The sequence below is a fragment of the Paenibacillus sp. LT-B23 genome (genome assembly GCF_059417685.1).
Window position 1 is genome coordinate 57,672 of the sequence record NZ_JBSQBM010000003.1, and the last position, 56,007, is coordinate 113,678.

General features: G+C 47.4%; 61 protein-coding genes, 1 tRNA gene and 1 other RNA gene (1 of these 63 cut by a window edge). 42 read left to right on the forward strand and 21 right to left on the reverse strand.

The annotated features are described in order from the left end of the window. The 3 genes from ACWXW9_RS05050 to ACWXW9_RS05060 all read right to left on the reverse strand — a co-directional run. Positions 1-855, reverse strand: the 5' portion of a protein-coding gene (locus ACWXW9_RS05050; protein ID WP_494928561.1) for a putative glycoside hydrolase. Its footprint begins 324 nt before the window's first position; only the first 855 of its 1,179 coding nucleotides appear in the window; its start codon is at positions 853-855; its stop codon lies off the left edge, out of view. Positions 856-1,087: 232 nt separating this feature from the next. Further along, positions 1,088-1,276 (reverse strand): hypothetical protein, encoded by a 189-nt coding sequence (locus ACWXW9_RS05055; RefSeq protein ID WP_494928562.1) that lies wholly within the window; start codon positions 1,274-1,276, stop codon positions 1,088-1,090. 172 nt (positions 1,277-1,448) lie between these two features. Beyond that, positions 1,449-2,270, reverse strand: a complete 822-nt coding sequence (locus tag ACWXW9_RS05060; RefSeq protein ID WP_494928563.1) for a YitT family protein — start codon at positions 2,268-2,270, stop codon at positions 1,449-1,451. Between the two features lie 325 nt (positions 2,271-2,595). Here ACWXW9_RS05060 and cshA point away from each other — a divergent pair, with 325 nt between their 5' ends. The 4 genes from cshA (at position 2,596) to ACWXW9_RS05080 (ending at position 6,027) form a co-directional block, all read left to right on the forward strand. After that, the gene (gene cshA / locus ACWXW9_RS05065; protein WP_025686458.1) at positions 2,596-4,185 is read left to right on the forward strand and encodes a degradosome RNA helicase CshA; all 1,590 of its coding nucleotides are present in this window, start codon (positions 2,596-2,598) and stop codon (positions 4,183-4,185) included. Positions 4,186-4,408: 223 nt separating this feature from the next. Continuing rightward, positions 4,409-5,176: a YesL family protein gene (locus ACWXW9_RS05070; protein WP_494928564.1), complete on the forward strand. Its 768-nt coding sequence runs from the start codon at positions 4,409-4,411 to the stop codon at positions 5,174-5,176. A 52-nt stretch (positions 5,177-5,228) separates the two neighbouring features. Next, positions 5,229-5,422: non-coding RNA, 6S RNA (gene ssrS / locus ACWXW9_RS05075), on the forward strand. A gap of 212 nt (positions 5,423-5,634) precedes the next feature. Then, the gene (locus ACWXW9_RS05080; protein ID WP_494928565.1) at positions 5,635-6,027 is read left to right on the forward strand and encodes a DUF1499 domain-containing protein; all 393 of its coding nucleotides are present in this window, start codon (positions 5,635-5,637) and stop codon (positions 6,025-6,027) included. A 110-nt stretch (positions 6,028-6,137) separates the two neighbouring features. On the opposite strand, the gene tpx is transcribed toward ACWXW9_RS05080, so the two are convergent. Beyond that, positions 6,138-6,656 (reverse strand): thiol peroxidase, encoded by a 519-nt coding sequence (tpx, locus tag ACWXW9_RS05085; RefSeq protein ID WP_134910314.1) that lies wholly within the window; start codon positions 6,654-6,656, stop codon positions 6,138-6,140. Between the two features lie 120 nt (positions 6,657-6,776). On the opposite strand from tpx, the gene ACWXW9_RS05090 reads away from it, so the two are divergent. Together ACWXW9_RS05090 and gltC are read left to right on the forward strand one after the other, a co-directional pair. Then, complete coding sequence (locus ACWXW9_RS05090) at positions 6,777-7,400, forward strand: rhomboid family intramembrane serine protease (RefSeq protein WP_134910313.1); 624 nt, start codon at positions 6,777-6,779, stop codon at positions 7,398-7,400. Between the two features lie 98 nt (positions 7,401-7,498). Beyond that, positions 7,499-8,428, forward strand: a complete 930-nt coding sequence (gene gltC / locus ACWXW9_RS05095; protein WP_014280860.1) for a glutamate biosynthesis transcriptional regulator GltC — start codon at positions 7,499-7,501, stop codon at positions 8,426-8,428. Between the two features lie 95 nt (positions 8,429-8,523). On the opposite strand, the gene ACWXW9_RS05100 is transcribed toward gltC, so the two are convergent. Together ACWXW9_RS05100 and ACWXW9_RS05105 are read right to left on the reverse strand one after the other, a co-directional pair. Next, on the reverse strand, positions 8,524-9,195 hold the full coding sequence (locus ACWXW9_RS05100) for a zinc metallopeptidase (RefSeq protein WP_494928566.1): 672 nt from the start codon (positions 9,193-9,195) through the stop codon (positions 8,524-8,526). Positions 9,196-9,238: 43 nt separating this feature from the next. Beyond that, positions 9,239-9,670 (reverse strand): MerR family transcriptional regulator, encoded by a 432-nt coding sequence (locus tag ACWXW9_RS05105; RefSeq protein WP_187644882.1) that lies wholly within the window; start codon positions 9,668-9,670, stop codon positions 9,239-9,241. A gap of 295 nt (positions 9,671-9,965) precedes the next feature. Here ACWXW9_RS05105 and ACWXW9_RS05110 point away from each other — a divergent pair, with 295 nt between their 5' ends. The 4 genes from ACWXW9_RS05110 to ACWXW9_RS05125 all read left to right on the forward strand — a co-directional run bounded on the left by ACWXW9_RS05110 (position 9,966) and on the right by ACWXW9_RS05125 (position 14,065). Next, complete coding sequence (locus tag ACWXW9_RS05110; RefSeq protein WP_494928567.1) at positions 9,966-11,369, forward strand: ammonium transporter; 1,404 nt, start codon at positions 9,966-9,968, stop codon at positions 11,367-11,369. A gap of 48 nt (positions 11,370-11,417) precedes the next feature. Then, the gene (locus ACWXW9_RS05115) at positions 11,418-12,500 is read left to right on the forward strand and encodes a DUF294 nucleotidyltransferase-like domain-containing protein (protein ID WP_494928568.1); all 1,083 of its coding nucleotides are present in this window, start codon (positions 11,418-11,420) and stop codon (positions 12,498-12,500) included. Beyond that, positions 12,497-13,234, forward strand: a complete 738-nt coding sequence (locus ACWXW9_RS05120) for an exonuclease domain-containing protein (RefSeq protein WP_025686468.1) — start codon at positions 12,497-12,499, stop codon at positions 13,232-13,234. Before ACWXW9_RS05115 ends, ACWXW9_RS05120 begins: the two co-directional genes overlap by 4 nt. A 108-nt stretch (positions 13,235-13,342) precedes the next feature. Next, entirely contained in the window at positions 13,343-14,065 is a 723-nt protein-coding gene (locus tag ACWXW9_RS05125) for a TlpA family protein disulfide reductase (RefSeq protein ID WP_494928569.1), read from the forward strand. Positions 14,066-14,123: 58 nt separating this feature from the next. Here ACWXW9_RS05125 and cimA read toward each other — a convergent pair whose 3' ends face one another. Beyond that, on the reverse strand, positions 14,124-15,740 hold the full coding sequence (gene cimA / locus ACWXW9_RS05130; protein WP_134910308.1) for a citramalate synthase: 1,617 nt from the start codon (positions 15,738-15,740) through the stop codon (positions 14,124-14,126). 247 nt (positions 15,741-15,987) lie between these two features. On the opposite strand from cimA, the gene ACWXW9_RS05135 reads away from it, so the two are divergent. From ACWXW9_RS05135 to ACWXW9_RS05145, 3 genes are all read left to right on the forward strand, one after another. Then, a complete protein-coding gene (locus tag ACWXW9_RS05135; RefSeq protein WP_494928570.1) occupies positions 15,988-17,268 on the forward strand; it encodes a DNA polymerase IV in 1,281 nt (426 codons plus the stop codon). A gap of 163 nt (positions 17,269-17,431) precedes the next feature. Continuing rightward, entirely contained in the window at positions 17,432-17,674 is a 243-nt protein-coding gene (locus tag ACWXW9_RS05140; protein WP_014280869.1) for a ferredoxin, read from the forward strand. 163 nt (positions 17,675-17,837) lie between these two features. Beyond that, the gene (locus tag ACWXW9_RS05145) at positions 17,838-19,268 is read left to right on the forward strand and encodes a L,D-transpeptidase (protein WP_494928571.1); all 1,431 of its coding nucleotides are present in this window, start codon (positions 17,838-17,840) and stop codon (positions 19,266-19,268) included. A gap of 26 nt (positions 19,269-19,294) precedes the next feature. Here ACWXW9_RS05145 and ACWXW9_RS05150 read toward each other — a convergent pair whose 3' ends face one another. Continuing rightward, on the reverse strand, positions 19,295-19,441 hold the full coding sequence (locus ACWXW9_RS05150; RefSeq protein ID WP_014280871.1) for a hypothetical protein: 147 nt from the start codon (positions 19,439-19,441) through the stop codon (positions 19,295-19,297). A 219-nt stretch (positions 19,442-19,660) separates the two neighbouring features. On the opposite strand from ACWXW9_RS05150, the gene ACWXW9_RS05155 reads away from it, so the two are divergent. The 3 genes from ACWXW9_RS05155 to ACWXW9_RS05165 are packed head-to-tail and all read left to right on the forward strand — an operon-like array spanning position 19,661 to position 22,177. Next, positions 19,661-20,755 carry a quinone-dependent dihydroorotate dehydrogenase gene (locus ACWXW9_RS05155; RefSeq protein ID WP_149094886.1) on the forward strand — a complete coding sequence of 365 codons (1,095 nt, stop codon included), beginning with the start codon at positions 19,661-19,663 and terminating at the stop codon, positions 20,753-20,755. Positions 20,756-20,788: 33 nt separating this feature from the next. Then, positions 20,789-21,601, forward strand: a complete 813-nt coding sequence (yjbM, locus tag ACWXW9_RS05160; RefSeq protein WP_494928572.1) for a GTP diphosphokinase — start codon at positions 20,789-20,791, stop codon at positions 21,599-21,601. Continuing rightward, positions 21,602-22,177 carry a DUF309 domain-containing protein gene (locus ACWXW9_RS05165; protein WP_494928573.1) on the forward strand — a complete coding sequence of 192 codons (576 nt, stop codon included), beginning with the start codon at positions 21,602-21,604 and terminating at the stop codon, positions 22,175-22,177. Positions 22,178-22,277: 100 nt separating this feature from the next. On the opposite strand, the gene ACWXW9_RS05170 is transcribed toward ACWXW9_RS05165, so the two are convergent. Further along, the gene (locus ACWXW9_RS05170; RefSeq protein WP_192511274.1) at positions 22,278-22,805 is read right to left on the reverse strand and encodes a thioredoxin family protein; all 528 of its coding nucleotides are present in this window, start codon (positions 22,803-22,805) and stop codon (positions 22,278-22,280) included. 163 nt (positions 22,806-22,968) lie between these two features. Here ACWXW9_RS05170 and ACWXW9_RS05175 point away from each other — a divergent pair, with 163 nt between their 5' ends. Together ACWXW9_RS05175 and ACWXW9_RS05180 are read left to right on the forward strand one after the other, a co-directional pair. Next, on the forward strand, positions 22,969-24,633 hold the full coding sequence (locus ACWXW9_RS05175) for an RsmB/NOP family class I SAM-dependent RNA methyltransferase (RefSeq protein WP_494928574.1): 1,665 nt from the start codon (positions 22,969-22,971) through the stop codon (positions 24,631-24,633). Beyond that, positions 24,630-25,409, forward strand: coding sequence for a pseudouridine synthase (locus ACWXW9_RS05180; protein WP_494928575.1), 780 nt, complete (start codon positions 24,630-24,632; stop codon positions 25,407-25,409). Before ACWXW9_RS05175 ends, ACWXW9_RS05180 begins: the two co-directional genes overlap by 4 nt. 150 nt (positions 25,410-25,559) lie before the next feature. Here the strand turns inward: ACWXW9_RS05180 and ACWXW9_RS05185 are convergent, their stop codons facing one another. Continuing rightward, complete coding sequence (locus ACWXW9_RS05185; RefSeq protein WP_494928576.1) at positions 25,560-26,738, reverse strand: GGDEF domain-containing protein; 1,179 nt, start codon at positions 26,736-26,738, stop codon at positions 25,560-25,562. Positions 26,739-26,947: 209 nt separating this feature from the next. On the opposite strand from ACWXW9_RS05185, the gene ACWXW9_RS05190 reads away from it, so the two are divergent. Next, positions 26,948-28,072 carry a glycosyltransferase family 4 protein gene (locus tag ACWXW9_RS05190; RefSeq protein WP_494928577.1) on the forward strand — a complete coding sequence of 375 codons (1,125 nt, stop codon included), beginning with the start codon at positions 26,948-26,950 and terminating at the stop codon, positions 28,070-28,072. Here ACWXW9_RS05190 and ACWXW9_RS05195 read toward each other — a convergent pair. Beyond that, on the reverse strand, positions 28,069-29,175 hold the full coding sequence (locus ACWXW9_RS05195; protein ID WP_494928578.1) for a YkvI family membrane protein: 1,107 nt from the start codon (positions 29,173-29,175) through the stop codon (positions 28,069-28,071). The two genes, ACWXW9_RS05190 and ACWXW9_RS05195, sit on opposite strands and share 4 nt — an antisense overlap. A 141-nt stretch (positions 29,176-29,316) precedes the next feature. On the opposite strand from ACWXW9_RS05195, the gene ACWXW9_RS05200 reads away from it, so the two are divergent. The 5 genes from ACWXW9_RS05200 (at position 29,317) to ACWXW9_RS05220 (ending at position 31,860) form a co-directional block, all read left to right on the forward strand. After that, a complete protein-coding gene (locus tag ACWXW9_RS05200; protein WP_494928579.1) occupies positions 29,317-29,922 on the forward strand; it encodes a DedA family protein in 606 nt (201 codons plus the stop codon). 86 nt (positions 29,923-30,008) lie between these two features. Further along, positions 30,009-30,581: a xanthine phosphoribosyltransferase gene (locus tag ACWXW9_RS05205; RefSeq protein ID WP_134910298.1), complete on the forward strand. Its 573-nt coding sequence runs from the start codon at positions 30,009-30,011 to the stop codon at positions 30,579-30,581. A 103-nt stretch (positions 30,582-30,684) separates the two neighbouring features. Next, on the forward strand, positions 30,685-31,029 hold the full coding sequence (locus tag ACWXW9_RS05210) for a hypothetical protein (protein WP_007429850.1): 345 nt from the start codon (positions 30,685-30,687) through the stop codon (positions 31,027-31,029). Positions 31,030-31,169: 140 nt separating this feature from the next. Next, positions 31,170-31,391, forward strand: a complete 222-nt coding sequence (locus ACWXW9_RS05215) for a hypothetical protein (protein ID WP_014280883.1) — start codon at positions 31,170-31,172, stop codon at positions 31,389-31,391. Between the two features lie 139 nt (positions 31,392-31,530). Next, the gene (locus tag ACWXW9_RS05220; RefSeq protein WP_044646366.1) at positions 31,531-31,860 is read left to right on the forward strand and encodes a carboxymuconolactone decarboxylase family protein; all 330 of its coding nucleotides are present in this window, start codon (positions 31,531-31,533) and stop codon (positions 31,858-31,860) included. 139 nt (positions 31,861-31,999) lie between these two features. Here the strand turns inward: ACWXW9_RS05220 and ACWXW9_RS05225 are convergent, their stop codons facing one another. Then, positions 32,000-32,539 (reverse strand): YhjD family protein, encoded by a 540-nt coding sequence (locus ACWXW9_RS05225; protein ID WP_494928580.1) that lies wholly within the window; start codon positions 32,537-32,539, stop codon positions 32,000-32,002. A gap of 220 nt (positions 32,540-32,759) precedes the next feature. Here ACWXW9_RS05225 and ACWXW9_RS05230 point away from each other — a divergent pair. Then, positions 32,760-32,844 (forward strand) — tRNA-Leu (locus ACWXW9_RS05230). 425 nt (positions 32,845-33,269) lie between these two features. Further along, on the forward strand, positions 33,270-35,159 hold the full coding sequence (shc, locus tag ACWXW9_RS05235) for a squalene--hopene cyclase (RefSeq protein ID WP_494928581.1): 1,890 nt from the start codon (positions 33,270-33,272) through the stop codon (positions 35,157-35,159). Between the two features lie 556 nt (positions 35,160-35,715). Here the strand turns inward: shc and ACWXW9_RS05240 are convergent. Continuing rightward, complete coding sequence (locus tag ACWXW9_RS05240; RefSeq protein WP_494928582.1) at positions 35,716-37,239, reverse strand: MFS transporter; 1,524 nt, start codon at positions 37,237-37,239, stop codon at positions 35,716-35,718. Positions 37,240-37,372: 133 nt separating this feature from the next. On the opposite strand from ACWXW9_RS05240, the gene ACWXW9_RS05245 reads away from it, so the two are divergent. The 3 genes from ACWXW9_RS05245 to ACWXW9_RS05255 all read left to right on the forward strand — a co-directional run bounded on the left by ACWXW9_RS05245 (position 37,373) and on the right by ACWXW9_RS05255 (position 39,864). Continuing rightward, positions 37,373-38,212 (forward strand): MerR family transcriptional regulator, encoded by an 840-nt coding sequence (locus ACWXW9_RS05245; protein ID WP_494928583.1) that lies wholly within the window; start codon positions 37,373-37,375, stop codon positions 38,210-38,212. A gap of 69 nt (positions 38,213-38,281) precedes the next feature. Continuing rightward, positions 38,282-38,794, forward strand: coding sequence for a peptide-methionine (S)-S-oxide reductase MsrA (msrA, locus tag ACWXW9_RS05250; RefSeq protein WP_494928584.1), 513 nt, complete (start codon positions 38,282-38,284; stop codon positions 38,792-38,794). Positions 38,795-38,916: 122 nt separating this feature from the next. Further along, positions 38,917-39,864 carry a divergent polysaccharide deacetylase family protein gene (locus tag ACWXW9_RS05255; RefSeq protein WP_494928585.1) on the forward strand — a complete coding sequence of 316 codons (948 nt, stop codon included), beginning with the start codon at positions 38,917-38,919 and terminating at the stop codon, positions 39,862-39,864. On the opposite strand, the gene ACWXW9_RS05260 is transcribed toward ACWXW9_RS05255, so the two are convergent. Further along, positions 39,839-40,600 carry an N-acetylmuramoyl-L-alanine amidase gene (locus ACWXW9_RS05260; protein WP_494928586.1) on the reverse strand — a complete coding sequence of 254 codons (762 nt, stop codon included), beginning with the start codon at positions 40,598-40,600 and terminating at the stop codon, positions 39,839-39,841. The genes ACWXW9_RS05255 and ACWXW9_RS05260 overlap by 26 nt on opposite strands. 314 nt (positions 40,601-40,914) lie before the next feature. On the opposite strand from ACWXW9_RS05260, the gene ACWXW9_RS05265 reads away from it, so the two are divergent. Continuing rightward, a complete protein-coding gene (locus tag ACWXW9_RS05265) occupies positions 40,915-41,106 on the forward strand; it encodes a YqzE family protein (RefSeq protein WP_494928587.1) in 192 nt (63 codons plus the stop codon). Between the two features lie 211 nt (positions 41,107-41,317). Here ACWXW9_RS05265 and ACWXW9_RS05270 read toward each other — a convergent pair whose 3' ends face one another. The 5 genes from ACWXW9_RS05270 to ACWXW9_RS05290 all read right to left on the reverse strand — a co-directional run bounded on the left by ACWXW9_RS05270 (position 41,318) and on the right by ACWXW9_RS05290 (position 46,543). Continuing rightward, positions 41,318-42,433 (reverse strand): hypothetical protein, encoded by a 1,116-nt coding sequence (locus ACWXW9_RS05270; protein WP_494928588.1) that lies wholly within the window; start codon positions 42,431-42,433, stop codon positions 41,318-41,320. Between the two features lie 45 nt (positions 42,434-42,478). Next, positions 42,479-42,628 carry a hypothetical protein gene (locus tag ACWXW9_RS05275; protein ID WP_494928589.1) on the reverse strand — a complete coding sequence of 50 codons (150 nt, stop codon included), beginning with the start codon at positions 42,626-42,628 and terminating at the stop codon, positions 42,479-42,481. A 58-nt stretch (positions 42,629-42,686) separates the two neighbouring features. Further along, on the reverse strand, positions 42,687-43,676 hold the full coding sequence (locus ACWXW9_RS05280) for a YqhG family protein (protein WP_494928804.1): 990 nt from the start codon (positions 43,674-43,676) through the stop codon (positions 42,687-42,689). Position 43,677: 1 nt separating this feature from the next. Continuing rightward, entirely contained in the window at positions 43,678-45,567 is a 1,890-nt protein-coding gene (locus ACWXW9_RS05285; protein WP_494928590.1) for a DEAD/DEAH box helicase, read from the reverse strand. A 136-nt stretch (positions 45,568-45,703) separates the two neighbouring features. After that, positions 45,704-46,543, reverse strand: coding sequence for a helix-turn-helix transcriptional regulator (locus ACWXW9_RS05290; protein WP_494928591.1), 840 nt, complete (start codon positions 46,541-46,543; stop codon positions 45,704-45,706). A 161-nt stretch (positions 46,544-46,704) separates the two neighbouring features. On the opposite strand from ACWXW9_RS05290, the gene fabF reads away from it, so the two are divergent. The 7 genes from fabF (at position 46,705) to ACWXW9_RS05325 (ending at position 51,463) form a co-directional block, all read left to right on the forward strand. Next, positions 46,705-47,943, forward strand: a complete 1,239-nt coding sequence (gene fabF, locus ACWXW9_RS05295) for a beta-ketoacyl-ACP synthase II (protein ID WP_494928592.1) — start codon at positions 46,705-46,707, stop codon at positions 47,941-47,943. 117 nt (positions 47,944-48,060) lie between these two features. Then, a complete protein-coding gene (locus tag ACWXW9_RS05300) occupies positions 48,061-48,186 on the forward strand; it encodes a hypothetical protein (protein ID WP_494928593.1) in 126 nt (41 codons plus the stop codon). Beyond that, positions 48,176-49,150 carry a helix-turn-helix transcriptional regulator gene (locus ACWXW9_RS05305; protein WP_494928805.1) on the forward strand — a complete coding sequence of 325 codons (975 nt, stop codon included), beginning with the start codon at positions 48,176-48,178 and terminating at the stop codon, positions 49,148-49,150. The genes ACWXW9_RS05300 and ACWXW9_RS05305 overlap by 11 nt, the downstream gene beginning before the upstream one ends. A gap of 79 nt (positions 49,151-49,229) precedes the next feature. Then, positions 49,230-49,973, forward strand: a complete 744-nt coding sequence (locus ACWXW9_RS05310; protein ID WP_494928594.1) for a zinc ribbon domain-containing protein — start codon at positions 49,230-49,232, stop codon at positions 49,971-49,973. 145 nt (positions 49,974-50,118) lie between these two features. Beyond that, on the forward strand, positions 50,119-50,448 hold the full coding sequence (locus ACWXW9_RS05315; RefSeq protein WP_494928595.1) for a lantibiotic dehydratase: 330 nt from the start codon (positions 50,119-50,121) through the stop codon (positions 50,446-50,448). A 74-nt stretch (positions 50,449-50,522) separates the two neighbouring features. Next, positions 50,523-51,071 carry a lantibiotic dehydratase gene (locus ACWXW9_RS05320; RefSeq protein WP_494928806.1) on the forward strand — a complete coding sequence of 183 codons (549 nt, stop codon included), beginning with the start codon at positions 50,523-50,525 and terminating at the stop codon, positions 51,069-51,071. Continuing rightward, positions 51,065-51,463, forward strand: coding sequence for an ATP-binding protein (locus ACWXW9_RS05325; RefSeq protein ID WP_494928596.1), 399 nt, complete (start codon positions 51,065-51,067; stop codon positions 51,461-51,463). The genes ACWXW9_RS05320 and ACWXW9_RS05325 overlap by 7 nt, the downstream gene beginning before the upstream one ends. A 40-nt stretch (positions 51,464-51,503) precedes the next feature. On the opposite strand, the gene ACWXW9_RS05330 is transcribed toward ACWXW9_RS05325, so the two are convergent. After that, positions 51,504-52,778 (reverse strand): MFS transporter, encoded by a 1,275-nt coding sequence (locus tag ACWXW9_RS05330; protein WP_494928597.1) that lies wholly within the window; start codon positions 52,776-52,778, stop codon positions 51,504-51,506. Positions 52,779-52,973: 195 nt separating this feature from the next. Here ACWXW9_RS05330 and ACWXW9_RS05335 point away from each other — a divergent pair, with 195 nt between their 5' ends. The 4 genes from ACWXW9_RS05335 to ACWXW9_RS05350 are packed head-to-tail and all read left to right on the forward strand — an operon-like array spanning position 52,974 to position 55,061. Next, positions 52,974-53,555, forward strand: coding sequence for a TetR/AcrR family transcriptional regulator (locus ACWXW9_RS05335; RefSeq protein ID WP_137062591.1), 582 nt, complete (start codon positions 52,974-52,976; stop codon positions 53,553-53,555). 51 nt (positions 53,556-53,606) lie between these two features. Next, positions 53,607-54,338 carry an SDR family NAD(P)-dependent oxidoreductase gene (locus tag ACWXW9_RS05340; protein ID WP_137062592.1) on the forward strand — a complete coding sequence of 244 codons (732 nt, stop codon included), beginning with the start codon at positions 53,607-53,609 and terminating at the stop codon, positions 54,336-54,338. Beyond that, positions 54,335-54,472, forward strand: a complete 138-nt coding sequence (locus ACWXW9_RS05345) for a hypothetical protein (protein ID WP_170970824.1) — start codon at positions 54,335-54,337, stop codon at positions 54,470-54,472. Before ACWXW9_RS05340 ends, ACWXW9_RS05345 begins: the two co-directional genes overlap by 4 nt. A 34-nt stretch (positions 54,473-54,506) precedes the next feature. Continuing rightward, on the forward strand, positions 54,507-55,061 hold the full coding sequence (locus ACWXW9_RS05350) for a GrpB family protein (RefSeq protein WP_137062593.1): 555 nt from the start codon (positions 54,507-54,509) through the stop codon (positions 55,059-55,061). A 3-nt stretch (positions 55,062-55,064) separates the two neighbouring features. Here ACWXW9_RS05350 and ACWXW9_RS05355 read toward each other — a convergent pair whose 3' ends face one another. After that, positions 55,065-55,388, reverse strand: a complete 324-nt coding sequence (locus ACWXW9_RS05355; protein WP_494928598.1) for an iron-sulfur cluster biosynthesis family protein — start codon at positions 55,386-55,388, stop codon at positions 55,065-55,067. Positions 55,389-55,519: 131 nt separating this feature from the next. Between ACWXW9_RS05355 and ACWXW9_RS05360 the strand changes: the two genes are divergently transcribed. Beyond that, positions 55,520-55,993, forward strand: a complete 474-nt coding sequence (locus tag ACWXW9_RS05360) for an NUDIX hydrolase (protein WP_494928599.1) — start codon at positions 55,520-55,522, stop codon at positions 55,991-55,993. Positions 55,994-56,007 lie beyond the last annotated feature (14 nt).

Sequence of the window (56,007 nt, forward strand, 5' to 3'; positions counted from 1 at the left end):
CACATTTTCTGAAATTTTGGCGAAATCCTGTCCAATTCCTTCCGCAGCGGGAACGGATGCGGCATACCCGAAAATATCTACCGATACCCGCACACCCAGTGGAGCAAGCTCTTTACGGGCATATTGCACGAACTCAGCGACCGCATCCACACGTGATTGATCGGATTTGGTATATTTCAGCTTGTCCGCTCTTTTTTCAAAGCCTTCAGGGAAACGTACATAGTCAAACTGAATTTCCTTGAAGCCCAGCTTTGCCGCCTCCTTGGCGATAGCAATATTATAATCCCAAACTTCTTTATTATAGGGATTGACGAACCCATCGCCCTTGCCGTTTTTCCAGACAGAGCCGTCAGGATTGCGGAAGGACATTTTGGGATTTTTGTTGGCTAATACCGTATCTTTAAATACTACAATACGGGCAATCGGGTACACGTTGTGCTTTTTCAATCGGTCCATCAAACCGGAAATATCCCGAATGAATTTTTGCGGCTTGCCCAATTTCAGCAGCCCGGGATTGGTCGTTGGATAAGTAATGTAACCTGCATCATCCTTAATATCAATAACCATGGAATTGAGCTCTGTTTTGTCGAGCAGTTCAAGCAGCTGGGTCATACGCGAACCGCCTGCGCTATAAGCCGTAACATAGATGCCTTTGATAGCAGGAGTCGTCGGCTGTGGGTCAATTTTAACCGGAGGATTGGAGGCATCCACCTTCATATTACTGTGCTGAGCCTGAATCATCGCATTGCTGATTGTCGTTGCCACCGTATCTTTTACATTTGGGGCGTTGGCTGAATGATCCCCGTTTCCGCCTATTCCCATTGCCAATAGCATAATTGCCCAAATCATATTCATTTCCTAACTCTCTCCCTTATGTAAGTCGACTTACCTGATTATACGTAAAGTTATGTATCGAAAAACAACACGGTTGTAACCAATACTGGAATCATCAGGCACAGTCTTACATGATTAACCCAACCCTTGTTCATTGAATCGGTAAAAGGGCATAAATAATGCCGCTTTCTTCGCGGCTGCGCAATTGCGACCGGAAGAAGCGGCACTTGGTGGAGAGATTTAATGAAGATGTTTACTGAAGATACGTAATGTCCTGATGCTCACAAATACTGTACTGAATAATTTCGAGCGCATCCGTGGGCTTGAGAATGGCCATCCCGTCCCGAAGTACAATCATCGAGTTCAGCTCATTCTTTTTGAGAAACGGGAGCATTTCTGGATACCATCTCAAGACAATGTCGGACAGTTTTACCGTTTCCATTTCCACAAAAATCACCCTTTCCTGCTCGGAATCATTCCATAAGAATCATTCGGTACGAATCGGAAAAGCAAAGTGCCTGTGAAATAGCAGGTAAAGCTGGTCTTTATATAATATGGGAACAGCGCACGTATAGTGTACCACAGAAACTGCATTTTGACACTTGGGTTCGTGCTTATCTTCGGCGGAATGAGCCCATAACCCCTACCGTTTCTACGATATTAACGAAAGCAGAAGGGTCCACTTTCTTAATAATGCGTTTCAGTTCTGCCAGCTCGTAGCGTGTTGTAACTGTCATCAGCATATCCTTTTCGGTATGAGAAAATGCACCTTCAATTTTAATTTTACTTACTCCACGCGGCGTTGTCAGCATTCGGTTGAGCAGCTTCTCTGTATGCTCAGTGATGATGTAAACGGTTATTTTGGTGTGACTCACATAAATCTGATCCAACACCTTGCCGGTCACGAAAATGGATAACATGGATGCAAGGGCAATATTCCAGTCCTGGTTTAGATATCCCGCTGCCAGAATAACCAGCCCATTCAAACCGACGAGCACAGTCCCTACAGGGAAATCGCGGTAACGGGTGACGATGGAGCCGATAATGTCAAAACCGCCAGTAGACCCCCCCACCCGAAAGGAAATCCCTGCTCCAACCCCAATCAGCACTCCACCAAAAACGGAGGCAAGCAGCGGATCTTTAACGAGAGGCTGCACCGGAATCCAGGCCAAAATCCATGTTGTGGCGACAACAGACAAAATACTCATACTAATAAATCGTTTCCCTAAAATAAACCAGCCTGCAATAAGCATCGGAATGTTTAGGACAAAATACATCACGCTGATATCGAATTTTGTAAAGTAGCCAATTAACATGGAAAGCCCTGCTACTCCGCCGCTCAGCAGGTGGTGCGGCACGAGAAACAGATTAAAACCGCTTGCTATAGCAGCGGCCCCCAAAATGACAACAAAACAGTTTAACACTATTTTTAACAACGTTTTTTCACCTCATTTAAAATATACGGACAGTAACTTGCTGGTATTCATGAATTGTTTTGTGTTATAATGCGATGTGGATATTCTTGAGTAGGGACTTTCTGTCCAGAGAAACACTTAAAATTTAAACTGTTTTAAAAAGGATAAATTCGTTTAAGATGTATCGGATAAGGTTACCCGAGTTGATACAGAAAGATGCAGTTATAGGCCTAAATAAACTGTCACTGTATTGGGAAAACCTATACAATAATATCGCTACTTAAGAATACAGACAACATTGTGGATTGTCCACCACATCCACCATTATGAAGGAGTTTGAATAAATTTGACGACATTTGCAGAATTTAATCTTGAACCGAAAGTACTTGAGGCGATTACAGAGCTTGGTTTTGAAGAAGCGACGCCGATTCAATCCCAATCCATCCCTCTTGCGCTGCAAGGAAGAGACATGATTGGCCAAGCCCAAACAGGTACGGGTAAAACCGCAGCTTTTGGTATTCCGTTGATCAGCAAAATCTCTAAAAACGACGACAAAATCAGAGCACTGATTATGGCTCCAACACGTGAGCTTGCCATTCAGGTTGCTGAAGAAATCGAAAAGCTGTCCCGCTTCAAAGGTCTCCGCACCCTGCCAATCTATGGCGGTCAAGATATCGTGCGCCAGATTCGCGCTTTGAAAAAGAAACCTCAGATTATCATTGGTACACCAGGTCGCTTGCTCGACCATATTAACCGTAAAACCATCAAGCTGGAAGACGTAAACACCGTTGTTTTGGATGAAGCGGATGAAATGTTGGATATGGGCTTTATGGAAGATATCCAATCGATTCTGAAGCAGGTTCCGGACGAGCGTCAAACGATGCTTTTCTCGGCTACGATGCCTCCTAATATCAAAAGACTGGCTGAACAATTCCTTAAAAACCCTGAGCATGTTTCAGTTATCCCTAAACAAGTTAGTGCTCCACTGATTGATCAGGCCTACATTGAAGTTCCTGAACGTCAAAAATTCGAAGCTTTGAGCCGTTTGATCGACATGGAATCCCCAGAACTCGCTATCGTATTTGGTCGTACTAAGCGCCGGGTAGACGAGCTGGCTGAAGCTCTGCAAAAACGTGGATATTCCGCAGACGGTCTGCATGGTGACTTGTCTCAGAACCAACGTGATGCCGTAATGCGCAAATTCCGCGACGGAAGCATTGACGTGCTCGTAGCAACTGATGTAGCTGCCCGTGGTTTGGACGTTTCCGGTGTAACTCACGTTGTGAACTTTGACCTTCCGCAAGATCCGGAAAGCTATGTTCACCGTATTGGACGTACCGGACGTGCAGGTAAAGAAGGGGAAGCATGGTCTTTCGTAACGCCACGTGAAATTGATCATCTGCATTTCATTGAGCGTGTAACTCGTCACCGTATTGCGCGTAAGCCGCTTCCAACTTTGGCTGAAGCTTTGGAAGGCAAACAACGCATCATCGCAGAACGTCTCCTGGAGGCTGTAGAAAGTGGTGAGCTGAACGAATACAAAGGCTTGGCTATTCAAATGCTGGAGCAGTATGACTCCGTACAACTTCTCTCCGCAGCTTTGAAGCTGATGACTGGCGAGAAGAGAGAAGCGTCTATTGAGCTTACTCCGGAAGATCCAATTCGTGCAAAACGTCGTAAACCGGATGTTCGTTCCGGCGGACGCAAGCCGTCTAACTACAGCGGACGCAGCAACGGTGGTTATAACTCCAACCGTACTGGTGGCAGTGGTAGTGGCAGCAAAGGCGGATATGGTGGCTACAACCGTGGCAGCAAAGAAGGCGGTAGCTACAACCGTGATTCCGCGAGCCGCAATAGTGGAGATCGCAGACCACGTCCAAGCAGTAGCGGAGAAACTCGTCGTCCTGCAAGACGCGAAGATTCCTCTTCTGAATAAGAATTGAAATAACAGGAAAGCCGAAGTGAATGCTCGCTTCGGCTTTTTGCTATGAGATCAAAAAGTATAAATTACTTAGCAGCCTGCTTCGACGGCTGAAGTATTGATTTCACTGGCGCATTGGGGATGAAATACGGTATGATATAGTCAACAGCCGGAATTTACAGGCACAGCAACATGAGCCCATGGAACCTGCCAGGGCTTGCGGAGGGAGAGACTAACGTTGGAGTTTAAAGGAGCTATGGGTGGTATTTATCGCCTGACTGAATGGATTACCAGACTGGCGGCTACCAATTTGTTATGGGTGTTATGCTCGTCGCCTTTTATGTTCTGTCTCATACTCAAACTACTTGTGATGAATCAGAACTTGGCTAATGAATCTTTACAAATGAACTGGGCGATGGCTGTTTTGGCACCGCTTACTTTATTTCCGGCTACATCGGCCATGTTTACCGTCGTCCGCAAATGGGTAATGGGCGATACGGATGCAGGTGTGTTTCGTACCTTCTTTAAAGGATACAAGGAAAACTATAAGCAGAGCCTGATCGGAGGCATCTTTTACACGCTACTGTTTGTCATTATGTATGTGGATTATACCGTGTATATGACGCAGCTCAGCAATTTGCAAATTGTAGGCATTATCATGCTTATTCTCATCATTATTTTGCTCGTATCCATGTTTAACTTTTTCTCGATGGTTGCTCATTATCATATGTCCAGCGGACAACTGATCAAAAATGCGGTCTTGCTGACGCTCATTAGACCGTTCCGTGTATTTTCTACCATGCTCGGCAGCGCGATTGTTATCTTTATTGGAGTCAAATACCCTGTGCTGTTCTTGTTCTTCATTGGTAGTGTGGTGGCCTGGTTCGCTTTCTTTAATTTTTATGGAACGTTCCTCAAAATGCAGGATCAGATGGAAAAGATGAAGCAAAAAGACGAAGAGGCAGCTATCACGGAAGACAAGAAAAGTGATAACCTCCAAAAATAAAACAGATTTCTCCTAGCATTTACTTTCCGAGTGAGAAGCGCTATAATAAGGTCACATCCTGCGATGCACGTTACGGTCATTTGTTGTTTTGAACCAATGACAATGTCTAGGGAGACCAATACGGGTGGACAGCTGAAAAGCCCTGTCAATTCTGACAAGGGGACTTCAAAAGTTTGTCCTGCGATCACCCACCTGCTAAAGCAGGTTCAGAAGACGCTATGGTCGGACGGCATCGGCGGGTACTCTATAACGTAATCAACACACCCTGATACTGCTCCGTGCAGAAACAGGGTGTTTTTTGTATGTAATAATGCTAAAATAAGAAATAAGGTACTCAATCGCATACCACAGGTATGATCGGGTTCACTTTGTTGCTTTAACGTTTTTATAAAGCGCTTGCAGCAAAGGGAAATCGATGTGCTGTATTCAGCAACGATTATCGTGAAGGAGGAAATGTCTTGTCGTTGAAGAGGACTCTGGTAGGGATTGTGCGCAGCCAAGAAGGTACAAGCGACCGGGTCAAAGACCCCCAAATGAAGACACGCTATTATAACTTATCGAGAGACAAGGCTTGGGAAGAGGTATCGTCCGTTTTAAAAAAGATTCCTGGATACAAGGTGCTACATGAGGTGCCATCCGTAGGTGAGATTACGCTTGAGAAGCGAACGGCATTCGGCAGAACTGTCGACATTACCGTTTCTATATTGTCCGTCTCGCCAGTTCGGAGTGCTGTGGATATTTATTCCGCTTCGCGCGGATCGCTGGGGGACATGGGTGCAAATTATCGAATTATTTTGCAGTTGTTTGCCGTGATTGACAAGAAGCTGTCCGCTCATAAGGTCTTACAGTGATTGCAGACGTGTGAGCAGCAATGTGGCAGACCGACGTCAAAAAAGCGAGGAAGGCAACCCTTCACTCGCTTTTTTAATATTCGAATCAGCCTTAACGTAAGCAGAATGAATTAGACGAGCTTCTTCACCGCTGCAATCGCTTGATCATAGTCAGGATGCTCGGACATTTCGCTCAGATATTCTACATAAGCGATTTTATCGTTTTGATCAATCACAAAAATAGCGCGATGATCCAGATGGAATTCCTTAATAAACACGCCGTAGGCTTCGCCGAAGGAATGGTCCTTGTAATCGGACAGTGTCAATACACGGTCAATACCCGCAGCACCGCACCAACGAGCTTGGGCAAACGGCAGATCCACGCTGACAGTCAGTATTACGACTTGATCTCCGAGAGAATCCGCTTCTTGATTAAAACGACGAGTCTGTGCGTCACACACGCCTGTATCAAGAGAAGGAACAACGCTGATAAGCTTGACTTTACCTGCAAAATCTTGAAGCGTAGCAGCTTCCAGCAGATTTTTTTGCAATTTAAAATCAGGTGCCTGATCTCCAACTTTCAGTTCAGGACCCACGAGAGTCAAAGGATTGCCTTTAAAAGTAGCAGCTTCTTTACGTTCTTGTGCCATATGTAATAGCCTCCTTGGTTTTTAGCATTGGTTATCGTTGCTGAAATCTATTATAATCTTTTATAAAAGACATTGTCCAATTTGAATAAGGTGGAGACACCCCATGAAGGAAGGATTGCCTTGATTTTTTTACGGTATGAGAACTGGAAAAGTTATTTGCGTTTTTACCCGGTTACCTGTTTGATTCTGCTTATCAATATCGTGATGTTTATTGTGCTCACCGTACATGGTGGATCGGAAAATAGTTTGACACTAATCCGGTATGGGGCCTTGATCAATGAGGAGCCGTTTACCGACCAGTTATGGCGGTATGTGTCAGCTATGTTTTTACACGCGGGTTTTGATCATCTTTTCTTTAATTCCTTTGCGATTCTCGTATTTGCTCCACCGCTGGAACGTCTGCTGGGGTCCTTTCGCTACGTGCTGCTGTACCTCGCTACAGGCATTGTAGGAAACGTGCTGTCCATTGCGCATTACAATATGGTAGCGGAAACCACGGTCTCTGTAGGGGCGTCAGGAGCGATATATGGTATCTACGGCGCATTTCTGTACGTTGCTTTGTTTCAGCGGACGCTGATGGATGAAGCTTCACGCAAAACACTGTACACGCTGCTCGGCTTTGGTATCCTGTTTTCGTTCGCTGTGGCGAACATTAACTGGACCGCCCATTTTGGAGGACTGCTCAGCGGGTTTTTCTTGTATGGATTAATGATCAGATTGACTGGCCAACGTAAACGTCACTAAAGACAGCTTTACCGTAAGTCGGCAGGGCAAGAAAGAGGAAGGGGTTCGTCTAACCTCTTCTTCCGGATGTTGAAAAATAGATTGGAGCGAATAACGGAGTGGAATTACGACAGTTGCAATACTTCATGAAGGTAGCGCAAAAGGAACATGTCACTCAGGCAGCCGAGGAGCTGCATGTGGCGCAATCTGCGGTCAGTCGGCAAATTCATCAGCTTGAAGAGGAGCTGGGGGTTAACCTTTTTATGCAAAAGGGCCGCAACTTGCAGCTTACACCGGTGGGGCAGTTATTTTGCAAACGGGTTGAAACGATTATAAAGGATTTGGAGCGGGCTGTTCTGGAGGTTCATGAGTTTTTAGACCCCGAGGGTGGAGAAATTCGTATCGGCTTCCCGCACAGTTTGGGCATTCATCTTATTCCTACGGTTGTAGCTGAATTTCGTAAACGGTATCCGAATGTTAAATTCAGATTTAAACAGGGGATGTACCCAAGTTTGATCCGTGATGTGTTGGCGGGTGAGGTGGATTTGGCTTTTGTATCCCCTTTTCCGGATCGTCATGATCATGTCGAGGGAGATGTGGTGCTAACCGAGGAGCTGTTTGCGGTTCTTCCCCCTAATCATCCTTTGGCTTCAGCCGGGCACATCACGCTGGATCAGCTTAAAGGAGAAAAGTTCATCTTGTTCAGAGACGGTTACTCCCTGCGTCCGATTGTCTGGCAGGCTTGTCTGGAGGCCGGATTTACGCCTGACATCGCTTTTGAAGGCGAGGAGACGGATACGATCCGCGGATTAGTTGCCGCAGGTATGGGGGTCAGTCTTTTGCCTGAGATGGCGTTGTTCCAGACCAATCCGCTCCAGCCCGCGAGAGTGTCCATTGTTGATCCCGAGGTGACGCGAACCATTGGCTTAATTCACCGTAGAGATGACAAGCTTCCGTTGGTTGCCAAATCGTTCCGCACTTTTTTGTTGCAATATTTTGGTCTTCAAGGTAGCGGCACTGTGACGGATGGAAGTGCTAAAGCGGACTAACGACAGGCGAGTATAGGGAATTGGATAAAATATAAAAAGGTTGTTCCTCTACCATCATCATGGCGGAGGAACAACCTTTTTTGCTACAAAAGCGATTAGTCACGGCTGTTGAAGATACCGATCAGGCGAATCAGCTCCAGTAAGGAAACGAGAGCGGCGGCCACATATGTTAATGCAGCGGCATTCAATACTTTAGCCACACCTCGTTCTTCATCACTGCGGATAAATCCTTCGGACACCATAATTTCACGGGCACGGTTGGAAGCATTAAATTCGACCGGCAATGTAATTAATTGAAAAGCAACAGTAGCCGAGAAAAAGATAATGCCCAAGCCAATCAGGTTTGTGTAGCTGAACAGTAACCCGGCAATCAACAGAAACGGTGCAATGCCGGATGCGAAGTTGACAATCGGGAAAATCCGGTGACGCAGCGCTAACATAGGATAATGCTCTTTATGCTGAATCGCATGACCAACCTCGTGACAAGCCACGGCAACTGCGGAAATAGATTTTTCATAATATACAGGCTCGGACAAGCGTACTACGCGTTGCATCGGATCATAGTGGTCAGATAACGCGCCAGGTACAGGTTCAATGGGCACATCGTGCAAACCGTTGCGATCCAGCATATGCCGGGCGGCATCGTAGCCTGTCATACCGTTTTCGTTGGGAACATCAGACCATTTGTTAAAAGTACCTTTCACACGAAATTGCGCCCATAAGGATAAACCGAACGCAAGAATAATCAATATATACATCCCCATCATAAAGCAACCCTCCATTATTATTTCATCAAAACAGCCCGGGAATCTACATCATAGAGCTATGCTCCAGCAAATACTTCAGAGCTTCGATACAAGCGGCGCTTTGCGGTAGTAGACCAGTAAGCAGCTTACGTGCTTGAACGGGCTTGAGCTGCCCCAGAAGAGGCTGTAGCTCATTGACTTCGCGCTCCAGGCGCTGCATGTGCATCTCCAGACTTGTCAGTTTGTCGGTGACGTGCTCTTCGCCTGGAACCGAATTCCACTTCATTAATGTCTGTTTAATTTCCTCGAGGCTATACTTCTCTTGTTTCATTTGGTTAATACGTTCAAGCCTTTTTAAAGTTTCATCATTATATAACCGATAATTTTTCAAAGACCGTTCTTCAGGTGCGATCAAACCGAGCTTCGTATAATAATCAATGGTCCGTTCGCTGACACCAGCCGTCTTGGCTAGCTCGCCAATTCGATATAGCTTCATATCCCCATCTGTCCTCACCTCGCGCTCTTCATTCAGTCTTCAATATTACGCATCTGCAAACAGAGTGCTTATAAAAATATTTTACATGATTCCCAACCGTACAGTCAAACGTCATGCTTTTCTAGCCTGTGAAACAAGCTACTTTTATAGTTAGTAAACGTGACATGAAAAGTTCGAGATCACTTTTTTTTCGAATATTAAAAAAAATCTTGTCAAGTTTCATGTATTCTGATTATAATGACAATAAGAATTTCACGAAATGTAAAGAAACTTAACATTTGAGGGAGTGGGCTTCATGAGAAAAAAGTGGTTTGTTGCATTACTGGCCATGCTGACGGTACTGGCTTTTCCGGTAGGTGCGTTCGCTGCTGACGGTCCGACAAATATTCAGCTTCAAGCCGGATTAAACACGGCGTTTACCTTCTTGGCATTTATTCTAGTGTTTTTCATGCAGGCGGGATTTGCATTGCTGGAGGCTGGCTCCACACGAATGAAGAATGCAGGGCATGTCGCTGGTAAAACAATACTCACCACGGGCGTTGCTGCATTGTCTTTCTGGGCTCTCGGGTTCGGGCTAGGCTTCGGTAACGATGGCGGTAACGGATTTATGGGGCTGACGGGTTTCTTTATGAGTGGCACGGATGCTGCTGTATCGTTTGACTCCCTTTCAAGTCTGGATGTTCCGATTACAATCATGTTTTTGTTCCACTTTGCTTTTGCTGCGGTATCTCTTTCTATCGCATGCGGGGGAATGGCAGAGCGTGCAAAATTAAGTGTATACATCATTTTCGGTATTTTGTTCTCCATCGTAATCTATCCCGTTGTAGCTCACTGGGTATGGGGCGGCGGCTGGCTTAGCAAGCTGGGCATGCAGGATTATGCCGGCTCCACGGTAGTCCATCTGACAGGAGCTACGGCGGCACTCGTCGCTACATTGCTGCTGAAACCGAGACTGGGCAAGTTCAACAAGGACGGCAAACCGAATATTATCCCTGGACATAATCAGGTATACTCCATTCTGGGGGTTATTATTCTCTGGTTCGGCTGGTTTGGATTTAACCCGGGTAGTGCTGTATCGGCTATGAATGACGGATTTTTCGGATATGTGGCACTGACTACGAATATTGCGGCAGCCGCAGGCGGGGTTTTCGCTTTACTTGTATCCTGGATGGTATACGGAAAAGCAGATATTCCGTCTATGCTGAACGGTGTGCTGGCAGCTTTGGTTGCGATTACTGGCTCTTGCGCTTTTGTAGCTCCTTGGGCTGCGCTGGTCATCGGTGCAGTAGCAGGGATTGTCACCTTCTTCACAGCACAATGGTTTGAGCGTGCAAGAGTAGATGATCCGGTATATGCTTTCTCTGTGCATGGTGTTGCGGGGATGTGGGGGGCAGTGTCTACGGGATTGTTCGCTACTCCTGAGCTTGTGAAAATAACAGGTGTCGGTCAAGCGGGGCTCTTCTATGGTGGTGGACTTACGCAATTGGGAGTGCAGCTTCTGGGACTGATAGGGACTTTGGCTTTCGTGTTCGTCATTTCCTTCATTATTCTAGGTTCAATGAAAGCCATTATGGGTATTCGTGTTACGGAAGAGGAAGAAACGATGGGACTGGATATCAGTGAGCATGGTACGTACGGCTATCCTGAGCAAATGAAGTTGGTTGCCGAGGCTGAGAAGCGTTCTGGGACTGTAAGCTAATATGTAAAATATAAAGAGCCAGTATGGATGAGCGGAGGAGATGGAAGTATGGAACTGCAAAATACGGCACCTTGGGTGAGTTCAGCCGAAGCGATTGATCATGCAGATACACCTGAATCGCTAAGGCGGGCCAGGGTCGATTCTCAAAAATGCCTGCTGGCTTCCCAAGCCTCCGCTCCGTTATCAGACTGGTTACAAACGGCGAATGATATGCATGACCGCATTGCAGCCAGAGCTGTGCAAATGTGCGAAAAAGGGATGGTTGAGGATGGCTTCGGCCTTCCTCCCGTCCCTTACGCATTTATAGCCTTCGGCAGCATGGGACGCTCGGAGTCGACGCTATGGAGTGACCAAGATAACGGTATGATTATTAGTGACACTGCATCTGTCGGGAAAGAATCATATTTTATGGAGTTCGGCCAGAGGATATCTGCAATGCTGGAATATTTGGGATATCCGAAATGTGAAGGGAAAGTGATGTGCTCAGAGCCGCTATGGCGCCAAACGTTGTCTGAGTGGCAGGAGCAGCTGGCAAAATGGTCCGATGATTTTGCCTGGGAGCCGATTCGTTATCTGATTATCTCTTCTGATATGAGGCATATCGCTGGAGACGAGCAATTGTCAGCAGAATGGAAGCGGAGCTTTTATGCGTTGCTGCGTAAGCATCCCGATTTGCCGTCCGCGGTACTTAGAAACACGGTAAGGCATAAAGCGACACTTAATATTTTGGGTCAGATCGTTACCGAGCGCTTCGGGGAGCACGCGGGTGATTTTGATGTAAAATACGGTTTGTACATCCCGTTGGTAAATGCAGTACGGTTTTGGGCTTTGCAGCACGGGGTGGAGGAGACCTCTACGTTGAAAAGGCTCAGGCGGCTCGCGCTGCTGGAAGCAGCACCGTCACCTTTGCTGGATGCTTGTGAGCGGGCCTTTCGGATCGCGCTACAGCTTCGGATGGCTACTCCGGTGCAGGAAAAGAACGGACTCTTGGTTAGCAAGGGTTACCTTGCTGTCAAACCGTTGAAGCAAGGTAAGGGCTGGCATGAACTGCGCGAGGCGCTTTCGACGGTGCGGCGGCTACATCGCGCGCTGCAAAGACAGTTGCGGTTTACGGAAGGGAGAAGGTCATGAAGGAACCAGCGCAGGGAGGCGGCTTTTGGAGCGCTCTTCGCAGAGGAGGGGTACCCTCGGCCATCGCTTCTGTGATGGGAGCTCCTACGGCTCAGCAGATGGCCTTTATCCGTTCCTTAACTCGGGAGCAACGGCGCTCTGAGGTATTGCGAACCCCGCTGGAGCGTTTGGAAACGGTTGTTTTTGACTTGGAAACTACGGGATTTTCAGCGCAGCATGGAGATGAGATTTTATCGTTCGGTGCGATTCGGGTGGTCGGGGATACGATTATGGAAAAAGAGCAATTTTACACGCTTGTCAATCCACGTACGGCCATTCCTGAGCACATTACGGAGCTTACCGGGATTACCCGGGAAATGACAGATGAGGCTCTGCCGCTTATGGATGGGCTGCATGACTTTATGTCCTTTGTAGGGGGACGGGTGCTTGTAGCGCATGCCAGCGCTCATGACAAGGCATTTTTGAATGCAGCGTTGTGGAAAACCTCTAAAGTGCAACTAACCCACCGTGTTTTGGATACGATGATGCTTGCCAAATGGCTGGAACCGCAGCAGCACCAAACGTACAGTTTGGATGAGCTGCTGACCTATCAGGGCATACCCATTCAGGGGCGGCATCATGCGTTAGAGGATGCGAAAATGACGGCAAAGCTGTGGGTGGCGTACGTTCAGGAAATGCTGAAGCGTAATGTGACCAATTTGGCAGATGTGTATGCTCATTTAAGCCATGCCTGATTCAGTACAAGGCACAAGCTTCAATATAGGACAACATTACAGCAAGTCTGCGATCATTCGTGGGTTTGCTGTTTTTTTGTGCACCTGTACAGATTGGAAGGGTTAGAGGTGGGAGCAGGATGGGCACCATATGGAGGAGAAGGTGAGAGTAATCCAGATGAAAGGCCGGGTGATTGGACTGTGAAAAAAGTTGTTTTTATTAAATTCCTGATGGTTATGCTGGTTGTAGGAGTAGCTTCATCGGGAGGAGCAACAGACATGACTTATGCGGCAAGCGCACCGGCTAAAAATGTGCAAATTCAGGAGGAATCTGAGGGTGAGGGAAGACTTGAAACTGGCAAGGGGATAGAAACAGGGTTAGATGCTATAGAAGTGATGCAAAAGATACAGCCTGGTCAACCGCTTCCTTCCATAATTTTAAAAGGTTTGGACGGCAAATCCTACAATATAGGAGCCAAGCATAATAAAGCGCTGGTGATCAGCTTCTGGGCCTCGTGGTGCGATCCGTGCCGTTTGGAGGCACCTGTACTGAATGAGCTATATAGCAAGTACAAGCATGATGTGGACGTGTATGGGATTAATGTAACACGCTATGATCGGTTGGAGGATGTGCAAAAGTTTTCCCGCTCGCTAAACCTTCAATTTCCGGTTTTGCTGGATGAGCAAGGAGCGCTGTTTGAAAGGTTTGGGGGTGCTGCATTTCCGACGAATGTCATGGTTGACCGTCATGGACAGGTACGTGAAATCATAATCGGCATGCTTAACGAACGTGAGCTGGAACGAAAAATAGAATTACTGCAAAAAAAGACGGTGTCTTTAGGGGCCGAATAGACCGCAAAAGACACCGCTTATTAATATAAAAAGCATTCATCAAAGAGTAATCGTCCAATCAGTGATTTACCAGTCCTTGGGGCGATAGTTCGTTCTGCTGATTTTTCGGAGACGGAGCTTCCAGCAACGCATAACGGAAGCTGTCCACCAGTGCTTCCCAGCTGGCTTCAATTACATTTTCGGATACGCCCACGTTACTCCATACGTCCTCGTAATTTTTGGACTCAATGAGCACGCGCACCTTGGCAGCGGTGGCATCCTTTTCATCGAGTACACGTACTTTATAGTCGGCCAGATGCATATCGCGCAGTGCCGGGAAATATTGAGAAAGAGCTTTACGCAGTGCGTTATCGAGCGCGTTGACCGGACCGTTGCCTTCAGCGGCAGTATAAACGCTTGTGCCTGCAACATTCAGCTTCAAGAACGCTTCGGATACAACTGGACGACCCGCTGTTTTCTCCACCAGCACCTTGAAGGACTCAAATGTGAACATTTCCTTCACTTCGCCGCCTGCTTCACGAATGAGCAGCTCCAGCGAAGCATCGGCTCCTTCAAACTGGTAGCCCTGATGTTCCAGCTCCTTGATGCGGCTAATGACCCCACGTGCCTCATTGCTGGACGGATCAAGGGTTATGCCCAACTCCTGCGCCTTGGACACAACATTGCTTTGCCCGGCAAGTTCAGAGACCAGTACCCGTTGCTTGTTGCCAACCAGTTCGGGAGCGATGTGCTCATAGGTTCGCGAGTCGCGCAGAATAGCTGACACGTGGATACCGCCTTTGTGGGCAAAGGCAGCATTGCCGACATAAGGCTGGTTCACTGGCAAATTCACGTTGGCAACTTCGCTGACAAAGCGGGCCGTGTTGTGAAGCTGCTTTAGCTTGTCGGAGTCCAAACACTCGTAGCCGAGCTTGAGCTGCAAATTTGGAATGACGGAGCATAAATTAGCATTACCACAACGTTCGCCGTATCCGTTAATCGTACCTTGGATTTGTCTCGCGCCTGCTTGCACTGCACTCAGTGTATTGGCTACGGCCAATTCACAGTCATTGTGTGTGTGAATGCCCAGTTTTGACCTTGTGAGCTGGCTATGCAGTGTGGTGACAATTTCCTGTATCTCATGCGGCATGGTGCCGCCATTGGTATCGCACATGACGAGCCAGTCTGCGCCTGCTTCTTCCGCTTTTTTCATGACGGCGAGTGCATATTCGGGATTATTTTTATATCCGTCAAAAAAATGCTCGGCATCAAAAATAACCTCCATGCCCCCTTGCTTTAAAAAGGCGATGGAGTCGTAAATCATGGACAGATTTTCTTCGAGTGTCGTCTGTAAGGCTGTGTGTACATGAAAATCCCATGATTTGCCGACGAGAGTAGCCGCTTGGGCGCCGGATTCCAGAATCCGTTGCAGGTTGGCATCCTGTGCCGCTATGCTATCTTTACGGCGTGTGCTGCCAAAGGCAACAATCTTGGCCTTTAGTCCCAGTTCTTGCACCCGTTTGAAAAATTCGATATCCTTGCTGTTGCTCCCGGGAATCCCGCCTTCAATATAATGAACACCGAGATCATCGAGTTTTTTGGCGATTTTCAATTTGTCGTCAGCAGACAAGCTAATTCCTTCTCCTTGAGTTCCGTCGCGCAGTGTTGTATCGAAGATAGAGATAGCGGTGGACATGAGGACTCCTCCTTCGCGGATTGCATAGATTTGGTAGTACTTTGCTTTTTTAAGCAGCTTATTTAATGATTTAACGCGTGAAAATAGAAAAGTATCAACCTGCCTTGATTCGTATGATTTTTGATTATATCAACTTATGACTTCAAATGTAATATATAAATATCATTTTTGACCGCAAAACCTTTATTTTCATGTAAAATAGGGCATAGCGTTATTTTATAATTTATAGTTAAAAGAAGGGTTGAGCATGAGAGATGTCAGTGCTTATTATCCGGTTGGTGGACGGGTTATTCTGCATGTCGATATGAACGCATTTTATTGTTCTGTTCATGCAGCGGAGGAACCGGAGAAATACAAGGGGTTGCCTACCGCAGTCGCGGGCAGCAGTGAGCTGCGCAGAGGTGTAATCGTAACCTGCTCCTATGAAGCCCGGCGATTGGGCATCTCAACAGGGATGGTCGTCCAGCAGGCCCGGCGGATTTGTCCGCAGCTCATCGTGATTCAGCCTGATTTTCACTTGTACCGTCGTTATTCCAAAGCTTTTATGAGCATTGCTTATTCGTATACACCTATGTTGGAGGCAACTTCAATTGATGAATGTTATCTGGATATTACAGGCTCCAAGCAGTTTGGAACGCCAATGGAGATCGCGGAGGAAATCCAGCGCAGAGTAGCGGACGAACTGGGACTGCCTTGCTCCATCGGAGTGGCGCCCAACAAGCTGCTTGCCAAAATGGCCTCTGACCTGAAAAAACCGCGCGGAATTTCTGTTTTGCGCTTGCGTGATGTGCCAAAGGTTTTGTGGAATCTCCCCTGTGGTCAATTGTTTGGTGTGGGACGGAAAACGGCCGACAAGCTTCGGCAAATGAACATTCGCACCATTGGCCAATTGGCCAAGGCGGACGAGCATGTGCTGATTGGCGTATTTGGCGTGACTGGCTCGTGGTTAAAGCTGGCTGCTAACGGGATTAATCATTCTCCGGTCAAAACCGAGCGGGAGCCGAACAAGTCGATCGGACACACTACTACCTTGCCCATGGATGTGGTGGAGCTGGAGGAAGCCCAACGGGTGCTTCTCAATATTAGCGATCAGGTAGCCCGCCGGCTTCGACGGCATGGCATGCTGGCAGGAGGTATTCAACTGACCATTCGGACGCCGGAGATGAAGACCTTTACGCGTTCTCAGGTAAGGAGTATTCCTACGGAAAGCGCAGAGGACATATATAAGGAAGCTTGTGCGCTGTATAGGCGACATTGGGGAGAGGGCAAGCCTGTTCGTTTGCTTGGAATTACGCTTCAGCAGCTAATCCCAAAGGAAGAAGCTGCTGTTCAGTTGGATCTATTTGAATACAAGGACCAGCCCAAAAAGGAAAGCTTGCTGAAGACGATGGATGCATTACGAGACAAGTTTGGCGAAAATGCAGTTCTGACCGCCGGGATGCTGGGAGATGACCCTTCGGTACTACTTCGGAACTCCAAACTGCGAGGGACTTCGCTGCAAAAAGACAATCTCCAGACGCCTGAGTAAACTTTTTGGGTGAGTTTATGTGAAGCAACGAAGGCGTACGATATAAGTATTTTTTGCATAAAGGATCAATGAAAATAATTTGTAATAATTTTTTGTTTGTATTAATATGTGAATAGAATGCAAAAGCTGGTTTGTTTGATTGTATAGGAGGCAGAGAAGAGTTATGGCTAAATACACTTGGGTAGAAAAAGATACATGCATCGCGTGCGGAGCTTGTGGTGCTACAGCGCCAGACATTTATGATTATGACGATGAGGGCCTGGCTGAAGTGATCTTTGATGGGGATGGTAACCAAGGCATCAAGGCAATTTCAGACGACCTGTTTGATGATATGCAGGATGCTTGCGATGGTTGCCCTACAGATTCTATTAAAGTTGCAGACGAGCCTTTCAATAAAGAAGGTTAAGTCTACGCTATCTTGGATAGGCACAGCACCAACAGCACTCTTTGCCGTACAACGGTGAAAAGGTGCTGTCGGTGCTGTTTTTTTTATGTGCTGTCCATATGGCCTGTTTTGACCGATATACATAGTAAAGAATAGGGTAAGACTACACGATCAGGAGGATCCGATGAATCATTCGCCTCATCTTAAATCGTATGTAAAAATGCACCCAGATAATAAAATGGCCTGGTATTTGCTCGGCAAAGAGTATGAGAGCAGTGGTCAGGAGGGTAAAGCAAATTATTGTTTCAATCGCGCGGGTGAAGTGTTCGAAGCCTTCGAGCATAAACAGATTCCGGCAGACGTATGGATGGAGTATCAGGATAAAGTGGTGCAGATGTCCAAGGAGAAGGCGCGGAGAACGGCTCGAACGCGTTATTTGCTAACTACGTTGATGGTACTTCTTCTAATATGGGTACCTTCAGCCAATTCGCCGGGTCATTCGAGGGAAAGTGCATCCGTTCCGCCTGGAACAGAGCGTGTGGCAGCCGACAATGTCAAAGTGGCAGGAGAGCAGACTTCTGACCCGAATAAAGTGGCTCAGATCGGTGGGCCTGGTGCTGGTGGTGTGTTTACGGCCCAAGCACGCACAGGCAGTTCAGCAGGAACGGCACTTGCAGATATGTTGGCAAAGGCTGGTCGTCTTCCGGCCGAGACTACAGTGCTGGGTATGGAGCAAAGTGGTTCTTGGCTGCTCTGGAGAGATCGTATGCAGCCGCTGCTTAGCTTGCAAAACAAAGGTAATGGAGGCTTAGTCGTCCAGTCTTACGACGCAGCAGCGTGTGCTTGTAAGCCGTCAGACAGTGAGAAGCTTCGAAAAGCAGGTCTGCAATGGGCTGCGGGACAGGAAGAACTGGCTGTGCTGAATAGCTCCATACGTGCTTTTCGTACGCAGCATCAACGTCTTCCTCAAAGTCTCGATGAGCTGACCCGAAGCTTTCCGGATAATATGATGTACGGTACGACAGACGGAATGAATAAGGCTTTTGCACCTATGCGTAGTTTACTTGCTTCACAGGCACAGAGGGCAGAAGGAACAGCGGTTCAACAGGCTGGTTCGTCGGCTGCAAGCAGTCCTTTATTGGCGTCTTCGCTGCATGGACGGCCTTTTCTAGGGCAGCCGCTTCGGATTGTGGTAGACAAGTCGAAGCACAGGCTCGGATTGGTGAGCGGCAACGTGCTTATCCGCAATTATGCTATCGGTTTGGGCGGAGAGCGGACTCCGGAAGGGAAGTTTGTTATTACGGATAAAGTCGTAAATCCGAATGGCAAGTCCAACGGTGAGTTTGGCAGCCGCGGTATGCAGCTGTCTGCAACGAATTATGCCATCCACGGCACGAACGAGCCGGACAGCATTGGCAAAAATGAGTCATTGGGCTGCGTACGCATGGGCAAACAGGATGTGGAGGAGTTATTTGCTCTCGTACCTTCAGGTACGGAGGTGGTCATTGGTACCGGGGGACTGCCTGATCAAGTGCTTGTGCCTGGCTCCCGATTTACGACTGAGCCGCAGCAGGACCAGACCAATCCCCGCAAAACCTATCACTGGCTAAATTAATCTTTAACGCTATTGCTACGTGTAGTTTAACGATTTCCCGCTTGTGCCAAAACAACGACGAGAACAATCACAATGATGAGGAGAACAAAACTGACGGCGGTCCATACAATCGCTTTCTTGTTCACCTCGTCCTTTTTCTTTTGCAGACTTGGCGGCTTGCGCTTGGTCTTCATATCAGCAATCCCTCTTTTCTGACGGGCTATAGCCCTGTCTTACTATGTCCATTGTAAATGGTTTGATTATACATTTTCAATGACATCTCCATGACAACTGAATTGTTCCTGATGCTGCACCTCGCAAATTACTTTCTTTTTGGTATGGAAAAAGCTAAACTATTTTGTAGAGATGTTTTTTTAGGATTGTGCAAGGGCATAGAACGGAGTGGATGAATCGTGTTGTATCGAAGGATTGTGAAACCTGTTTTTTTCAAAATGAGTCCAGAGACGGCTCACCATGTAGTCATTGACGGGTTAAAGCATGCGGGCTCACTTCCTGGCGGAGCGACAGCGCTGCGGGGAATGTACGGGGTCAAGGAGACGCCGGATTTGGCCGTCGATCTGTTCGGTATCCATTTTCCCAATCCGATTGGACTGGCTGCGGGACTGGATAAAAATGCGGAAGCGGTTGTCGGTTTTTCTTCCATTGGTTTTGGTTTTATGGAAGTAGGCACGGTGACACCTGTGGGTCAGCCCGGCAATGACCGTCCTCGTTTGTTCCGGTTGCCTCCCGACGAGGCGTTAGTGAATCGGATGGGCTTTAACAATCTGGGTGCGGAAAGCATGGCTAAACGTCTGGCTGCGCTGAAACATCGGCCTGTTCCGGTCGCGGTGAATATTGGTAAAAATAAAAACACGCCTAATGAGGACGCCCATAAGGATTATGAGAAGTGCATTTCCGCGCTGTATCCGTATGCGGACTTTTTTGTAGTAAATATTAGTTCACCGAATACGCCGGATCTACGAAAGCTTCAGCATGGCAGTGAGCTAAAATCGCTGCTGGAAGCAGTGCGTGCAGAAATGGGAGTACAGGCAACGAAGCATGGCGGAGCCAAGTCAGTGCTGGTCAAAATTGCGCCGGACGTATCGGATGAGGAACTGGAATATATGACAGACGCGATTGCGGCCAGTGGAGTGGACGGCATCATCGCGACGAATACGACAATTTCGAGGGCTGGCCTGACGCACCGGAATGCGGGTGAGACGGGCGGGCTTAGTGGTAAGCCGCTACGTGACCGTTCTACAGAGGTCATCGGACGAGTGTATCGCCAAACCGATGGCAAGCTGCCGATTATCGGATCGGGCGGCATTTTCAGCAGTCGTGATGCTTACGACAAAATTAAAGCAGGCGCGAGCCTGATTGAAATTTATACATCATTGATCTATGAGGGGCCGGAAGTGAACCGGACATTACATGCTGGTCTGCGTGAGCTGCTGCGAAAGGACGGCTTTAGACACATTAGCGAGGCTGTTGGTGCAGATCACAGATAAAAAGTGTTGTCGGAAGAGACAGGAGGTACGGGGATGGACGGAAGAGACTGGGGAACATTTTTGCTGCCATATGATCAGGCGGTGGAGGAGCTTAAGGTCAAGTTCAAAACAATGCGTGCGGAGCTGAAAAAGCGCGAGGAATACGCTCCTATCGAATTCGTAACCGGACGGGTGAAAAAAATATCAAGCATCCTCGATAAAGCGAAGAGATTACAGGTTCCTTCTGATCAGCTGGAGACGGGAATCGAGGATATTGCAGGAATCCGCATTATGTGCCAATTTGTTGAGGATATCCGGCGGGTAGCCGAGTACATTCGAAGACGCAAGGATTTGACCGTACTGTATGAAAAGGACTATATAACCAATTATAAAGATAGCGGATACCGCAGCTTTCATATGATTGTGGAATATCCGGTGCAAACAGCGCTTGGATTAAAAATTGTGCTGGCAGAAATTCAGATTCGTACCTTGGCGATGAATTTTTGGGCGACCATTGAGCATTCCCTCAGCTATAAGTATCGTGAGAGCTTGCCAGATAATATGCGTACACGGTTAAAAAAGGCTGCCGAGGCGGCCTTCGTACTGGACAACGAGATGTCTTCGATGCGTCTTGAAATATTGGAAGCACAGAAGAAGTTCGAGGATGAAGCGAATATTGTATCCAAAGTGCTGACAGGTATGCACCGACTGTATTTCTACCATAAGATCAGTGAAACGATTGATGCGCAGCGCAGGTTCAATGAGCTGTGGGAGCGGCACGACATGGAAGGGATCAAGCAGCTCCATGATGAAGTCAAGGAATTGCTGGCAGCTTCTACCAAGGAAGACGACAGGGATGAGTATTAAATGGTGAACGTTTCCTATGAACCGTTGTACGTGGCTTATTTGGTATACTTCAATCGGGATCGGGATTATTTTGAATGTCACGAGGTACTGGAAGAGCTGTGGCTAAAGCTGGACCGTGACCCTGTATATAAAGGTTTGCTGCAAATTGCTGTAGGGCTGTATCACTTCCGTAACGGAAATTTTCGCGGTGGACATATGATGCTGGACAGCGCGGTACACAAGCTGGAGTATGCGTCTCCGCAGGCGCTGGGCATTAACATGGAGAAGCTGGTGAACGAGGCGCGTGCTAGCGCCCGCCAGCTTGCCGAGGCTGTTGTAGCTGGCTCGGAAGATCTCCAGCACCAGCCGCCGGGTTTTCGGGATTTGACGATTGAAATCGTCGATCCCGTGCTGCGCCAGGCTATGGAGGAGGCATCGCCGTCCATAACAGTCAACATCCCGCAGCAGAGAGGTCCGCGGCGTGGGGAAAAGCATGAGCAGCGTCAGCAGGCGCTTGAGGCTTCTATGAGGCGCAGACAGGCGGCTGACGGCTCCTGCTCTGCCTCGCCCGGTACGAAGGGGCACGATGTAGTTTGAAGCGTGCCCCTTAAAGCAAGCAGCCCGATCCGTTTCAAGGGGATCGGGCTGCTTTATCGTTCAGTAGCCTAAGCCGTGTGGACGTCGTTTAGGAGGTTGTTTAGGAAGTTACATTCTTTTTATATTTTTCAAAAAAGGCTTTGAAATCATCGAGTGTGTAGCCGTTGTCGGAAGGATTTTCCTTCAAACCACCTACCATGCGCTCTTTTTCCACACCTTTTTCATAATAGATGAGCGTAGGGGTGTACTCAATTTTGTACTTGTCCCAGCCGTCCTCATACTCGCGCAGGTTAAATTCGTGCATGGTGATGTTCTCCTGCTTGCTCAAAGGCATTAGTTTGGGAGTGGTGGCGCGGCAATGAACACAGTCAGATGCAAAATGATAGACGAAAAAGTTTTCCTTTTTGTCAATTTTGCTTTGCAGATCCTCCGGTTTAATAATCTGCTGATAGTTTGGATCATTCAACAGCTCTTGGGTGGCAGGCTTTAACGAGGCTGTGGAAACGCCATACAGCTTGTTTTTAGTGCCTGAATTCAAAGCGAGCAGCACCCCAAGCAAAATGACGAGCACAACAAAAAAGCCAATGACAGGTATAAGCTTTTTTTTGTTGGATTTTTGAGCGTTCAATGCAATCTCTCCTATCAAAATTCAAAATATGTAGCTATGAATCTCATTATTATACAACATTACAGCTTGTAGTGAAAGTTTGTAAATCACACGGATATTGCAGCTTAACAGGTTGATTATGGTACAATAATTTTTATTTTAACAGGACAGGATGATTACAATTATGGGTGTACAGCTCCCTACAGCATTTGTGAAGCGCATGGAGCAATTGCTCGGCGACGAGTTTGAGGCTTTTATGGCTGCTTATGACCATACGCCTCATGCCGGGATACGCGTCAATACGTTAAAAATTTCGGTGGAGGCGTTTAAGGCGATTTCGCCGTTTGAACTGCGGCCAATTCCGTGGTGTGATACAGGTTTTTATGTTCCGTACGGCACAAAGCCGGGGTTACATCCTTATTATTATGCAGGACTGTATTATGTGCAGGAACCAAGTGCAATGTCTCCGGTAGAATTGCTAAATGTTGCTCAGGGTGAGGCTGTATTGGACTTGTGCGCTGCACCGGGCGGGAAATCGACCCAAATTGCGGCCAAGCTGCAAGGAAGCGGTCTGCTCGTAACGAATGATATTAGCGCAGATCGAACCAAGGCATTGGCCAAAAATGTGGAATTATATGGTGTGCGAAATGCCGTAGTGCTGAACGAAAGCCCGGATCGAATCGCAGATGCTTTCCCTCATTTTTTTGATAAAATATTAATTGACGCTCCTTGCTCTGGAGAAGGGATGTTTCGCAAGGATGAGGATATGGCGAAGCAATGGGAAAACCATTCGGTGGACAAATGTGTAGTTATGCAGCGGGATATTTTGCGAGTGGCAGCATCTATGTTAAGTGACGGGGGAAGAATCGTTTATTCGACCTGTACCTTTGCTCCGGAAGAAAATGAAGGGATGATCGCGGAGTTTCTGGAGGCACATCCTGATTTTGATGTTGTTCCTGTTCCTTCAGGAACGGGTTTTGCTTCAGGTCATCCAGAATGGGTGAGTGAAGCGGTTGCGGTAGGCCATCCGGAACTGCGTGGAACAGCACGCCTTTGGCCTCATCTTATAGAGGGTGAGGGTCATTTTATCGCTGTGTTGCAGCATCAAGGCAATCGTACAGCTACAGCGGATAATCAGCGGGGAATGGTCGATTCCTTTAAATCCGCTGACAGGGACGAAAAGGCTTTAAACATAGGTTCGGATCGTGCCCGTAAGAAGCAGCGGCTGTCTGTCAAGGAAGCGCCGACGCCAGGTGGACAGGGCAGGTTTGCAGTTGGAGAGCACAAACGGAATCGAAAAGGGATGGACGGGAAATCGGGTAAAGGAGCGAATGTACGCGGTTTCGAGAACAACAAGTCTCGTTCTGGTAAAGATGCGGCAAAATGGGCTGGGCGGGGACAACATGATGTACTGGAGTCCTATCTCTATTTTGTACAGGAGCAGCTTGAGGGGTCATTTGCAGGCCATATGGTAGTTTACGGAGATCGGATTTATCAGTCGCCGCTGGAATCTTATCGTCTGGACGGGCTTAAGGTGGTCCGTCCGGGCTGGTTTATGGGAACAGACAAGAATGGTCGGTTTGTACCTTCACACCCGCTGGCAGTGGCTTTGTGCCCTTCTGAGGCGGTCAGGAGCATAAACCTCTCCAGTTCAGACACAGAGGCCATCCGTTATTTGAAAGGTGAAACGTTATCCATCCCGGCCCAGCGAATGACGCTGCGGAACGAAGCACAGCCCAAAGGCTACGCTCTCGTATGCATTGACGGATATTCTGCCGGATGGGGCAAATGGCAGGACGGTATGCTCAAAAATGAATACCCTACAGGCTGGAGGTGGACATCGGTATGAGTGGGAAAGGAAGACAGACGCAGCGTTTGGACAAGGTTCTAACCCATATGGGATACGGTTCGCGCAGTGATATCAAGAGACAGGTAAAGCAAGGGATGGTCACCGTGAACGGTCGGACTACCAAGGATAGCGGCTTGCAGGTTCATCCGTACGACGATCAGATTGAAGTGAATGGGGAACGAGTTGTTTTTCGGGAGTACGTTTATATCATGTTGCATAAGCCACCGGGCGTTATATCCGCTACCGAGGATACAAGAGAGCAGACGGTGCTGGATTTACTGAGTGCGGAGGAACGGCATTTTGAGCCTTTCCCGGTAGGACGGCTGGATAAGGACACGGAAGGGCTGCTATTGTTAACGAACGATGGCAAGCTGGCGCATGAACTCTTATCTCCACGGCGACATGTTCCCAAAACGTATGAGGCTACGGTGTCGGGTTATGTGACGGAAGAGGATGTTCATCAATTTGCAGCAGGGGTGGAGTTGGATGACGGCTATGTCACTCTTCCGGCCCAATTGACCATTCTTCGTCATGAAAAAGCGCAAGAAGATGAAGAAGTCATTTCATACATTTCACTTGTGATCCATGAAGGGAAGTTTCATCAGGTGAAGCGCATGTTTGAGGCGGTCGGCAAAAAGGTTACGTATCTGAAAAGAACGGCGATGGGGCCGTTAACGCTGGATGATCAGCTTCCTCTGGGCAGCTATCGTGAGCTGACGAACGAGGAGCTGGCATGGATCGGCCGGGATTTGGCATCTGCAACGTCAGAGGCTTAACGGATATAGTGAATCGCAGCAAGTACGCTAAAAACATTAAGCTTTTACCTATAAATATATCAATGACGCACAGGCTCTTATGGGAGTTCCCTGTGGGTCATTTTGCTATACAGACTATAATTTACAGCTAACAGATGGCAGACTGCATGTTTATTGTGCGCGTGCCGCCCGACTTTTTTTCACTTCTGCTGCCTTATAAGCTGTGACCTTGTTTTTGCCCGTTGTTTTGGATATATACATAGCCTGATCGGCCTGTTTGACCAGTTCATCCGGGTTCATTTCCTTCTTTAACGTGCTGTGCCCGACGCTGATGGTCACGATGCTTTCATCGGCGACCCGCTCACGGATTCGTTCCGCGACCTGTTCGACCTTGGCCCGCCGATCAACCACCATCGCGACCAACTCCTCGCCGCCATATCTTCCGGTTAGTCCGATTTCATCCAGTTCTTCTTCCATAATCTGTGCAACCTGTTTAAGTACATCATCCGCGCGGGCATGGCCCTGCGTATCATTCAGCTTTTTGAAATTATCAATATCGCAAAAAATGACCGATACGCGGATTCCCTGCTCCATATATCGCCGCAATCGCCCCGAAAAGTATTTACGGTTATACAGGCCAGTCAAACCATCAGTAATGGAGGAACGGTAAATCCGTTGAAGCAGCTCCACAATCCGTTCGAACAGGATTAGAAACAACGTAGTGTAATACAGCAATGGCAAAAATGACATCCATAGGACTGTGCTTGTTGCACCTTTTTCAGCCGGAATGTCGCCTCGCAACCACAGACAGCCAAGCCAAAGCAAATAGAACAGTAAACCCAGTGCAAACTTTTTGGGCTGACCGATTCGTGGGATGATGAACACAAGGCTCAAAGTAAGCACAATGAGTCGATAAAGCAGGGTGAACCCGACGAGATTTGCTGCGCTGATCCAACTGGGCAGCAATCCGGCAGCCCATGCGCCAACCGGCAATATCAGTAGCGCTCCCAGCAACAGCAAAGACCATGCTCCCGCACGTTTTAGCTTCCGGTAGAGCTGAAATACGGCGGCATTGGTAAGCACAAAGGCAGCAGCCTCCAGCGTATTTTGCCACACGATTCCTTGCAGCGGCATTTTGCTGCCACCTGCCGAATAGAGATTCATGGCTTCATATGTCATAATAAAAATAGCGGCAACCGAAAAAAGGATATAGGCTTTTTTTCGCTGTCTGCTATATATGATCACGCACATCAGCGCCATCATGAGTATAATATACAAACCGCAGGCGGCACTTACAGCCCCGGCCAGAGATGGGAAACCGAAGGTTCCCGATAAGGACAACAACGTCAACGTCACCGACTCCATCTGTATAGATAGTGAGTCTATTGAACGGGGAATATGGTTCCCATACAATAGACAGGATTTATTCCATTTAAAATGTTATAATTTTCTTTTGTACTTAGCAATTATTCTCAATATATCATTTTTCAGAAAATCCGGAAACCTATACATACAACCTGTGTTCCGGGCAGTACAACGCTTGAAAGGGGAAGCACGTCATGAAATTGCTACAGGCTCTCTTTTTCCCACCCGAGCAACCGGGCGGCGTTTCATCTATGATTCCATATCTGCAAGAGCGATTTATGTCCCCGCGTTGGGAAATGGAGCTATTTTCAATCCCTAAACGGATTCGTAATAAGGGCAGGGATGAAGTCATATTTGATACCTTTGACTGGACGCAATATGAACAATATCCGATTGTCCAAAAATATATTCAGACGTACCGTGACTATTTGTGGTGGACCCGGCTTCGCATTCAGAAGCCCTTTGATCTCATTCATGCTCATCACCCGATTGCTGCGATTGCTATGAAAACTGTTTTTCCCGACATCCCGCTCGTTCAGACGATTCACTCTTCTTATGAGAAGGAGTTAATTCTAAACGGTAAAATAGAGGAGAACGGGCCTGAGCATCAATTTCTGGTGTCCTTGTATCGGGAGCTGGAGCATAAGGCCGATCGCCTGATCGCAGTATCTCATTCTTTCCAGCATTACTTGACGCCTTATGTACAAAATCCGCAAGATATTGTGGTCATTCCGAATGGATATGATGAGAAGCGCTTCAAGCCCATACCACATGAAAATGAAGTGACACAGCTTATAACTGTCTGTCGCCTTGTCCCTGCCAAAGGGCTGGATACTTTGTTACAGGCCTGTGCCGAGCTGAAAAAGAGAAATCAGAATTATGTGTTGCATATTATCGGAGATGGTCCCATTCGACCCGAGCTGGAAGAGATGGCGCGGCGGTTGGATATTTACCATGAAACAATCTTTTATGGATACACGCTTCATCCAGAAGAGTTTATGCCTTTCTTTGATGTGTTTGTTTTGCCTTCACGAGCGGAGGCCTTTGGTTCCGTGTTTGCGGAGGCGGCTTTGAGCTGTTTGGCTTTGGTGGGTACAGAGGTGGGGGGAATACCGGAGCAAATTGAGGATGGGGTAAATGGTCTGCTTGTGCCACCCGACAGTCCGGGGGCACTGGCAGACGCATTGGAAAAAGTTATCGCAGACCCTGCCTATCGTTATGAGCTGGCGCGATCTGCCTGCGACAAGGCTAAATCGAGCTATTCCCTGAGCAGGGCTGTTAATGAGCTAAAGAAAATGTATTTAAAATTCCAGCCCTAACCATGGCGTGTACCACCTGATTTTGAATCAGAATGCCGAAAGCTGGAGCGAGGACGTGAGGAACGGAAGGGTCCCCCACGTCCTGCCATGATCAGCTTGCTCACCCACATCAGACTAAGCATCCCGAAAATGGGATATAGAACGGACAGCAGTGAGCTGAAACCAAACTGACTGATTAGAAAACATGTGAGCATAATGAATAGTGTGATGAGCTTAGGCGAAATTTGGATATGCTGGCGGATTTGCAGACTGACACCGTAAATGTCGGCCACAAAGGTACTGAAAATTTCCATGAAAATGAGTAAAATGTAAATGATTTCGACCAGGGCCCCCAGACGGTAAGCAATGCTTCCCATCGGGATCTCAAATTGCTGAATTCCCGGCATATGTGCCGACATGGCAAAGTGAGCAGACATGAGCATAAACCCGACGCCAATCCCGCCCAAAACCCCGCCCCAGCGAATCGTTTTGCGGGAAAAGGTTTGACTGCCGAGTGGTACAAGCACAGCTTGGGCCATTGCCAGATTGAAGGAAGTATACAGCAGCGGAGAAATCCAGGCTCGCAGTATACTATAATCGGACGTATTTGTAATAAAGCTCTGCGGGTTTGGCATGGAGAGTGTGTTGTTAATGAGCAGGACAGACATAATCATCATCATAGGGACAACAATGGTGTTCATATGCAGGATAGCCTTGATTCCTTTACTCAGCAGTAGATATGTTCCGATCAGTGTAATGAGCAGTCCGGTCTGGTAATGCAGGTGAAGGTGTTCAACGAAAACAGAACCCGCTCCAGCCAGCATGACACTGTTGACACCAATCAGTACGATGAGTGTGAACCAGCTAATCCATTTACCGGCTCTGGCTCCAAAAAGGTGCTTGTTCAGATCCTCGTAGGACCGAGCTGAAATATCGTGAGCGATCAGCATCATTTTCGTACCCAGCCATACAAATATGAGTGTGGACAGCATGATGGTGAGTGTAGCCCAACGTCCGTACTGTGTAAAAAACTGCAATATTTCTTGTCCGGTAGCAAATCCGGCACCGACGATTGTTCCGATGTATGTAAAAGCAATCTGCAAAACATGAATATTACGTTTCATCCCCAGTCCCTCCTTGCCTGCTTGAATAACGCTGTAGCGAGCATATAATACAAGCTATGTTCAACTGAAATGGGACATGACTGGATGAGACTGAAAATAATTATAGTGAATTTAACGAATAGCTTGACGGGAGCGTAATTTATGGGTCAAATCCTTGCATGGATACTGGAATACGGATATTTGGCAATGTTCGGCTTGCTTGCCCTTGGAGTAGCCGGTATGCCGATACCTGACGAAGTGCTGATGATCGCCTTTGGCGGGCTCGTGTCTCAAGGACACTACAACTTTATTGCCGCGCTGGCAGTCACATTTTCCGGAAGTATGACTGGCATGATGCTTAGTTATACGCTCGGTCGTTTGCTAGGTAAGCCGCTGCTGCACCGATACGGTAAATGGGTGAGGCTTACGCCATCGAGAATTGCTTCTTCCGAGAACTGGTTCGGACGCTACGGCACTTGGGGCATTCTGTTCGGTTACTTTGTTCCTGGCTTGAGACATGTGTCCTCATATCTGGCAGGTACGACCCGTTTGAGTGTCTTTCGCTATATGATGTATGCATCGGCGGGCGCATTGCTCTGGTGCGGCACGTTTCTGGGAATTGGACATGCGGTGGGCATGCACTGGGAACAGGTGGCGAAGCTGATGGAAAGGGTGACACATCGGATAGGGCTGGCGGTCATTCTTCTGATTATTTTGGGAGGAATAGTCGCGTGGTTTTGGAATAAGCGTAAAAAAAATGTCACATGAATGTATGGGAAAGCAAGCTATGGCTTGAAAGCGTCAGGTGATGTATGTTACTTTTACCGCATAGGAATGCCGTGGGAGGTCATGGAATGGAAGTATTAAAGGAACGGATTATAAAAGAAGGCGTCGTTGCGTCGGATCAGGTGTTGAAGCTGGATGGATTACTTAATCACCAGGTTGATCCGAAGCTGACGATGGAAATGGGACGAGAGTTCGCAGCTCGTTTCCGGGAAGAGAATATTACGAGAGTGGTAACCGTGGAATCCTCAGGTATTGCCATAGGTTTCGCAACAGCATTGGAGCTGGGTGTACCGCTGGTGTTTGCCCGCCGCAAAAAGACTTTATTGGCCGACCCGGACGCATTATGCGAACGTGTGCCTTCATTTACGAAAGGCATTGTCACGGACATTATGCTGTCCCGTCAATTTATTCATGAGCATGACCGTGTTCTGTTCATTGATGATATTATCGCCAATGGTGATGCCGCAAGAGGTATGGTCAAAATCATTCAACGCTCCGGTGCGGAGCTGGTCGGATTCGGCGTGGCCGTGGAAAAATGCTTCCAGGCCGGGGCGAGAACGATCCGTGAGCAGGGTATACGGGTAGAGTCACTTGTCAGAATTTCATCGTTAACTGACGGCAAGATTGAGTTTGCCGAATAGTAACAATTCAGAAACTGCTGATCCTTATTTCTAATAATAACCTTTGCATGAGCTACAATTTCGCTTATAATATAGATAAGGTTTTGGGAGAGGAGGCAGCAACATGGGGAAAGAGCAATTGACCGAACAGTTTTTTCTGGAAAAACTGGCAGCGGCTAAAGTACATTTTGAACGTGCCTTGGATTGTAAGCATACGGAATTTGACGATTTGTATCCCTATATGATTGAACATCCTCAGTTTTTTTGGTACAAACGCTATGTGGCCTGGTCTGAGTTGTTGACGTTGGTTAACTTATGCGAAGAATTGTCCTTCTCTTGGAAAGAAGAATTTACTGCCCACCAAGTGGAGTACGTGGATCAGCGAGTGTTGTCTGCACAAGTGCTGGACTTCTGGTATGAGAAGAACGATACAAAAGAACATGATCACAGTGTAAATCAGTCGGGATAATTTGTCGCTCTGTTGGCAATCCATATAAGTAGTAAGCGGGAAGAGACCTAAATGATTTCGTTTAGGTCTCTTTTTAAACTTTTTAATGTGCATAAAGGATAGCCGCCGTTTTAGAAACGATTGTATAAGGGGGGACAGGGATGATTAATGATGAAGAATTAGACGCCTATCGGCTCTCCGGTGAGAAGGTGCGCGTCGTGCGGGATGGGCTGGAGTCCAACGATGTGGTAGGCATAGTGCTGGCGTGGGACGAGGAACAGGTGCTTATCCGCCGCCAGAATCGGCGTGTTGTCAAGCTGGATCGCAGCTATACATATCAGCCGTTCAGCGAACCCCGACACAATCCGATAGAACTGGATTAGACGAATGGGTCTCGGGCTGGCTGGATAAAAGGGTTTGAAGTGACTGGATAAAATAGGTGTACGTGTTGATGGCATATGCAGCCTGTAAACCGGACACAGTACATAAGAATATACTCCATATGAGAGGGTGTGCTGTGTCTTGACGGTTATGAATGAAAAAATACATGCGTATAAGGATCAAATTAGTCATTTAGAAGATAAGCTGCCGGAGGTAGTTCATGCCTATCATCGTTTCACCGGGGAGTGTTTTCAAGCCGGGAGTCTGGATGAAAAGACCAAGCAACTGATCGCGCTAGGTATTGGTTTGTTTGCCAATAATGAGGTATGCACGTTTTATCACGTGGACGAGGCCCGGTCCAAAGGAGCCAGTGATCAGGAGATTATGGAGACCATTGCTGTAGCCGCAGCGGTAGGCGGAGGACATGCTCTTAGCCAAGGGGTTACTCGTGTGCAGAAGGCGCTGCAATAAAGCGAACGATTTATGGGAATTCCTCATATACCGTTCATAGCGGGTAGGAATGGATAACGATAGCTGATGTTTATGTAAAGAAGCTTCCGAGCACGCTTGTGCCTGCGGAAGCTTCTTTCGTTTGCGGGCTTTGCGGGGATTATGCACTTCCGCTTGCGGCAGAAGCAGCAGGGCGAAGCGATTTACGCTTATAGGCCGAGGAGGATGTAACCAGACTTCGTTCAACAAACCGTAGGGGCTTGGAAGCTGAGCGGCTGTCTGGAAACTCGGAGCGATGTTTTTCGGGTAAAGGGGAGGCAGCTGTATGAGGCATAGAGGTTGAGAGCCCCAGATAAGCGCGCATTCGTTCATACATTTCTTTGCGGAATACAGGCATAGCCATACTGAACTGCTCTTTATTTCCTTTGCTTATATAGGTGGCGTGAACGCCTGAGTGGTTTTGTCGTATGTCCAAAACACGAATATGACATTTATTAAATTCATGTTTTATTTCAGATAGTAAGATTCCGGTACGATCTATTCCTGCGTTAACCATTTCGACATAAAGATCAGGCGTTTTCAGCATACCGCTTTCTTCAAGAATAAGACTGTCCCGCTCAAATACCTTTTGAATAAAGGTAAGGAGCAGATAATTTTTCACAAGAGACAATTCATTCTGAGTAGTAACTGAAGAGATCATAACCATTCACCGCCCTAGGAAAATGTGATGATAATCCATATCTGACTGAACGAAAAGAACGAGCGTTCTCAGGAACTTATGTTCTTATTTTAGTGTATTATTCCTAATTTATCAAGAGGTAATGAAAATATAAAGTGTTTGACTTCTTCTTATGAGCATGGTATGATCTATCTTGTCGCTAAGAAAGATTGATCTTTCGAGGACAAACGACAACATATATGCGGTCGTGGCGGAATTGGCAGACGCGCACGGTTCAGGTCCGTGTGGGCTAACCCCCCGTGGAGGTTCGAGTCCTCTCGACCGCATCATCTTAAAATGAACGCTCTTGAATTCCCCTGTGGAGATTCAGGAGCTTTTTGCATATTCGGGATATGTAAAGTGGTACTCATGACACCCAGATGTAACCCCTCATGAATGTTTGCTGCATTGGTGTAAGCGTCTAAATCGCCAAGTACGAGAATGACTGTAGATGCGGTCTTGATTTTGATTTGTTTCTGGCGACGGCCTTCAAAATCTGGCTGGACATTCTATAATAGCAAGGAGTATCATGACTGTTTCTGAAAAAGCCAACTTTATATTGCACCAACAAAAGAGTCTGTAGTCCTGAAATGGTATGGAGTCCTTTTTGGTGTTTAATGCTTAACCGTCAGACGACAGCAAGCGGCACATCATTTCCTCGTACCGGCGTTCATATAATGTACATCATGACGTTATATGGAGGTACAAGAGAATGGGCAATGTATGGAGCGCGGTCGATGAGGGGACAAGGAAGCTGAGGAACTTTTTTATGCGCCAGCAGCATCAAGACGGATCATGGCATTTTTGCTTTGAGAACGGGGTGACGATGGATGCTTATGTCATGATCCTCTTTCGGATATTGGATATACAGAATGAAGAGCTGATCCGGCGTCTGCATGATCGCATCCTTGCGGAGCAGCAGCCGGAAGGCTGTTGGCGTTGGTACTGGGACGAGCAAGAAGGTAATTTATCCGTTTCTATTGATGCCTATTATGCCCTGCTCTATTCCGGGTACAGTGAACCGACGGACGAGTCGATGGAGCGGGCCAGGCGTTACATCCAATCGCAAGGTGGACCGGGGAAATCGGCCAGCATTCTGACAAAGGCGATTCTCGCTGCTACGGGGCAGCGCAAATGGCCAGCATCGATCTCGTTCATACCGCTGGAGATCATCCTTTTTCCTGCCTATATGCCAATTAATCTGTATGAATTCTCAGGTTATTCCCGCATCCATCTGATCCCTATGCTGATCATGGCGGACCGGAATTTCTCTATATCAACGAATAAGACTCCCATTGTATCCGATCTGTTCGATTCACGCTATGATGACGATGAGCCGCAACCCCAGGAGCACCGGGAGATCGCGGAGAGCATACGTATCGGTCTCAGCAGACTTCTCGGAACTCCCCGTTATATCCATGAAGCAGCTCTAAACAAGGCGGAGCAGTTTATGCTGGATCGAATCGAATCGGATGGCACCCTATACAGTTATGCGAGCAGCACCATTCTCATGGTTTTTGCCCTGCTTGCACTGGGCTATGATAAACGGCATCCGCTTATTTTAAAGGCCGTTCAAGGGTTGACAGAGATGCAGTACCGCTTTGACGGTAAAGCTACCATTCAGAATTCGCCCTCAACGATCTGGGATACGGCCTTGATCTCCTATGCGCTGCAGGAGTCCGGCGTCGCCGGGGATCATGAGGCCGTGCAGCGGTCGGCAGCCTATCTCTTATCCAGACAACAGGACAAAGCGGCGGATTGGAGTGTTCATAATCCGGATACGGTTCCTGGCGGCTGGGGATTCTCCGAGACCAATACCTTAAATCCCGATGTAGACGACACAACAGCCGCTTTAAGAGCGATTCACTGCCTGTCCCGTACGGATTCTAAATATCGTGACTCATCCACCCGGGGACTAAACTGGGTTATGTCTATGCAAAATAAAGACGGCGGTTGGCCTGCGTTCGAAAAAAACACCAATAAGAAAATGCTCACATGGCTGGCCATAGATGGTGCCAAGTCCGCCGCTATCGACCCTTCGGGAGCCGACCTTACTGGACGCACATTGGAATACCTCGGAAATTGTTGCGGATTCGACACGAGGCACGATTTCATCAAACGGGGGGTCAACTGGCTGATCTCCCATCAGGAGAAAGACGGATCATGGTATGGAAGATGGGGGATTTGTTACATTTACGGCACTTGGGCGGCACTGACTGGTTTAGAGGCTGCCAGGCTCCCTGCGGACCATGCTTCGATTCAAAAAGGAGCGGAATGGCTCTTGCAGATTCAGAATTCGGATGGGGGCTGGGGTGAATCCTGCATCAGCGACCGGGTGATGAAATACATGCCCTTAGGGGAAAGTACGCCATCCCAAACTGCGTGGGCACTCGATGCACTCATCGCGGTTCAGTCGCAGCCGTCTGCTGCCGTAAATAGAGGAATATACAAGTTGATGGAATTGCTGCAAAATGACGATTGGCCGACCGCATATCCCACGGGCGCCGGGCTCCCGGGTAACTTCTATTCTCATTATCATAGCTATCGTTACATCTGGCCGCTTCTGACCCTAAGCCATTATAAGAAGAAATACGGGGAATAAGGAGCCATACTGCATCTATGTGGCAGGAATGGTTATATGGTGTGAGGGCTTAGCTCGTACAGGATGATTTTATTGCTCGGAATGAGGTCAATATTTCCCATAGAATGAAGTTATTGGTCAGGGGAGGAGAGAGGCCTCCCCGAAGCTGTCGCTTCGTTAATTTGTCAATGGTAGAGAGAGGGGGGGTTCGGTTGTCGTTCTCTCCGAGTTCTCTCAAACGTCCAAAATCGACCACATTTTGCCGACTTGCCGGGCGCTTGAATTAGACGAAAAAACCGTCAGAAACCTTGATTTTACAAGGGTTTTGACGGTTTTTAATTCCATTCCATTGACTTATATTCCGCTAGGATCCCAATCGCATACGCAGTTCAGGTCCGTGTGGGCTAACCCCCGTGGAGGTTCGAGTCCTCTCGACCGCATCATCTTATAATATACAGGTTCGTGAATTGCTTTTTTAGCAGCTTACGGACCTTTTTATATGCTTAAGAGATTTAAGCTGTTGCTCAAGACTTGTGTCGAAGAAATTGGAATAAACTTGAATGAATAATGAATCAAATCACTCACCTTGATCAGCAAATGCTGCTGTCTCAGCATCTCCTCTTTTCTTTGAGCGCGCCCCTGCCAAACGGACTACTAGCGAAGCTACCACCAAAAATGCAGTTACACCCACAATGATAACAAAAAAGGATTGATCAAAAGCAGAACGGCCTGCAGCTTTCAATGCCTCTGCAGCCTGTGCAGACAAACCCTCTGCAACCAAGAGTGCTTCATCCAGGCTGTCTTTCACATTCGCAGGAACATGGAGCCCCGAAGGAACTTTCATAGCCAGAGTATACACAAGGGTTGACATGCTTCCGATGATAGCTATCCCCGATGCTCCCCCCATTTCATAGGCAACTTCCTCAATGGATGCAGCCATACCTGCTTTCTGAGGGGGGGCATAGTTCATAATGGAATGAGATGCCGCTGTCATACCTGCTCCCAAGCCTGCACCAAGCAGGGCCAATCCAAGGATTTGCCCGGAAATGTCTGAATTAAATTGCATAAGATAGATGCCCATACCCAGACCGGCAATCAGAAGAGAGATGCTCTTAATACGGATAACGTCATAGCGATGCAATATGGACCCGGTTAACGGGCCGGCAATGAGAGATGCAATCGGTATGCTTATCGTGTACAGTCCTGCTTGGAGAGGCGACAGACCTTCCACCAGTTGAAGACGCTGGGTTACAATATATTGAATCCCCATCTGTGCAAATGCACCCACCAATGCAGTTATAAATCCGGTGCTGAACCTTGTAATTTTGAATAAAGTAAGATCAATAAGAGGGCTGGCGCTTTTATTTTGACGACGGATAAAGATGATAAGTGCCAAGACGCCGATAACCGCACCTATTACGGCCAATATTGGAGACCCGTCACGACGGGCAAACTCTTTGATTGAATAGATGAGTCCCACCATGGCGATCATGATTTGGATGGAACCGGTAAGATCCCATTTTTTCTCTTTATTGCCCGCATGTTTTGGAACATAAATCAGAGTTAATGCAAAAGCAATGATCGCAATCGGCAAGTTAATCAAAAATACAGAACCCCACCAAAAATGCTCTAAAAGAAGCCCGCCGACGATAGGACCTAGTCCTGCACCTCCTGCGGAAACGGAGCCCCAAATTCCGATCGCTAATCCACGCTCGCGTTCATCGGTAAATGTAATCCTAATGATTGACAAGGTAGCGGGCATCATCATAGACGCTCCGACTGCAAGAAGAACCCGAGACGCTACTAATACAAAGGGCACGGGAGAAAAGGCGGCAGTAAGCGAAGCAGCAGCAAATACAAGCAAACCGAGGGTAAAGATTTTTTTATAACCCAATCGGTCCCCAAGCGTTCCCATTGCTGGCAGCAGACCCGCCATAACGAGCGAGTACCCATTCAGAATCCATAATTTTTCTGATGCGGAAGCACCGAGGTCATGGGTTAGACTTGGCAATGCCGTGTAAAGGATGGTCATATCCATTACAATAAGTAAAAGTGCGCTTGATACGATAGTCAGAATCATCCAACGTTTGAATTTAGACATGTTTTCCTCCGTTAATACAAATTTAAGGTATTGCAATTAAAACTTTAAACTATAGGGTTACACTATACTCAAGTAAAAATTCATGGCTATACTAAAATTATTAGGTTTCTAAAATCATAACGGAGGAAGAGTTATGTCAAAAAGTCACAGCCAATACTTTACTACCAGTGAGCTTGCCAAAACTTGCGGAGTTACCAAACATACCCTGTTCCATTATGATGAGATTGGACTCTTAAAACCAGAATTCACAAACTCAAAAGGCTATCGTTATTACTCCATTCAGCAATGCTACACGCTTGATATTATTAATGTGCTGAAGAAGGCGGGGAGTTCACTACAGGAAATCAAGGGATTTATTCAGAATCAGAACACGCCTCTACTCATAGAACTGCTCAGACAGAAACTGCATGACCTGGAAGTAGAACGGATTAGAATAAAACGGTTGCAAGGTCTTTTGAAAGGCGCCATTGAAATGACGGAGCAAGCTAACGGAGAGTTACGCGATGGGCCGTCGATTGAGGAATGTGAAGAGGAATATTTCATTGCCACACCATTGGAACAGGGAGATGGTGATAAGGAGTTTGCTCACAAATTAAGCGAACATCGAGATTATTGCGAAAATCACTTTATTGATTACGAGTTTCCAATCTGGTCCATTTTATGCAAGGATCGTTTTGAGTCAGGCGATTATTATACGGACTATATTGCCAATAAACTCAAGGCTCCGATTTTAGGGGAGAGAATGATCACCAAACCCCAAGGACTCTATGTAGTCATGAATCACAGAGGATCATATGAAACAATGTCAGAAACGTATTCCATTATAAGAAAATATATAGAGAGTAATGGGAAGGTTATATGCGGAAATGCCTACGCGGTGGAGTTGCTCAGCTATTTTGCAGAAAAAAATCCGGACGACTATGTAATACGGATATCGGTTGAAGTTTGTAAAGGGAGAAAATTTCTTTTATAAGGTTACCCTTTAAGATATGATAGAAAATAACGCATTTTATGATGAAGCTATTGAAAGGTTGGATGAGAGATGGAGAAAGCAACTTTTGCAGGTGGATGCTTCTGGTGTATGGTGACTCCGTTCGAGGAGCAGCCGGGCATTCATGGCATTGTCTCAGGCTATACTGGAGGGACGATTCCCAATCCGACCTACGAACAGGTTAAAACAGGAACTACAGGTCACTACGAGGTGGTGCAGATTACTTTTGAGCCTGAGCTGTTTCCTTATGAAAAGCTGCTCGAATTGTATTGGCCGCAAACAGACCCTACTGACGGGGAAGGTCAATTTCAGGACCGGGGTACACAGTACAAGCCCGCTATTTTTTACCATACGGCGCAGCAACGGGATCTTGCAGAGCAGTCCAAGGAGCAATTGGCAAAAAGCGGACGTTTTGACAAGCCCATCGTGACGGAAATTCTTCCGGCCTCCATATTTTATCCGGCAGAGGATTACCATCAGGATTATCACAAAAAGAATGTGAAGCATTACAAGGAAGACCGTGCCCAATCGGGTCGTGATGAGTTTATAAATCAGAACTGGTAAGCAAGTTTAGCATACGTTTTGCGTACGTAAGGCAGATCGGGGGTGATTTCTTGGATCTGCCCATACATATTTAGGCGACGTTACTCACACAATGAAGGGACAGAGAAGGAGGCTGACCTGTAATGAGTAAACGAACGAAACTTCACCTGAGAAACATCATAAAGAAGGCTATACAGGCTACTCGCAGCCGTAAAGAGCCGACCTGTGCACATGTGGTTTGCCAAAATCCGAGAATGAAAAAAAACTTAGCTGCGTGTATTGTGGTAGGTCTTGTTTTTACGGTATGCGGGAATGTCTGGAGCATGGATGTAGCAAACGCTACGGGTAAGCAGGATCAGCACCAAAAGATGGTGGCCGTCATTATCGACGACATGGGCAACAACATGAAAGGGACTGAGCAAATTTTAAATTTGCCGGTTAAAATCACGGTTGCGGTGATGCCGTTTCTGCCCTCCACCAAGCAGGATGCCATAGAAGCTCACAAGCGCGGTCATGACGTCATTGTGCATCTTCCAATGGAGCCAAAGCAGGGAAGACCAGAATGGCTTGGACCTGGAGCGATTAAGGCGAATATGTCGGATGAAGAAGTACGCGCCAAGGTGACAGCAGCTATTAAGGAAGTCCCTTTTGCGATAGGTATGAACAATCACATGGGCTCCAAGGTCACCTCAGACAAACGCATTATGTCCATCGTTCTCGATGTTTGCAAGGAGCATGGGCTATTTTTTGTCGACAGCCGTACGAACTATTGGTCTGTAGTGCCTGAGCTTGCTGTTGAAAAGGGAATGCCACCGGTGCGCAATGACATTTTTCTGGATGATGCCCATACACTCGCCCATGTGAATCGGCAATTAACCAAGGTGGCTGAATGGGTGGACGAGCACGATACCTGTGTAACCATTGGTCACGTTGGTGTGGCTGGCATGCACACGTCCTCGGCACTTCATTCATCGGTTCCTGCGCTAAAAGATCATGCCAAGTTTGTGGGAATTAGTGATTTGGTGCGTTCCGTATGGGGATGGAAGGGAGCTCCTGCCACCCACACTACCATACCGTCAAATGAGCAATAATGCCTTCGGCTATCGCTTCTGCAACGTTTTTTTGACCGCGATCCCCGGAAAGAATAGCCCTGTCCTGTTCATTGCTGATAAATCCGGTTTCCACGATTACGGCGGGATGCTGGATTTTATTCAAAAGATAGAAGGGTTTTCCGTAAACCGTTTCTCTGTTCATGCAGAATAAGCGGTTTAATGAATGTTGAATCCGCTCTGCTAACAGATAGCTGCTGCCTTCATCTTGGTACAAAACAATCGGACCCCGTTTTTCGGCACGTTTGGTCCAATTCACATGCAGACTGACCACCAAAGCGGTAGGTAGTTGTTCTGTCAGGCTTTTACGCTGGGCCAGGTCTTTCAGATGCCGGGATTTGGATTGAAGCCAACGATTATCGTCGCTTAGAGCATAGTCCTTGTCCCTGTTTAAGACCGCGGGATAGCCCTGTGAGCGTAAAATCAGGTACAGTTTTTGACCTATTGCGAGATTGATGTCTTTTTCCAGAAGCCCTTTATGGCTCGTTCCACCGTCCACGCCTCCATGACCGACGTCTATAAGCACAACGGGTTTGGCAAAAGCGTGATACGACGAATGTACGTTGGATTGGCTTTCTGTGTCCTTGTTCGGATAGATGCTTTTGTCGCCGGGCTGGGCGCTTGCATAGGCAAAGGGTGTAAATACAGCACTGCAAAGGATACTTAAACTTAATCCCAGTCCAGTTAACCATTTGATGTTTAGCTTTTCTTTTCGCACGTCCCATTCCTCCAGTAGACGGATTGATTATTTTGTTATTCAGTTACTGCAAGAAATAAACAAGCATAACCAAGAAATAAACAACTATAACCAAGCAGCATAGCTGCCTTAAACATAACCATTATTCTTCGGGTAACTGTTTTGTTTAAGATAGTATGTTCCATTTAAGGGAAACCATGCATAGTTATTCCCGCAGGGTTAGACTTTTTGGAAAATGAGCAAGCTAAGCTTATCTGCATCCAACGTGTGAATTTGATGTTTTCCTGCAATGCGAACGAAATGTCAGGGATGCAGATTGAAGGAGGTCGCGGAGGATGGCCAAGGGTGACGAGCTGGTGACGTACATTACGCAGCGAATTGTTCGGTATATGGAAACGCCGCGCGATGTGCGCCGTAGCCGCAAACAATCCAGAGAGCCATGGGTATACAAATGGTTCGGAATGCTGCCGCTTGCTCTGAATATGTGGATTAAATCCGCACGCAAAGGGCGAAAGGAGCGGCATTAAACTCGCCAAAGAGACCACAAGAGGCATACGGAATGCCGTTTGAGGTCTCTTTTTGTGTTATAGAAATGATCAAGGTGATTACATAAATTAATGGCTATAAGACGAACTCGAAAAATGAACATAAAAACAGAGTAGGCGGAATGCTGCTATACAAGCGAAGCGGTCGCGATGGGAAGCACCATCCGGCTGCGCAGTGGAACGATAGAAACTTTTAAGTTCGGTTTATATAGGAGTGGATACGATAAAATTCACCGCCAGATAACAGCCGGTCCAGCGGCACAAAGCGGGAAAGCCCGGTGCGGCAAGTTGCCGCATACATAATAGGATGAGACAGATCAGGCGAAGGATTCCAGGATTGATATCCGTTAATAGCCAAGGGGCCGCCAAAGGCAAAATTTATGCTGGTCGCAGAAAATACGATACGTGATGATTCATTCAGCGTGTTGGTAAACTGATTTACGTTATGGATGGAAAGCTTTTGTTTGGGTAGAAGCCAGCTAAGATCGTCATAGGGGTCAAAAGGCTCAGCCGAAAGGGTAATCGCCTGTGCCCCTGCTTTCAGAGAGAGAGCAGAAGAAGAAGAATTTGTGCTGCTGTGGAGCTTGTTTTTCCAGCTTCGATTGGCTACCTCCGCAGGTAATGGATCACCCGTAAAAGCGTCGATGCACACTTCGCTGCCCGTGGAGGAACGCACTCGCCAGTAGGCTAATAGCGGTTCCTCATACATAGGAGTAATTTGCGGCTTGTCGATGGATGAAAGTTCAGTTTCTGTGAGGGATTTAAGGGATTGGCGGAGTAAATTCATACTGTACGGCCCGCCCGGCCCGTTTCCGTATTCATTAAGCTGATAAGCGCCGTTATGATCTGCCCCGATAATCAGGTAGCCAATGTATTCATCTCCACGATTCACCTGCACGAGCCAGCTATGTGTTCCGGGTCCGAGGGGATGGTAGCTAAGCTCGGCATCTTTCCACTGGGCGAATGGTGGCTGTGCCGATAGCGACTGCACCGTATCGGAGGAAACCCGCTTTACGTCCGTTGGTACCCCTTGCTCCTGAGCAGGAGGACTTGCGGAAGAGTTACCCGGAGAAAGGGAAGGGCTTGCAGGAGCCGCCTCGGTTTGCCCCTGCTTCTCATCTGGGTTTTGGTTCTTGGGTTCCGCTGGGGAAACCAGTGAACTTGCTTCGTAAGGGGGTGACGGGTTTGCGATGTGATCTTGGGTTGCTAAGGGGGCCGCTTGAATGGAAGCAAACGGACAGACTGCGGACAGACCGATCAGAACAACCGCAATCATACCAACGCTATAGTGTCCGGAATTTTTTTTCAATGAAATCCACCTTTCTGACGGCATAATGCACCGATGGAAGCTTTTTTATCCAGCATATAGCTTGTCCGATAAAAAGACTGCTACACCTTGTCGGCACAACTGTCCTGACCGGGTTCGTTTTTTGCTGTCGATAAGTAGCAACAGGCTTGGCAAAGGTTGTCGGTACAGCAATAAACCCGATATAGTCTGAAGCACGATGTTAAAAGCTGACGATACCTCTGCAACTAGCCTGCGAAGGAGCGTGAGATATCGGTTAACGCAGATGAAATATCCCGCAGTTAATGGCGGATACAAGCACCTTCGGTTCATATTGCCATACCATTTCTTTGCGGCGGGCTTGATGCTGCTCTTGTACGGCTTCTTTTTTTTCCTCTTCTTCTTTTTGCTCCTGGACCAAATCATCGTAATAGTGATCAATAACCTCCAATTCCTCGCGCAGCCGTTCTCTGGCCTGCTCAGCCCACTTGTAATCCTGTTGGCTTAGCTGAACATTGAGATAGTTTTCCAGCGAGGTGGAGGCCTCCGGAACAGATAACTTTGCAGGCTGCACATGCATATTGCCTGCCAGCAGGGGGCTGAGCTGCCGGGATTCAAGCATGCTGCCAAAGTCGGGTACAATCGTACCGCTTTTGAGCGAAATCCCGAGCCAATGCAGCTCTTCCCGCTTCAAATCACAGGCAAATTCGATCTTGTAGCAAACGCCTAGCCACGCTTCATACACTGCGGGAGAACGGGCAGATAATTGACGAGCATTGGGCTGCTCGAACAAATTGACATATTTCCCTCCATCCCGAGCAGCTTCAAAGATTTGATGCAGCCGACGACTCCCATAACGCAGTTCTTCCTGCAAAATACGTCCGGGCCCTAGCTGCGGTAACGCCGGAACATGACCGAAGTAACGGCCTATGACCTGATCCTGCGCCGGACTGCCGGACGCTGGGGCTGGTTGTGGACCTAGCCCCGGTTGTGCTTGTGACGGGGGGAGGGGCGTATTTTCCATCGAACTCTCCTGTGCCGTCCGGTAGGCTTCCCCATCGAAAATAAAGGTGAACGACATCGTTTGCGCCGGAACACCCGTACGCTCCACATAGCCCCAATAGTAGGGGCGGTTCGTTAGAGCTTTATCCGCTTCGGGAGAAAGCTTGACGGTCACATGGTTGGGCGACCTCTCGATCACGCTACATCCGGTGGCTTCCAGATACGTGAGGACAAAGCGCTGTACCTGCTGTGAATTCATGGTTATATCAGCGGCCTCCTTTCGCACTGCGTCGGGCTTTGGCTGGAGGGACAGCGCTGCCTGACAAGCCTAGCAAAGCAGCGGTGCTTTGGCTTGTTCCTGTCAGACGCCCGTTAATCTGATCTGTTTCAGATGACATATCGGTTGCCGTATCCGAAGTAGATGGACTTTCTGTGCGAATCTGTTTCATTTCCTGTTTGATCGAATCCAGCGAATGACCGAGCTTTTGCATTTTTCGGCGTATTTCATCATCACTGCTGGATTCAAGCATGATTCTATACAGGCTCTTTTCAATAGACTCCTTCTTTTCAAACCGTTCCAGAATGACGTCCAGCCCGCCTATAACCATTTCAAACATATTGATTTTTTCATGCAGCAGGTGGAGGATATGCTCTTCAATCGTTCCGGTGGTGGACAGGTTGAAAATATTCACATCATGCGTCTGTCCCAGTCGATGCACACGTCCAATCCGTTGCTCCACACGCATGGGGTTCCACGGCAGGTCAAAGTTAATCATATGGTGGCAAAATTGCAGGTTAATGCCCTCGCCGCCCGCCTCCGTGGCAATCATCACCTGAATGCGTCCGCGGAACAGATCCATCATCCAGTCCTTGCGTCCCCGGTTCATGCCCCCCCGATAAGGAACAGCGGATAATCCACGATCACGAAAATAGTTCAGCAAATACTCCTGTGTAGCCCGGTATTCGGTAAAAATTATCACTTTTTCGTTCATTTGACGAATGAGTTCAAGCGCTTTTTCCGCCTTTGAATTGGCTTTAATCGCTTTGATGTGCGCGACCAATTCCCAGACGCGATCACGCAAGGGAGAGTCGGGCGCCATCTTTTTAGACAAATTGACAAGTGTTACGAATACCGCATCCCGGCTACTGCACACTTCCCGCTGAAGGGTAACGAGAGACAGCATGCTGCTCAAATTTCCGCCATTCGCCTGATATTGATCCTTGACAAAGGAAGTGACTCCATCGTATAGCGCTTGTTCTTCCGGTGAAAGTTCCAAATGAATGTTGGAAACATTTCGTTTGGTGAATTGGACTGGCCCTTCTCCGCGACGGTTGCGGATCATGACTTTGGACAGCTCATCCTTGAGCTGGTCCTCATTTTTAGGTAGACGTTTATCCACAACGAAGTTGGCTGAAAAATCCCCGTGTCGTCCTAACTGACCGGGCTTAAGCAATGTAATGAGATTGAACAGTTCGGATAGATCATTTTGGACAGGTGTAGCGGTCAGGAGCAAGCAATATTTTTTTCGCAGCTTCATAATAAACTGGTAGTTGGATGTTTTTTTATTTTTCAGCTTGTGGGCTTCGTCGATAATGAGCAGATCATAATCAGTGTCCAGCAGGATGTTGCTGTGTGGCTCCCGCTTGGCTGTATCCATAGAGGCTACGACGACCTCGGACGACCAGGAATACGCTTTTTTCTGAGCGACAGCCGGTATGCCAAATTTGCTGTTCAGCTCACGAACCCATTGAAGCACCAGAGAAGCGGGGACAAGAATAAGCACTTTAGCGGCAAGCCCGCGAACCAGATATTCTTTTAGAATCATTCCAGCTTCGATCGTCTTACCCAAGCCGACTTCATCAGCGAGGATGGCGCGACCGGACATTTCAAACAATACCTTACGGGCCGTATCCAGCTGATGGGGCAGCGGAGTGAGGTCTTGCAAATGCTTCAGACATTGAAGCTCATCAAAGCTGGGGACCAGCTTGGCCTTTTCCGCCTCAATCGCCAACTGATATAGACCCCAATCTCCCCAAGGTCCTCCTTTGCGGAGGCGTTGGTCCAGCTCATCCTGCCAGCTACGGTCAAATTGCACCGGAACAGGCAGTGGTGCTTGATTTTGTGATGTTGGGGAACTTGTCGATTTGGCTTTCATGATGAATTCCCTCCCTCCTAGTAATGGCGCAGATGAAGCTCTTGGTTCTGTCACATCGTTGGCATCTATGTTGCACAGATCGTAGATGTAGTATGGACGGAAAAAGATATCTTCATAACAGGAGGGGTTAAATCTTTTAGCTGCCTTCCATTAGCTTTTGGAGTTTGCTTTCTGTAGAGGTTTGTGCGTTCGGGGTGTAGATACTGCAACGCAGATCGACGCTGCCTTGTACCTGAAAGGAGGTCAGGTCGAACAACATTTTGCCTGCCTTGGCATGACGAAATTCAATTAGCACCTCCGGCGCAGAGCTGACCTCACTCTGATTCCAAAGCTCATTAAACTCCGGATAAGCCCGGCTCATGTTCTGTATGAACTGTGCATACCAAGGGTCCGTCACATATTGTCCGTAATAAGCGCGGAAAATAGCAAGGAATCCTTTTACAAAATGCTCCCAGTTTACAGCCAGACTTTTAAACTCTTTTTTGGTAAACAGCAGCTCAATCATGTTGCGCTGTTCATGGGGCAGCTCTGCAAAATCCATAAACACATGAGCCGCCGCCGCATTCCAGCCGACAATATGGCAACGCCGATCTGAAATAATAGCAGGGCAGTAGCGTAGCTCCTGTACTATTTTTTGCAGGGAAGGGGAAATAACCGTTTGTTCTGCAAGAGCAGGAGGTGTGTGAAATCCGGTTTCAAGCGCCAAATCATACAAATACTTACGTTCATCCGCGTTTAGCTGCAAGGCGGCGACAATGGCATCTAGTACAGAGGCGGACACCTTGATATCGCGTCCCTGCTCCAGCCAGGTGTACCATGTGGTGCTGACACCTGCTAATTGAGCCACTTCTTCTCTGCGCAAGCCGGGTGTTCTGCGGCGTGATCCGTTCGGCAGACCGACCATATGCGGGTGTAAACGGGCTCTTTTGGTTTTAAGAAAAACAGATAGTGCTTCCAGACGTGCTTCCGGTTTCATAGCGAGTTCTCTCCATTCGATGGTGGATAAGTAATGAGCAGTTAAGGCTCTAACTATAGTAGTGTTCATTATACCAGGATAAACAAACACTTGTAATAGGATAAGCTAAGGGTAAAATGAGGATTATAAGTAAGCAATCGAGCAGGAGGAATGAAGAGCGTATGCAAAGAGTTGTAATTACAGGTATGGGTGTGGTTTCACCACTGGGCAATGACGTGGACACGCTGTGGAAGAATCTGCTGGAGGGTCATTCAGGTATACGAAAAATAGACACGTTCGACGTGTCCGATTTGAAAGCACAGATCGCCGGGCTGGTACAAGATTTTGATGCAGAAAAGCAATGGGGACGTAAAGACGCCAGACGAATGGATCGCTTCACGCAGTTTGCGTTGTTTGCGGCAGAGCAAGCGCTGAAGGATTCCGGTCTGGAGCTGGATAACACGAATCTGGAGCGTGTCGGTGTCTATGTAGGATCAGGGGTCGGCGGTCTGGATACGTTGGTGGACAATGTGAAAGTATTGGAGAATCGTGGGCCGGGCAGAGTCAGTCCGACCCTGGTACCTATGATGATTTCAAATATGGCTGCGGCGCAAATCAGTATTGCGTTCGGAGCAATGGGTCCCACGCTTTCGCCGGTTACGGCCTGTTCCATTGGAAATACGGCGATTGGAGAAGCGTTTCGTACGATTCGCACAGGAGATGCGGATGTGATTTTTGCAGGTGGAGCGGAGGCAGCGGTTACCAGACTGGCGCTTGCGAGCTTCTCCAATGCAACGGCCTTGTCGACTCGTAACGAGGAGCCTTCGATTGCGAGCCGACCGTTTGATAAGGACCGCGACGGCTTTGTTATGAGCGAAGGAGCGGGTATTCTGGTACTGGAGTCGCTGGAGCATGCTGTTCAGCGTGGCGCAGAAATAGTTGGCGAGGTCATCGGCTATGGGGCAAGCTCGGATGCCTACCATATGGTCGCACCGCACCCGGAAGGAACCGGTGCTTATCTGGCGATGAAAGCAGCCCTTCAATCCGCCCATATCACGCCTGAAGAGGTGGATGTGATCAGTGCGCATGCAACGAGTACGCCCCCTGGCGATCTGGCCGAGACCCTCGCGATACACAAACTGTTCGGTGAGCATGCCTATCAAATTCCGGTAACCGCGAATAAATCCATGCTCGGTCATATGCTGGGAGCCGCAGGTGGTGTCGAAGCCATTGCACTCGTACAGAGTCTAAGAGAAGGCATCATTCCGCCAACGGTTCATCTGGACAATCCGGACCCGGCCTGTGATCTGGATTATGTGCCTCACGAAGCACGCAAGGCCTCATTAAATATCGGGCTATCCAACTCTTTCGGCTTTGGCGGCCACAATGCGGTCATCGTTATTAAGCGTTATGAGCCATAAGTGAAATAAATGATTTAACCTCAGGAGTTCTATCCAACGGGATGGAATACCTGAGGTTTTTGCTATTGGTAACGGGTTCATTTTAGATAAGAGATAGAGTAAGATGGAGGAAAACATTTGGGGGCATTGGAAGTAATGATTTTAATCAGGAACATAGAACCAGCAGATGCTGAAGCGTATTGGAATTTGAGGCTGGAAGCTAGTGCGATTAATGGTGAAAGGTTTTGGAGAGATGAAAATTGAACGGTTGCTTTCTATCGTCATTTTGCTGTTGAAAAGAAATAGAATTCAGGCGAAGGAACTGGCAGATTTGTATGAGGTTTCGATACGGACGATCTACAGAGATATCGAGGCGATTAGCCTGGCTGGTATTCCGGTGGTAACCTATCAGGGGGTAAATGGGGGAATCGGCCTGATGGATGGCTACCGTCTGGATCGGAGTGTGCTGACGGATGGCGATGTGAAGGACATTGTGATGGGCTTGCAGAGCATGTCCTCGTCGTTTGGTGGACCGAATGTGACCCGGTTGCTGGATAAATTTGAAAGCATTATACCAGATTCGGGAAAAGCACAATTCAGTGTTAATACCACACAGTTCATCGTCGATCATTCGGGTTGGGGAAATCAGTCTGCGCAGGAGGCTAAGCTGGTAAAGGTGAAGGAGGCGCTGAGTCAAGCGCGTACGATTGCTTTTACTTATCGGAATGCGCAGGGAGCCGTGACTGCACGGAATGTCGAGCCGCACACGCTCGTTCTGAAAGGACAGCAATGGTTTGTATACGCCTACTGTCTCGACAGGGAGCAATTTCGTTTGTTCAAACTATCCCGCATGAGTGATCCTGTCGTGACGGAGACGGCTTTCACTCGCCGGGACCTTTCCTATGAAGTGCTGCCATGGAATGAGGAACGGCTGGCGGCGGTTAAGACGGTACAGCCTTTTACACTGCAATTTAACCACAAATCCCGGCATCTGGCGGAAGACTGGTTTGGCGTGGAAGCATTGACCGAGCAGGGAGAAGGGATGTATACGGTTTCGGTTCCTTTTCCTGAGGATGCGTGGATGTATGGATTTATTTTAAGTCTCGGGCCGGATGTGGTCGTCAAGGAACCTGTCCATTTACGGGAGAAGATTCGGGATATGGCGTTACGTATTGCATCCAATTATGGAGAGCCCCTGATAGAGAATCCCGAAAAACATAGAATATAACAAAACAAACCTGACGGATAGTTGTCAGGTTTGTTTCGTTATACTGATGTCATATCAATCACGAAAGGGGATTTACAAAATGGATAAAGCTTGTCAAAGTTGCGGGATGCCGCTGGAGCATGAGGAACAATACGGAACGGACGCACAACAGGTGAAAACAGATGAATATTGTAAGTATTGTTATAAGGAAGGTGCGTTTGTTCAACCTGATTTGACGATGGAGGAGATGATTCAGCAGTGCGCACCTATTCTCGCAGAGCAAGGGATGCAGAAGGAAGAGGCTGTTGCAATGATGCGTAGTTATCTGCCAAATTTAAAACGCTGGCGTTCACAGGAGAGTACGGAACGTGAAGAAGATTTTAAACCGATCCGGGAGGAAAGTCGGGGGGAGATTCATCTGATCGGACTGGCAGCACGTACAAGCAACCGGAATGAGCAAACATCCCAGGCAATCATTCCAGGCATGTGGGAACGCTTCTGGAGTGAAGATGTGCCTGGACGAATAAGAGGGCATGAAGAACACCGTTCTGTCTATGGTTGCTATACTAACTATGAAAATGGAGTTTTTGGCGACTATACCTTTTTTATCGGAAAAGAAGCGGCTGTGGATGGTGAAGCTTCTGACGGTCTTGAACAACTCGTGATTCCGGCTGCGCGTTACGCTGTCTTTCAAGCTACACCCGAACCTTCCTCGGTCTTCCGGGTATGGCAAGCGATTTGGAGCTGGGCCACCTCGGGACAAGCAGAGCGGACGTACACAGGTGATTTTGAAGTGTATGGCAATCCTGATGAGCCTGTACTAATTTACATTGCGATCAAGTGATAATCTGCTTTTATACGAGAAAAGAAGAAACCTCTGTGTGCTACTCGGCATATAGAGGTTTTTTGGTGCTCCATCTTGAGAATTTCTCGATATTTCTGTTTTATAGTATAAAATGTCACAATTCAAAATAAGTAGGTGAATAGTTATGAAAGCGTTGTATGACCATACGGATCAGTTTATGATTCGTTTACCGTTACAAAATAATAGTTTGGCCTTTTTGAATAACGAAGATCAGGACAGGCTTTTGACACAGCTGTGTGAAGATCCTGCTTTTAGAGAACAAGTATTAGTATCCAGCAAATCATTGTATGAAACGATGAAACATTTCTTAAATAGGCCAGAGAAACTGAAGGGTAAGAAGAAGAAAAACTTTGTTGAATCCATGATTAAGTATGCGATACGAAAGGCAATAAGAACGACCCCTTTTGGACTTTTTACATCTGTCGTAGCAGGTCAGTTTGCATCAGAAGATTAGTTTAAATTTGATCAGCATCAATTTTACAAAAAAGCCAGAGTGGATCTGGAATGGCTCTTTAACATGATTAAAAGCTGGAAAAAGAATCTGCGGATCGGCTTCAATTCAGGATGAATGATGCATGTTACGTCAAGGGAGATCGTGCTTTTTTATTATACAGCACAGATGGAAAAGCGGATGAAATCAGTATTCGGGCTACCCCTGTATTTAGGATTGTATACGAGAGTTGCGGAGAATTTGTATCCTTTCAGGATATCACACAAAGGCTAAGTCAGAAATATCCTCATACGGAAGGAGGAAGAATCAAGGATTATGTCATGGAATTAATAGATAAGGAGTTTCTTCTATCCCATCTAAGGCCGCCCCTTACGGTGTTGGATCAGTATCAATACTTTATTGAACAGGCGGGGAGGGCATGCGTTGCTGAAGATAGATTGGCAGACCTCCAGGCGATTGCAGTACAAATGGAGCATTACAGTCAATTGCCTTTGGGACAAGGGGAACACGAATACATAGCTTTGTTCGAAAAGATGAATCAATTGGAAAAATCAGCATCAACGTTACAGCTTGATTCAGGCTTACGATTGCCTATTGCGGAGAAAAAACTGTTCAGTTCATGCTGAAGGATAATAAGCTGCTGGACATCAAGGTATATATGTATAAGGATTTATTACAACGAGCATTAATGAATGTACTTTGCAACGCTGTGGATCATACACCTGCCGGGGGAACTGTAGTATGGGAGGTAAGTTATTTAGGAAACTCAATTGAGTTTGCAATTAGAGATAGCGGTGAGGGATTCTCTCCAGAAGGCTTGAAGAGAGCTACACAGCTTTTTTACATGGCAGATAAAAGCAGAAGTTCGCAAGGGCATTATGGTATAGGGCTAACGTTTGCAGCTAAAGTGATCAACCACCATCAGGGTACAATGATGTTAGAAAATCACAACGAGGCAGCTCCTTATGGTGGTGGGGTAGTACGCATCGTAATACCCGTAAAAATGAGCGCGGCTTGAAAAATGGATATGTAGTCCGCTATAAAGCGGACATTGTTTATCATGGAGCTGTTTTAGTTTTAGTGTGTGACAACTGATCTATAGATGTGTTATAGGTTACTGCCCAAAAGAAGAGAGCCAGAGCACTGACGCCAGCACCCAATAGACATACCCCGTTCCAGCCTGCATATGTGTACATATGAGTCGAAGCGATGGCTCCGGTGGCGCTGCCGATGGAATAAAATATCATGTAGCCTGCGGTCAGTCGGCTGCGTGCCTCAGGACGTACAGTGAAAATCATGCTCTGATTCGTCACATGCACAGCCTGTACCGCCAGATCCAGAAGGATAACGCCAAGGACCAAAGCGAACAGCGAGTGCTCGGTATAGCCGATAGGCAACCAGGATAGCAGTAGTAGAGCCAGCGCAATACCCGTCGTCCGCTGTCCTGAGCCTTGATCGGCGAGACGCCCTGCCCGAGCAGCCGCTAATGCTCCGGCGACTCCGGCCAGACCAAAGGCCCCGATGGCAGTGTGTGAAAGAGATAGCGGCGGGGCACTGAGAGGCAGTACCAGCGAAGTCCACAATATGCTGAACGCAGTAAAAATGAGCAAAGCCAGCACGGCTCGGACACGCAGAATCCGTTCTTGCACGAACAGGGTGAGAACCGAGCGAAGTAGCTGCGGATAGGATAGTGTTGCTCCTTTGGGTTCTTTCTGTGGCAGTACCCGAAACAGCGCTACAGCCATGAATAGTGTCAATGCGGCGGAAATAAGGTATACCGAACGCCAACCTGCCAGATCGGTCAATACACCGGCAACGGTTCGTGCCAGCAGAATGCCGATAACGACTCCGCTGGTCACCAGACCTACGATACGTCCGCGTTCAGCCGGGGCGGCCAAGGTTGAGGCGAACGCGACAAGAGTCTGTGTGACGACAGCCAGCAGTCCAACCGCTGCCATGCCCATGAGCAGGATTGTACGCGTGGGGGCCAAGCTAACCGCGATTAACGCCAGCACGGATAACAGCATTTGTCCAGTAATCAGCCGCCGCCGATTCAAAAGATCGCCAAGCGGGACGAGCAGAAACAGTCCCAATGCATAACAAATCTGCGTGACTGTAATGACGATGCCAACCGATGAATGTGTGATGCCAAACTCGTGTGCCAGCGCGTCCAGTAATGGTTGCGCGTAATAAATGTTGGCGACAGCCAGCCCACAGGCGATGGCAAATAAGAGCGCTACAGACCGGGACATGGAATGAATGGGGGCTGTTTCGGCAGCGTTGGCTACAGTTTGATGGGGCAGGAGTACCGCTTTTTCTTCTGACGTCTTCATTTTCACATACCACATCACTTTCTGCGAGTTACATACCGATAAGTATAATATACCGATTGGTACGTAATGATTTTAGGTTAATATAACTTGCGTCCATAAGAGATGTCAAGAGTTTATCATGTACATATTTGACAGTCGCTTCTGATGATCATACAATCTTAATATACTGAACGATACGAAAAGAAGGGGTTATTTATGGTTCGACCACGGGAATTTGATGAGGAAAAGGCATTGGATGCAGCGATGCAACTTTTTTGGGAAAAAGGGTTCGAGGCTACGTCTTTAAGCGATTTAACCTCCAAAATGGGAATTCAGCGCCCCAGTATTTATGCTGCCTTTGGGGATAAAAAGCAATTATTCGAAGCCGCGCTGCGCAAATACACACAATCCCACGCTGCTAATGTACGGTCCAGACTGCTAAGTAGTGCTTCTGTCAAAGAAGCAATTTGCAATTTTTTTGAAGGGGTAGTGGCAGAAGAATATGATGAAGGCCCTAACCTGGGGTGCTTTTGCATCAATACAATGGTAGAATTGGCCCCACATGATGAGAAGTTTGAAATTTTGACGAGGGAACATCAGATGTATCTTTCTACTGTATTTCAAGAAACCATCGAGCGTGGTATACGGTCAGGGGAGCTTGAGGCTACTACGGACGCGCGAGCTTTGGCTCATACGATGATCTCGTTGTTAATCGGGATTACCGTAATGATGAAGTCACGTCCGGAGCGTTCTTTTGTGGATCATGCGGTTGCGACTACACTTATGTTATTGAAGTGACTATTTCATTTTGAATAAAACTATATTACCGAACGAGAGAGGGGTTCTTCATTGCTTAATACAATGAAAGTTATAATAACAGGCGCTGCTTCCGGCATTGGAAAGGAAATTACTCAGCAATGTTTAAGGGAAGGTGCAAGTGTTATTGCGTGTGATATGAATAAACATTCTTTAAATGAACTTGAGGCTGAACTGAAATCACCAAGTTTGTACACCTATCTGATAGATATAAGTAACTATACGGAAGTAACTCATTTCTTTACATACATTAAGGAAGAACATACGGACATAACAGCTTTAGTCAATAATGCAGGTGTTTATAGAGGAAAGAGTATACTCGACTATCGTATGGAAGAAATAGAGCAGGTGCTGGACATAAATATTAAGGGATGTGTGTATTTCTCGCAATTTTTTGGAAAGTTCATGGTTGAGAAGAAGCATCAGGGGATTATCGTAAATATGTCTTCTGTTTCTGGAATGGAAGGAAGCTCGGATGCGATCTATGGATTATCAAAAGCTGCAATATTGGGCTTTACTAAAAGCTGTGCCATGAATTTTTCACCTTATGTAAGAGTTAATGCTGTGGCACCAACGATGGTAAGTACTCCAATGATGGATCATATTCCTGAATGGAGAAAAGAGGAATATACAAATCATCAGCTAATTCCAGAGCCTTTAAATGCAGAAGATGTTGCTTATACTGTCCTGTTTCTGCTATCGGAAAGATCCAGACATTATACGGGAGCGACCTTTGATATTAATAATGGGTGTTATCTAAGATGATTTTTAATCGTAAACATAAATTTCAAAGAAGTAAGGATGGACTTTTTGTTTGTTTTGATGCGGATAATGCTCAGTTATACAGCCGTAAGTTGCAAGATGAAGTAAAGGATATTAAAAAAGATACGGTTGAATGAGAGAATGCATGAGCGGAGATAAGGAGGATAAGGTATGCATGAGGAGCAAAATCAGGAACATTGGCCGGTGTGGGCTACGGAGCCTGTAAAAATAGTGAATCCTGATCCTGACTGGTCAGAGCAGGGCTTGCAGGTTATTCACGAGTTGCGGGAGCTGCTACTGCCGTTTAAGGTGACGGAAATGGAGCACATAGGAAGCACGGCAATTCCCAATCTTTCCGCCAAGCCCATTATAGACATTATGGCAAAATTGGAATCCTGGGATAGGCTGGAACAGATTGTATTTGCTTTGCAACCAGCAGGTTGGAGCTATGTTCCGCCTGAGCTGGATGGTCGGGAATGGAGAAGATTTTTGGTTAAAGTGGAACAGGATCAAAGAAAGGGACATCTGCATCTCATGCTGGAACATGAGGAGCATTGGGATCAACAATTGTTGTTTCGGAACCGTCTTCGTGAACGGCCTGAGCTGGTTCAGCAATATGATGCATTAAAAAGGAAGCTGGCGATGGAAAATCAGCATGATCGTGAAGCGTACACGGACGCTAAAACCGATTTTGTGCAAAACGTTCTGGATGCCGGACCATCCTAAAGATTAGGACGGCCGGACATCCCGGGTTTTCACATTGTTACTATAGAAGGTAGAATCGCTGGATAGTTTATAGGAAGGGAACTTCTCGTCTGCATCAAGGCGCATGGATTCCTCAAAATAAATCGCCTGCTGACCGCTAACGAGAAAAGGCAAGCTTCCCGTCTGTACTTCTATATCGTCGTTGTCCGGTGCGCTGACGATCTTTAGTACCGTAATACCATCACAGCCGCAGCCCTCTGTGTCGTAAAAAAGCTTGATATAGCCCGGTTGATCACCGAGAATTTGTGTAAGCCGCTGTTCAGCCAGTGGACTGATTTGAATGTTCATGATGTCATGTCGCTCCTTTATGTGGAATAGGTCATTACATGTTATATTTTTGAGATTATACATATTTAAGCTCCCCACTCAACATAAGCAAACGATGATCCATGTGAAAAATGCCCAACAGGAGGTGTACGATGCTGGCGAAGCTGATAAATAAAATCCCGCGAGATTGGCTTGTATTCATGTATATGCATATGCCGTTCACCCGATTGAAAAATGCATTGGTGTATCGGGCGCAACACAAATTTCTGGTTGCTGTGTTGGGCATTTTTACGAATGATGCCGGGGAAGTGCTACTATTAAAGCACGTATACCGGAAGCAGCCGTGGGGGATTCCCGGCGGCTGGATGGAGCTGGAGCAGCCGGAAGCCGCACTGCGGCGTGAAGTCCGGGAAGAAACCGGGCTGGAGGTACAGGTCACCTCACTGACGCGAGCCAGATTTGGCCAGACGCCGAACCGTGTGGATCTCATTTTTACAGGCCGGGTTATTCCGGGTACTTTCCAACCAAGCTCCGAAATCTCTGACATTTGTTATTGTCGTGTAGGGGAATGGCCGGAAGGTTTGCCAGCACACCAGAAAACGCTTATTCAGGAGCTGCTAAAGTAGTCATTATCCAGTGC

What these genes read in the sequence shown, in the direction of transcription:
- ACWXW9_RS05330 (WP_494928597.1), bottom strand. Translation starts at nt 52,778, where the DNA reads ATGAAGACGTCAGAAGAAAAAGCGGTACTCCTGCCCCATCAAACTGTA.
- ACWXW9_RS05360 (WP_494928599.1), top strand. Translation starts at nt 55,520, where the DNA reads ATGCTGGCGAAGCTGATAAATAAAATCCCGCGAGATTGGCTTGTATTC.
- ACWXW9_RS05255 (WP_494928585.1), top strand. Translation starts at nt 38,917, where the DNA reads ATGAGTAAACGAACGAAACTTCACCTGAGAAACATCATAAAGAAGGCT.
- ACWXW9_RS05325 (WP_494928596.1), top strand. Translation starts at nt 51,065, where the DNA reads ATGCTGAAGGATAATAAGCTGCTGGACATCAAGGTATATATGTATAAG.
- ACWXW9_RS05265 (WP_494928587.1), top strand. Translation starts at nt 40,915, where the DNA reads ATGGCCAAGGGTGACGAGCTGGTGACGTACATTACGCAGCGAATTGTT.
- ACWXW9_RS05115 (WP_494928568.1), top strand. Translation starts at nt 11,418, where the DNA reads ATGGAACTGCAAAATACGGCACCTTGGGTGAGTTCAGCCGAAGCGATT.
- ACWXW9_RS05285 (WP_494928590.1), bottom strand. Translation starts at nt 45,567, where the DNA reads ATGAAAGCCAAATCGACAAGTTCCCCAACATCACAAAATCAAGCACCA.
- ACWXW9_RS05290 (WP_494928591.1), bottom strand. Translation starts at nt 46,543, where the DNA reads ATGAAACCGGAAGCACGTCTGGAAGCACTATCTGTTTTTCTTAAAACC.
- ACWXW9_RS05315 (WP_494928595.1), top strand. Translation starts at nt 50,119, where the DNA reads ATGAAAGCGTTGTATGACCATACGGATCAGTTTATGATTCGTTTACCG.
- ACWXW9_RS05345 (WP_170970824.1), top strand. Translation starts at nt 54,335, where the DNA reads ATGATTTTTAATCGTAAACATAAATTTCAAAGAAGTAAGGATGGACTT.
- ACWXW9_RS05335 (WP_137062591.1), top strand. Translation starts at nt 52,974, where the DNA reads ATGGTTCGACCACGGGAATTTGATGAGGAAAAGGCATTGGATGCAGCG.
- ACWXW9_RS05195 (WP_494928578.1), bottom strand. Translation starts at nt 29,175, where the DNA reads ATGAAACGTAATATTCATGTTTTGCAGATTGCTTTTACATACATCGGA.
- ACWXW9_RS05175 (WP_494928574.1), top strand. Translation starts at nt 22,969, where the DNA reads ATGGGTGTACAGCTCCCTACAGCATTTGTGAAGCGCATGGAGCAATTG.
- ACWXW9_RS05355 (WP_494928598.1), bottom strand. Translation starts at nt 55,388, where the DNA reads ATGAACATTCAAATCAGTCCACTGGCTGAACAGCGGCTTACACAAATT.
- ACWXW9_RS05350 (WP_137062593.1), top strand. Translation starts at nt 54,507, where the DNA reads ATGCATGAGGAGCAAAATCAGGAACATTGGCCGGTGTGGGCTACGGAG.
- yjbM (WP_494928572.1), top strand. Translation starts at nt 20,789, where the DNA reads ATGGACGGAAGAGACTGGGGAACATTTTTGCTGCCATATGATCAGGCG.
- ACWXW9_RS05120 (WP_025686468.1), top strand. Translation starts at nt 12,497, where the DNA reads ATGAAGGAACCAGCGCAGGGAGGCGGCTTTTGGAGCGCTCTTCGCAGA.
- msrA (WP_494928584.1), top strand. Translation starts at nt 38,282, where the DNA reads ATGGAGAAAGCAACTTTTGCAGGTGGATGCTTCTGGTGTATGGTGACT.
- ACWXW9_RS05310 (WP_494928594.1), top strand. Translation starts at nt 49,230, where the DNA reads ATGGATAAAGCTTGTCAAAGTTGCGGGATGCCGCTGGAGCATGAGGAA.
- ACWXW9_RS05110 (WP_494928567.1), top strand. Translation starts at nt 9,966, where the DNA reads ATGAGAAAAAAGTGGTTTGTTGCATTACTGGCCATGCTGACGGTACTG.
- ACWXW9_RS05200 (WP_494928579.1), top strand. Translation starts at nt 29,317, where the DNA reads ATGGGTCAAATCCTTGCATGGATACTGGAATACGGATATTTGGCAATG.
- ACWXW9_RS05135 (WP_494928570.1), top strand. Translation starts at nt 15,988, where the DNA reads ATGAGAGATGTCAGTGCTTATTATCCGGTTGGTGGACGGGTTATTCTG.
- ACWXW9_RS05055 (WP_494928562.1), bottom strand. Translation starts at nt 1,276, where the DNA reads ATGGAAACGGTAAAACTGTCCGACATTGTCTTGAGATGGTATCCAGAA.
- ACWXW9_RS05100 (WP_494928566.1), bottom strand. Translation starts at nt 9,195, where the DNA reads ATGATGGGGATGTATATATTGATTATTCTTGCGTTCGGTTTATCCTTA.
- ACWXW9_RS05190 (WP_494928577.1), top strand. Translation starts at nt 26,948, where the DNA reads ATGAAATTGCTACAGGCTCTCTTTTTCCCACCCGAGCAACCGGGCGGC.
- ACWXW9_RS05205 (WP_134910298.1), top strand. Translation starts at nt 30,009, where the DNA reads ATGGAAGTATTAAAGGAACGGATTATAAAAGAAGGCGTCGTTGCGTCG.
- ACWXW9_RS05150 (WP_014280871.1), bottom strand. Translation starts at nt 19,441, where the DNA reads ATGAAGACCAAGCGCAAGCCGCCAAGTCTGCAAAAGAAAAAGGACGAG.
- tpx (WP_134910314.1), bottom strand. Translation starts at nt 6,656, where the DNA reads ATGGCACAAGAACGTAAAGAAGCTGCTACTTTTAAAGGCAATCCTTTG.
- ACWXW9_RS05105 (WP_187644882.1), bottom strand. Translation starts at nt 9,670, where the DNA reads ATGAAGCTATATCGAATTGGCGAGCTAGCCAAGACGGCTGGTGTCAGC.
- ACWXW9_RS05210 (WP_007429850.1), top strand. Translation starts at nt 30,685, where the DNA reads ATGGGGAAAGAGCAATTGACCGAACAGTTTTTTCTGGAAAAACTGGCA.
- fabF (WP_494928592.1), top strand. Translation starts at nt 46,705, where the DNA reads ATGCAAAGAGTTGTAATTACAGGTATGGGTGTGGTTTCACCACTGGGC.
- ACWXW9_RS05165 (WP_494928573.1), top strand. Translation starts at nt 21,602, where the DNA reads ATGGTGAACGTTTCCTATGAACCGTTGTACGTGGCTTATTTGGTATAC.
- ACWXW9_RS05215 (WP_014280883.1), top strand. Translation starts at nt 31,170, where the DNA reads ATGATTAATGATGAAGAATTAGACGCCTATCGGCTCTCCGGTGAGAAG.
- cimA (WP_134910308.1), bottom strand. Translation starts at nt 15,740, where the DNA reads ATGTCCACCGCTATCTCTATCTTCGATACAACACTGCGCGACGGAACT.
- ACWXW9_RS05305 (WP_494928805.1), top strand. Translation starts at nt 48,176, where the DNA reads ATGAAAATTGAACGGTTGCTTTCTATCGTCATTTTGCTGTTGAAAAGA.
- ACWXW9_RS05140 (WP_014280869.1), top strand. Translation starts at nt 17,432, where the DNA reads ATGGCTAAATACACTTGGGTAGAAAAAGATACATGCATCGCGTGCGGA.
- ACWXW9_RS05145 (WP_494928571.1), top strand. Translation starts at nt 17,838, where the DNA reads ATGAATCATTCGCCTCATCTTAAATCGTATGTAAAAATGCACCCAGAT.
- ACWXW9_RS05240 (WP_494928582.1), bottom strand. Translation starts at nt 37,239, where the DNA reads ATGTCTAAATTCAAACGTTGGATGATTCTGACTATCGTATCAAGCGCA.
- ACWXW9_RS05225 (WP_494928580.1), bottom strand. Translation starts at nt 32,539, where the DNA reads ATGATCTCTTCAGTTACTACTCAGAATGAATTGTCTCTTGTGAAAAAT.
- ACWXW9_RS05180 (WP_494928575.1), top strand. Translation starts at nt 24,630, where the DNA reads ATGAGTGGGAAAGGAAGACAGACGCAGCGTTTGGACAAGGTTCTAACC.
- ACWXW9_RS05245 (WP_494928583.1), top strand. Translation starts at nt 37,373, where the DNA reads ATGTCAAAAAGTCACAGCCAATACTTTACTACCAGTGAGCTTGCCAAA.
- shc (WP_494928581.1), top strand. Translation starts at nt 33,270, where the DNA reads ATGGGCAATGTATGGAGCGCGGTCGATGAGGGGACAAGGAAGCTGAGG.